Origin of the sequence: Thermocatellispora tengchongensis, assembly GCF_014202315.1 — a bacterium.
Taxonomy (GTDB): domain Bacteria; phylum Actinomycetota; class Actinomycetes; order Streptosporangiales; family Streptosporangiaceae; genus Thermocatellispora; species Thermocatellispora tengchongensis.
Genome location: NZ_JACHGN010000012.1, coordinates 55,458 through 112,147, shown reverse-complemented (window position 1 = coordinate 112,147; position 56,690 = coordinate 55,458). Strand labels below are relative to the sequence as shown.

Here is a 56,690-nt window from a genome sequence, read left to right as displayed (position 1 = left end):
TGCGCTCGGTGGGCGCGGGCGGCGGCTCGGTGGCCTACGTGGACGCGGGCGGCCTACTGCGGGTCGGCCCGCGCAGCGCCGGCGCCGTGCCCGGCCCCGCCTGCTACGGGCGCGGCGGGACCGAGCCCACGGTGACCGACGCCGCGCTGCACCTCGGCATGATCGTCCCCGGGCGCATCTCCGGCGGGATCGAGCTGTCGGCCGAGGCCGCCGCCGCCGCGCTGGCCCCGCTCGCCGCGCCCTGCGGCCTGGCCGGGGCCGACGAGGTGGCCGAGGGGGTGGTGCGCATCGCCGCCGCGCACATGGCCCAGGCGGTGCGCGGGATCACCGTCGAGCACGGCACCGACCCGCGCCGCGCCGCCGTGGTCGCCTTCGGCGGGGCGGGCCCGCTGTTCGGCTGCCTGATCGCCGACGAGCTGGACGTGGACACGGTGGTGGTGCCGCCCAACGCGGGCAACTTCTCCGCCGTCGGGCTGATGCAGGCCGACATCGTACGCGGCGCCGCCCGCACGCTCGTCCGCTCCCTGGACGACGACGCCGCGCTGCGTGAGGTCGCCGAGGTGGCGCGGGCCCTGTTCGCCCGGCTGGGCGACTCCCCGGACGCCGAGCGGGAGCTGGACCTCGACCTGCGCCACCGGGGCCAGGAGCACACCCTCACCGTGCGCGCCGACCCCGAGCGGGAGGACGTGGCGGCGATCAGGGAGCGGTTCACGGCCGCGTACCACCGGGCGTACGGGCACCAGCTCACCGACCCGCTGGAGGTGGTCACCGTGCGCGCCACCACCCGCGTCCGGCTGGACGTGGACCGCAGGCCCGTGCCCGCCCCCGGCGGCGGCGACGCGGAGGCGGAGGCGCGCGAGGTGCGGCTGTGGTCCTTCCGGCGCGCCGGGTTCACCCGGGCACGGGCGCTGCCCCGCCACGCGCTCACCGCGCCCGCCGAGGGCCCGCTCGTGGTCCTGGAACCCACCGCGACCACGTACGTGGACGCGGGCTTCACCGTGGAGCCGTCCACCGGCGGCTGCCTGCTCATCACCAGGAAGGAGCGGTCGCGATGACGGTCGTACGCACGGTCTTCACCGCCCCGGAGCCGGATCGCGGCGGGGGCCGGGAAGCCGACCCGGTGACCACCGAGATCGTCCGCCAGGGGCTCAACGCCGCCGCCGACCACATGAAGCGCTCGCTGATCCGCACCGCGTTCTCGCCGATCATCTACGAGGCGCTGGACTTCGCGGTCGCGTTCTACGACGAGGACATGTGCATGCTCGCCCAGGCGCCCACGCTGCCCGCGTTCATGGGCACGCTCGGCTTCTGCGTGCGCGCGGCCGTGGACGGCGTCGGCGGCCCCGACGCGCTCGCCCCCGGCGACGTGATCCTCTACAACGACCCGTACGGCACCGGCTCCCACCCACAGGACGCCGCGATGGTCGTGCCGGTCTTCCACGCCGAGGAGCTGGTCGGATACGCCGCGATCAAGGCGCACTGGCTCGACATCGGCGGCAAGGACCCGTACTGCACCGACACCCTGGACGTCTACCAGGAGGGCACGATCTTCCCCGGCGTCAAGCTGTACGACGCCGGCCGCCTGGTCACCGACGTCTACCGGATGATCCTGGCCAACAGCCGGATGGCCGACATGGTCATCGGCGACATCAACGCGATGGTGGCCGGGACCAGGGCGGGCGCCGAGGCGCTGGCCGCGATCGTGGCCAGGCACGGCGTGGAGACCTTCAGGCGCTGCGTCGCCCGCATGTACGACCACGGCGAGGCGCTGGTGCGCGCCTGGTTCTCCGCCCTGCCCGACGGGGTCTACACGGCGGCGAGCGTGATCGACTCCGACGGGGTGAGCGGCCGGCCGATCCCGTTCGGCGTCGCGGTGCGGGTGGCGGGCTCGCGGGTCGAGGTGGACCTGACCGACTGCCCCGACCAGGTGCCCGGCCCGATCAACTGCCCGCTGCCCTCCACGGTCGCGGCGGCCCGGCTGGCCATCGCGTTCCTCGCGGGCGCGGGGGAGCAGCCCAACGAGGGGCACTTCCGCCCGCTCGAACTGCTCACCCGCGAGGGCTCGCTGTTCCACCCCACCCGGCCCGCGCCCTGCTTCCTGTACGGCATCCCGGCCGACCACGCGATCGAGCTGATCATCAGGTCGCTGGCCGAGGGGGTGCCGGACAGCGTGCCCGCGGCCAGCGGCGGCGACATCAACTCCCTGGTGTGGTGGGGGAACCGCAAGGACACCGGGGCCCCGTGGGCGGACGGCGCGCCGCACCCGGTGGGCCAGGGCGCCTCGCCGCGCGGCGACGGCGCCAGCGCGCTGATGTTCCTGTCGGAGTCGGCCACCCGCTTCACGCCCGCCGAGGTGTGGGAGGCGCGCAACCCGTGGCGGATCGAGCGGCTGGCGCTGGCGCCGGACTCCGGCGGCCCCGGCCGGTTCCGCGGCGGCCTCGGCCTGGACCTGTCGTTCCGGTGCCTGGAGGACCAGTACCTCACCGCGGCGCTGGCCCGCACCGAGCTGGAGCCCTGGGGCCTGGACGGCGGCCTGCCCGGCCGCCCCAACCGCCTGACCGTCGAGTACCCGGACGGGACCGCGGCGGACTACGCCCTGCGTACGCGGGTGCCGCTGCCGGAGGGGGCGGTGGTGCACCTGCGCACCGGCTCGGGCGGCGGCTACGGGCCGCCCGAGGAGCGCGACCCCGAGGCGGTGCGCGCCGACCTGCGCGAGGGCTACATCACCGAGGAGCACGCGCGCGAGCACTACCCCCACGCGCTCTAGACTCCCAGGCTGTGGACGACATGCAGGCCGTGGCCGCCCTCCAGGACCCGGTGCGGCGCGCGCTGTACGAGTTCGTGGCCGCGCAGGGCCGCGCCGTGGGCCGCAACGAGGCCGCCGAGGCCGCGGGCGTGCAGCGTACGCTCGCGGCCTTCCACCTGGACAAGCTGGTCGAGGCCGGGCTGCTGGAGTCGGGCTTCAAGCGGCTCGGCGAGCGCACCGGGCCGGGGAGCGGGCGCCCGGCCAAGGTCTACACCCGCGCCAGGACCGAGCACGTCGTCAGCGTGCCCGCGCGCGACTACCGCACCCTCGCCCTGGTCCTGGCCGAGGCGGTCGAGGCCCTGGGCGGCGAGGAGCGCGCCGAGCAGGCCGCGCGGGCCGCGGGCCGCAAGGCCGCGGCCGGCGGCCCGCCCGCCCTGGAGGAGGCCCTGCGCGAGCGCGGCTACGAGCCCTACCACGACGACGAGGGCGGCCTGCGCCTGCGCAACTGCCCCTTCCACGTGGTGGCCGAGGAGAGCCCGCTGCTGGCCTGCTCGGTGAACCTGGCCCTGTGCCAGGGCCTGCTGGAGGGCCTGGGCGAGCGGGGCGTGACGGCCCGCCTCGCCCCGCGGCCGGGGGAGTGCTGCGTGGCCTTTTCTAAAAACAATGAGAGTTGACATAGAAGCCGCGGGCGTGGTGTGCTGACCGGCATGCACCTCGCTCAGCTCAACATCGCCCACATGCGCGCGCCCAAGGACTCCCCCGAGCTCGCGGACTTCATCGCCCTGCTCGAACCCATCAACAAGATCGCCGACAACGCCCCCGGCTTCGTCTGGCGGCTCAAGGGCGGCGACGCCCCCACCGACACCGTCGTCCACGAGTACGGCGACCACCTGCTGATCAACTTCTCGGTGTGGGAGTCGCGCGAGGCGCTGTGGAACTTCACCTACCGCAGCGAGCACCTGCCCGTCCTGCGCCGCCGCCGCGAGTGGTTCCACCACATCGCCGAGCCCTACTCGGTGATGTGGTGGATCCCCGAGGGCACCATCCCCGGCCTGGACGAGGGCATGTCGCGCCTGGCCCGCCTCCGCGAGCGGGGCCCGTCGCCCGAGGCGTTCACGTTCAGGGACTTCCACGAGGCCCCCGCGCCCAGCCTGGGCTAGGGAGCGGACTCCAGGAGGGAGGCCGTGAGCCGGCCGGCCGCGGCGGAGGCGAGGAAACAGGCGGCGTCCTCGTCCAGGGAGCGGCCCATGCTGGAGAGCTTGACCGGGGACCCGCGCAGGGCCTCCTCCAGGCCGTCCAGGGGGACCTCGACCAGGTCGTGGCGGCCGGCCAGTTCGGCGGCCTGGGCGGCGACCCTCTCGCCGAAGGCGCCGGGCAGGCGCGGCACCGGGACCGTGGCGCGGGCCAGCGCCACCCGGCCGTACGCGGTGAGGGAGTGGTGGGAGACGCCGATGTGCCGCTCGCGCTTGTCGCCCTCGCTGACCCGCAGCGCCGCCACCGGGCGCCCGCCGAGGACCGCGGCGGCGTTGACCGCCTCGCCGGCCGCGACCCCGGAGAACCCCCACCGGGTGCCGGTGCCGAGGTTGCCCGGCCCCTGGGCGACCACCGCGACGTCGGCCCCCAGGACGCGCCGGGCCGCCAGCAGGCCGGTGTGCGTGGTCACCGCCTCCACGTCGCCGCCGAACGCCTGGCCGACCGTGATCACCCCGCACAGCCAGTCCAGCTCGCGCAGCCGGGCCGCCGCCATGGAGAACCACGCGGGCAGCGCGCCCCCGTCGAGCATCACGTACGCCACCTTCGGCCGCTCCCCGGGGAAGGCGGCGTACAGGCCGCACAGGATCGCCGGCAGGGCGGAGTGCAGGTCGGCCACCACCACCGGCATGCCGTCCAGCGAGTCGGCCTCGCGCAGCAGCTCGTGGTGCGGCGAGTCCTGCTCGTCGGCGCCGAGCACGGTGGCCTGCATCGGCGTGTAGCGGGCCTTGACCAGATGGCCGGGCCCCTCGGGGTCGGGCGGCAGCCGGTCGGGGACCGCGACCACCATCGCGTAGCCGCCGGTGCCCAGGCCCATCGCCAGCGCGGTGGTGTTGAGCAGCACCACGTCGCCCGGCTCCGGGCGGCCGACCAGCGCCGGATAGGCCAGCGCCCGCACCCGCGCGCCCTGTTCTCCCTGTAGGGTCACGAGGAGTTCCACCGCGCCCGGCCACTCGCGCCGGATCTCCGCCACCTCGCCCTTGCGCCATCTGATCACCCGGGCAGGGTAGTGGATCCGGACGGCGCCGGGGGCGGGCTCCGGCGCACGTGGCGGGGGGAGCCGGTTCCGCCGTCCCACGTGCCGGAAATGATGCACACTGATGCTTTCGAAGCGCGATACCGTCACTCGCGGAGGGCTCGGAGGAGGGAAGGAACGATGTCGCGGCGCAAGACCGAGCGGCTGCTCAACCTGGTGATCTGCCTGCTCGCCACGCGGCGGCCCCTGTCCGCCGAGCAGATCAGGCAGGCGGTGCCCGGCTACGACCGCGAGGGCGACGAGGCCTTCCAGCGCATGTTCGAGCGCGACAAGAACGAGCTGCGCGAGATCGGCATCCCCATCGAGGTCCACAAGGACCCGTGGGAGGACGACCCCGGCTACATCATCCGGCGCCAGGCGTACGAGCTGCCGGAGATCACCCTGGAGCCCGACGAGGCCGCGGTGCTCGGCCTGGCCGCGCAGGTGTGGCAGCGGGCCAGCCTGGCCGAGGCGGCCGGCGGCGCACTGCTGAAGCTGCGCGCGGGCGGCGTGCAGACCGACGAGAGCGGGCTCGGCACGCTGGAGTTGCGCGTGGACACCCGCGACCCCGCCTTCCCCGCGCTGTGGGAGGCCGTGCGCGACCGGCGCGCGGTGCGCTTCGACTACCGCGCGGCGGGCAGCGGCGCGGTGCTCACCCGCACCCTGGAGCCCTGGGGCGTCGTCAGCCGCCGCGGCCGATGGTACGTCGTCGGCTTCGACCGCGACCGGGGCGAGCCGCGCGTGTTCCGGCTCAGCCGCATCGCCGGCGAGGTCACCCCGGTCGGCAAGCCCGGCGCCGTGCGCGTGCCCGAGGGCGTGAACCTGCGCGAGATGGTCGGCTACCGCGACGACATGACGCTGCCCGAGCGCTCGGCGCTGCTGCGGGTGCGCCGCGGCACCTGCGAGGGGCTGCGCCAGCTCGCCCAGCGGGTCGAGCCGGGCCAGGGGGAGTGGGACGAGGTGGAGCTGGTCTTCGCCGACCCCGAGCGGCTGGCCGGGTGGCTGGCCAGCCTCGGCGCCGACGTCCAGGTGATCTCCCCGCCCGACGCCCGCGACGCCGTGATCCGCCGTCTCAAGGGAGCGATGGCCTCATGAGCGCCTCCACCGACCGGCTGCCGCGCCTGCTCGCGCTGGTGCCGTACCTGATGTCCCACCAGGGCGCCCAGGTGCCCGAGGTCGCCAAGATCTTCGGGCTCACCGAGAAGCAGCTCATCGACGACCTGCAGCTCGTGTGGATGTGCGGGCTGCCCGGCCACACCCCGGGCGACCTGATCGACGTCTCCTGGGACGGCGGCGAGATCCTGATCGAGAACGCCGAGACCATCGCCAGGCCGCTGCGGCTCGGCGTCGATGAGGCCAGCGCGCTGCTCGTCGCGCTGCGGATGCTGCTGGAGTTCCCGGAGTTCGCCGAGGTCGGCGACCGCGACGCGCTCGCCCGGGTGATCGCCAAGCTGGAGCGCGCGGCGGGCGAGGGCGCCGCGGCCGTCAGCAGCCAGGTGGCGGTCGAGGTCGACTCCGCGCCCGACGCGCTCGCCGTGGTCAAGGACGCCCTGCGCGCCGGCCGGCGGCTGTCGCTGACCTACTACGTCCCCGGCCGCGACGAGGTGACCCCGCGCGAGGTCGACCCGATGCGCGTGGTCGTCGCCGACGGCCGCCCCTACCTGGAGGGCTGGTGCTACCGGGCCGAGGCGGTGCGGCTGTTCCGGCTGGACCGCATGCTGGAGGTCCGCATCCTGGACGTCCCGGCCGACCCGCCGGAGGAGGCCGAGCCGCTGGACGTCACCGAGGGCGTCTTCCGGCCCTCGCCCAGCGACGAGCTGGTGGAGCTGGAGGTCACCCCGGCCGGGCGCTGGGTGGCCGAGTACTACCCGTGCGAGGAGGTCACCGAGCTGGGCGAGGGCCGCCTGCGGGTGACCCTGCGCGCCAGGGACCGCGGCTGGCTGGTACGCCTCGCGCTGCGCCTGGGCGACACCGGGAAGGTCGTCGCCCCCGAGTCGCTGGCCGAGACCGTGCGCGAGCACGCCTCCGCGGCGCTCGCCCTCTACGACGCCCCCTGCGCGGAGGGCTAGGCTTCCGGCATGACCTGGATCATCGTCGCCGCGGTGCTCGCCGCCGGGCTGGCCGTGGTGGCAGTCCTGTCGGCCCGGGTGCTGGTGGCGGCCCGCGGACTGGGCCGTGAATTGGAGCGTACCCGGGCACGTCTGAGCCGCGAACGGGACGAGTCTGGATGAAACATCCCAGGGATTCGGGAGCTGTGGGGGTGAGACCACGCCTCCGGGAGCGTACGATCGGGGATGAGATTGCACGTCGCTCGGCTTAAGGAAGTGTCATGCCCAATCTGGGACCCACTGAGCTGATCATCATCGCGGTGATCCTGGTGCTGCTGTTCGGCGCCCGGAAGCTGCCCGACACCGCGCGGGCGATCGGCCGGTCCATGCGCATCTTCAAGTCGGAGACGGCCAAGCTGCGCGACGACGACGACACGACGGTGCAGCAGGTCGCCCAGCCCGCCGCCACCCCCCAGCCCGCCGCCCCCGCGCCGCAGCAGCTCGCCCCGGCCCAGCCGGCGCTGTCGCCGGAGGAGCAGGCCAAGGTCCTGGAGGAGCAGGCCGCCAGGCTGCGCGCTCAGGCCAGTGCGCAGGCGGGCGCCCAGGCCGGCGCCCAGCAGGACAAGCACTGAGCCGGGCCGTCCCCGCCCAGGGGGCGGTCCCCGCGCACGCCTCCGCTCCCACCCGCCACGCTGAACCAGGATCATGAATGGCTCTGCTCAAATGGCCGAAGCCGGCCGCGAACGGGTCCTCCCCGCCTGATTCAGAGGGCCGCATGCCGCTCATGGATCACCTCCGTGAGCTGCGCAACCGGCTCGTCAAGGCGCTTCTCGGCCTGGTGGCCGGCACGATCGTCGGGTTCATCTTCTTCGACACGATCTACGAGTTCATCAAGGAGCCCTACTGCGGCCTGCCGCAGGAGCACATGCTGAAGCCGGGCGAGTGCTCGCTGGCGGTCCAGGGCGTCTTCGAGTCGTTCTTCGTGAACCTGAAGATCGCGGCGGTGTTCGGCCTCATCGCTTCCTCGCCCATCTGGCTCTACCAGATCTGGGCGTTCGTCACCCCCGGCCTGTACCGCAACGAGCGGCGCTACAGCATCAGCTTCCTGTCGCTGGCGATCCCGCTGTTCCTGGCCGGCGCCGCGCTCGCCTACTTCGTGATGGACACCGGGCTGGCCATCCTGCTGAGCTTCGCCCCGCCCGACTCGGTGCTGATCATCACGATCAGCGAGTTCCTCAGCTACGCCCTGGTGATGCTGGTCATCTTCGGCGTCTCCTTCGAGCTGCCGCTGCTGCTGATCTTCCTCAACATCATCGGTGTGCTCTCCCACGCCACGGTGAAGAAGCACCGCCGCATGGTGATCTTCATCATGTTCGTGTTCGGTGCGGTGGCCACGCCGGGCGGCGACCCGTTCACCATGGTCGCGCTGGCGCTGCCCATGGTGGTGCTGTTCGCGGCGGCCGAACTGTTCATGTACCTGCGCGAGAAGCGCCTGCCGCCGGGTGAGGACTACTCCTCGCTGTCCGACGACGAGGCGTCACCTCTCGATCTGGGCACGGCCGATTCCGACGCGGGCAAATAGCCGGTAGGTTCCGGGTGTGCCCGGTGCCATCGCCCTGCTCGTGAACCCCGCGGCCCGGGGCGGCCGCTCGCTGCGCCTGCTGGCGCCGACCGTACGAAGGCTGCGCGAGGGCGGGGCGGAGGTGTCGGTGATCGCCGGCGCCTCCGCCGAGGAGGCCCTGGAACGCGCCTGCACGGCCGTCGCCGAGCGCCCCGACGCGCTGGTCGCCTTCGGCGGCGACGGGCTGGTCCACCTGGCGGTGCAGGCCGCCGCGGGCACCGACGTGCCGCTCGGCATCATCCCGGCGGGCACCGGCAACGACATCGCCCGCGCGCTCGGCATCCCGGCCGGCGACACCGCCTCGGCGGCGCGGATCGTGCTGGCGGGCCGCACCCGCGACGTGGACGCGGCCCGCATCGGCGCCGACCACTGGTTCGCCGGCGTCGTCGCGTGCGGGTTCGACTCGCGGGTCAACGAGCGCGCCAACGCCCGCACCTGGCCGCCCGGCATGGCCAGGTACCTGTTCGCCCTGGTGGAGGAGTTACGCGCGTTCACGCCGATCCCGTTCACCATCACCCTGGACACCCCCGAGGGCCGGGAGGTGATCGAACGGGAGGCGATGCTGGTGGCGATCGGCAACACCCGCTCCTACGGCGCGGGCATGCGCGTGTGCCCCGGCGCCAGCCCGTACGACGGGCTGCTGGACGTGACGATGCTCGGCGCGCTGCCCACCGGCGAGTTCCTGCGCGCCTTCCCCCGCGTCTACCGCGGCACCCACCTCACCCACCGCGCCGTCACCGTCCGCCGGGCCACCCGCGTGGAGATCTCCGCCGCCGCAGGCCATGCCGTGGTGGCCTACGCCGACGGCGAGCGGGTGGGCCCGGTGCCGTTCTCCTGCACGGTCGTCCCGCGCGCGCTGAAGGTGCTCGCCCCCTGAAGCGGCGGGCGGGGACGGCCTGACCGGAATGCCGATATCGGTAGGCTGAAGGACATGACGACGCCAGCGGAGCGCTATGCGGCCTTCCGTCAGAACCTCGCCGAAGACGGGCCGGCGATCAGGTCGTTCCGCGAGCTGTACGACTTCACGCTCGACGAGTTCCAGATCGACGCCTGCCGCGCCCTGGAGGCCGGCGACGGCGTTCTGGTGGCGGCCCCCACCGGGTCGGGCAAGACCGTCGTCGGGGAGTTCGCCGTGCACCTGGCCCTCCAGGAGGGCCGCAAGTGCTTCTACACCACCCCGATCAAGGCGCTGTCCAACCAGAAGTACAACGACCTGGTCAAGCGCTACGGCACCAAGCACGTCGGCCTGCTGACCGGCGACAACAGCGTCAACGGCGAGGCGCCGATCGTGGTCATGACCACCGAGGTGCTGCGCAACATGCTCTACGCGGGCTCCGGCACCCTGGCCGGGCTCGGCTTCGTGGTCATGGACGAGGTGCACTACCTCGCCGACCGCTTCCGCGGCGCGGTCTGGGAAGAGGTGATCATCCACCTGCCCGAGTCGGTGCGGCTGGTCGCGCTGTCGGCCACGGTGAGCAACGCCGAGGAGTTCGGCGAGTGGCTGGGCGAGGTGCGCGGCGACACCACCGTGATCGTGGACGAGCACCGCCCGGTGCCGCTGTGGCAGCACATGATGGTCGGCAACCGCCTGTACGACCTGTTCGTCACCGACGACGACGGCGACCGGCCCCGGGTGAACCCCAACCTGCTGCGCATCACCCGCGACGAGGGCCGCCTGGGCAACGGCCGCGGCAGGCGCGGCTACGGCCGCCCGCGCGGCAACCGGCCGCCGAACCGGGCCGACGTGATCGAGCGGCTCGACGCCGAGGGCCTGCTGCCCGCGATCACCTTCATCTTCTCCCGCGCCGGCTGCGACGCCGCCGTCACCCAGTGCCTGTACGCCGGCATCCGGCTCACCACCGAGCGCGAGCGGCACGAGATCCGCCAGATCGTCGATGAGCGCACCGCCCACCTGCCCGATGAGGACCTGGCCGTGCTCGGCTACCTGGAGTGGCGCGACTGCCTGGAGCGCGGCCTGGCCGCCCACCACGCGGGCATGCTGCCCACCTTCAAGGAGGTGGTAGAGGAGCTGTTCACCCAGGGCCTGGTCAAGGCGGTCTTCGCCACCGAGACCCTGGCGCTGGGCATCAACATGCCCGCCCGCTCGGTGGTGATCGAGAAGCTGGACAAGTGGAACGGCGAGACCCACGCCGACCTGACCCCGGGCGAGTACACCCAGCTCACCGGCCGGGCGGGCCGGCGCGGCATCGACGTCGAGGGCCACGCGGTGGTGATCTGGCAGGCCGGCATGGACCCGATCTCGGTCGCCGGCCTGGCCAGCACCCGCACCTACCCGCTGCGCTCCAGCTTCCGGCCGTCGTACAACATGGCGGTCAACCTGGTGGGGCAGGTCGGCCGCGAGCGCACCCGCACCCTGCTGGAGGCGTCCTTCGCCCAGTTCCAGGCCGACCGGGCGGTGGTGGGCCTGGCCCGCCAGCTCCGCCGCTCGGAGGAGGCGCTGAAGGGCTACCAGGAGGCGATGACCTGCCACCTCGGCGACTTCACCGAGTACGCCGGGCTGCGCAGGCGGCTGTCCGACCGCGAGTCCGAGCTGGCCAGGCAGCGCGGCGCGGCCCGCCGGGCCCAGGCCGTGCGCTCGCTGGAGGCGCTCAGGCCCGGCGACGTGATCCGGGTGCCCGGCGGGCGCCGGGCCGGCATCGCGATCATTCTGGACCCCGGGCTCAACACCCGCGGCCACGAGGGCCCCTCGCCGCTGGTGCTGACCATCGGCAAGCAGGTCAAGCGGCTCTCGCCGGGCGACTTCCCGGTGCCGGTCGAGCCGGTGGAGCGGCTGCGCATCCCGAAGAACTTCAACTCCCGCTCGCCCAAGGAGCGCGCCAACCTGGTCGCCACGCTGCACGCCAAGCTGGGCGACCGCGACCTGGGCAAGCCGCTGCGCGCCCGCGACCACGCGGTGGAGGACGAGGAGGTCAACGAGCTGCGCCGGCTGCTGCGCCAGCACCCCTGCCACGGCTGCGACGAGCGCGAGGACCACGCCCGCTGGGCCGAGCGCTACTACAAGCTGCTGCGCGAGACCGAGGGGCTGCGCCGCCGGGTCGAGGGCCGCTCGCACGTGATCGCGCGCACCTTCGACCGGGTGTGCGGCGTGCTGGACGAGCTGGGCTACCTCGACGGCGAGACGGTGACCGCGCAGGGGCGGCGGCTGGCCAAGCTGTACACCGAGCTGGACCTGCTCACCGCCGAGTGCCTGCGGGCCGGGCTGTGGGACGAGCTCGACCCGGCCGAGCTGGCCGCCTGCGTCTCGTCGCTGGTCTTCGAGTCGCGCGCCGCCGACGAGGCCCGCCGCCCCAAGATCCCCGCGGGCGGGGTGAGCCAGGCACTGACCGCCATGGTGCGGCTGTGGACCGACCTGGAGGCCATCGAGGAGCGCCACGGCCTGTCCTTCATCCGCGAGCCCGACTTCGGCTTCGCCTGGGCGGCCTACCGGTGGGCCAAGGGCCACACCCTCGACTCGGTCCTCAGCGACGGCGTCAACGGCGCCGAACTGGCCGCGGGCGACTTCGTCCGCTGGACCAAGCAGCTCATGGACCTGCTCGGCCAGGTCGGCGACGCGGCCCCGCCCGGCAGCCCGGTCAGGGCCAACGCCACCAAGGCCGTCGACGCCATCCGCCGCGGCGTGGTGGCCTACACCTCGGTCGGCTGAGCCGCCTCAGCGCGACAGCGCGTCGAGCAGGCGGTTCAGCGGGCCGTCGAGGCCGTAGCGGTCGGCCAGGGCCACCAGGGCGGCGGGGTCGCGCGGCTTGCCGGGCAGGGCCGGGTCGAGGTCGGGCACGGGGGCGTCGCGGACCACGTTGACCACGGTGGGGGCCACGGACAGGTAGTCCAGCGCGGCGGCCAGCTTGGTGCGGCTGCCCGCGGGGAAGCCGTCGGTGCGGCCCTCGGCCAGGGCGTCGAGCAGGGCCCGCAGCGAGCCGAACCGGGTGATCAGGGCGGCGGCGGTCTTGTCGCCCACCCCCGGCACCCCGGGCAGGCCGTCGCTCGGGTCACCGCGCAGGGTGGCGTAGTCGGCGTACGCGCGGCCGGGGATGCCGTACTTCTCGGTGATCACCGCCTCGTCCACCACCTGGATGTTGCGGATGCCCCGCACGGTGTACAGCACCCGCACCGGGCGCGCGTCGTCCACGAGCTGGAACAGGTCGCGGTCGCCGGTGACGATCTCGACCTCGCCGGGCGCCCGCGCGGTGAAGGTGCCGATCACGTCGTCGGCCTCGTAGCCGGGCACGCCCACCCTGGCCAGGCCCAGCGCGTCGAGCACCTGCTCGATCACCGCCACCTGCGGCACCAGGGCGTCGGGCACCTGCTCCTCATCACCCGAGGCCACCCGGTGCGCCTTGTACGACGGCAGCGCGGCCACCCGGAACGCGGGCCGCCAGTCGGCGTCCATGCACGCCACGAGGCCGGAAGGGGAGCGGGTGCGGACCAGCGTGGCGATCATGTCGATCAGCCCGCGCACGGCGTTGACCGGCGTCCCGTCGGGGGCGGTCATCGACTCGGGCACCCCGTAGAAGGCTCGGAAGTAGAGCGAGGGCGTGTCGAGCAGCATCAGTCCGGCCATGCCCGCCATCCAACCAGATGCCGCCGACAGTCTTCACATGTCCTTCACAGGCCGTGACCGGGACGCTCAGGCGAGGCCGCGGGCGCGCAGGGCGAGCCACAGGCTGCTGGCCACGTCCGGGTCGTCGAGGTCGGCGCCCAGCACGCGGGCCGCGGTGCCGATGCGGTGGCGCAGGGTGTTGCGGTGGACGGCCAGCTCCTTGGCCGCGCCCTCCCACTGGCCCCGGTGCCGCAGGTACGCCACGACCGCCCCGACCAGGTCGGCCCGGGTGTAGGCCAGCAGCGGCTCCAGGGCGGGGGCGGCGGCGACCGGGTCGGCGTCGGCGGCCAGGTCGCGTACCCGCCCCTCGGGCGTGCGGGCCAGGGCCGAGCGCAGCGCGGGCATGTGCAGGGCGAGGTCGCGCGCCGCGATCTCGCGCGACAGCACCGCCCGCGCGCCCGGCACGCGGGCGGCGGCGAACTCGGCGGCGGCATCGCGGGCCGCCTCCGCCTCGGGCGCCGGGGCCAGCACCCACACCTCGTCCGGCTCGGCCGTGGCCAGCGACCGGATCGCCCCCGCCCCCGGGCCGGGAGTCCGGGGCCGGGTGGTCCCCGCCGCCTGTTCGATGTGGTCCAGCAGGTCGGGGCCGGCCGTGCCGACCCCGGTCACGGCGAGGGCGCGCAGGCGGGACGGCGGCGCGGGGAGGCCGATGTCGGCGGCCAGGGCGCGGGCGGCGTCGGGGTGGCCCAGCATCAGCAGCCGCGCCACCGACCCGCGCGCCGCGCGGGGGCCCGCCGTGCCCCGCCGCCGCTGCTCGGTCTGCAGCGCGAGCAGCGAGCAGGCGGCGAGCACGAGCTGCCGGTCGTGCGCCTTCATCGGGGGCGGGCAGCCGGTCGCCACGAACCCGGTGAGCCGGTCACGGGTGCTGAGGGGCTGCACCACCACGTCGTCGCCGTCGATCGGCAGGGTGGCCGAGGAGTGCGGCCCGGCCGCGCGCAGCCTGCCGAGCACCCCGGCGATCTGCCGGGCGCTGCCCTCGCGCTCGCGCGGCCACACCGCGACCAGGCCGCCCTCGGGGGTGAGCTGGGCGGCCCAGCCCTCGACGGCGCTCGCCAGCGTGCGCACCACGGCCGCCACCGGGTCGGGCCCGGCGGCGGCCCGCACCAGGTCGCGGTGCGCGCCGAGCGTCGCGTTCAGCTCCTCCTGCCCGGCCGCGGCCAGCAGCCGCCAGTACGTGCGCGCGACCAGCAGGAACGGGGTCGGGTCGGGCACCACGAGCAGGGGCACCCCGGCGGCCTCGCACGCCTCCAGCAGCGTGGCCGGCACCTCCCGGTGGACCGGGCCGAGCCCGATGCCCAGCGCGGCCACGCCCCCGGCGGCCAGGCGGGCGGCGTAGGAGTGGGCCTGCGCCGCCTGGCCGGTCAGCCCCATGCCGGTCGTGAGCAGCAGCTCCCCGCCCTCCAGGTACGGCGTCGGGTCGGTCAGTTCGCTGACGTGCACGCCGGTCACCTCGCGGTCGGGGAGCGGGCGGTGCCCGACCGCCGGATACAGGTCGGGGCCGAGCGTACGGCTCAGCTCGGCGAGTTTCGGCATCGCGCTCCCATCGCGGTTCGTTCGTTTCGTACGATGACTTCGAATATCCGGGCAGAACATCTGAAGTATGGCGGCGCCGGTCACCTTACCGTCGGATCACCCGGTCCCGTCCAGGGCGGCCGGGACGAACGCCGGAGGGAGAGCCGTGACCGTACAGAACGCGACGCCCGAGCAGGAGGCCATGCCGGAGCAGCGGCGCATCCTGCGCACCGAGGTGCCGGGGCCGCGCTCGCGGGAGCGGCACGCGCGCAGGTCGCAGGTGCTCGCCGCGGGCCTGGGCACCACGCTCCCGGTCTTCGTCGAGCGCGCGGGCGGCGGCATCATCGTGGACGCCGACGGCAACCACCTCATCGACCTCGCCTCCGGCATCGCGGTCACCAGCGTGGGCGCCAGCGCCCCGGCCGTGGTCTCCCGGGTGCGCGAGCAGGTGGGCCGCTTCACCCACACCTGCTTCCTGGTCACCGAGTACGACGGCTACGTCGAGGTCGCCGCCCGGCTGAACGAGCTGACCCCCGGCGACCACCCCAAGCGCACCGCCCTGTTCAGCACCGGGGCCGAGGCCGTGGAGAACGCGGTCAAGATCGCCCGTGCCGCGACCGGGCGGCCCGGCGTCGTGGTGTTCGAGCACGCCTACCACGGCCGCAGCCTGATGACGCTGGCGATGACCGCCAAGGAGCACCCGTACAAGACCGGGTTCGGGCCGTTCCCGGGGCAGGTGCACCGCGCGCCGTACGCGTACCCGCTGCGCTGGCCGGGCGGGCCGGAGCGGTGCGCGGAGGAGGCGCTGGCCGCGCTGGAGGACCTGCTGGCCGAGGTCGGCCCGCAGACCGTCGCCGCCGTGGTGATCGAGCCGATCCAGGGCGAGGGCGGGTTCGTGGTCCCCGCGCCCGGCTTCCTCGCCGGGGTGCGCGAGATCGCCGCCCGCCACGGAATCGTGTTCGTGCTGGACGAGGTGCAGGCCGGCATCGGCCGCACCGGCACGATGTTCGCCGCCGAGCACGAGGGGATCGTCCCCGACCTGGTCGTCACCGCCAAGGCCCTGGCCGGCGGCCTGCCGCTCGCGGCCGTCACCGGGCGCGCGGAGATCATGGACGCGGTGCACCCCGGCGGGCTCGGCGGCACGTACGCCGGCAACCCCGTCGCCTGCGCGGCGGCGCTCGGCGTGCTGGAGATGTTCCGCGACGGCGCGCTGCTGGAGCGGGCCCGCGCCATCGAGGCGCAGGTGCGCGCCGGTCTCGCCGCGGCCATGGACAGCCCGTACGCCGCCGAGCTGCGCGGCCGGGGCGCGATGATGGCGATCGAGTTCGCCCGCCCGGCGGAGCCGGGGGCGGTGCCCGAGCCCGCGCCCGAGATCGCCCAGCAGGTCGCCGCCCGCTGCCACGCGCAGGGCGTGCTGGTGCTGGTGTGCGGCACGCACGGGAACGTGATCCGGCTGCTGCCGCCCCTCGTCATCGGCCCCGACCTGCTCGCCGACGCCCTGGAGGTGCTCTCGGCCGCCATCGAGGCGGTCACGGCCGGCGCGGGGGCGCCGTGACCGCGCGTCCCCTGGACGGCGTGCTCGTCGCCGACTTCAGCCGGGTGCTGGCCGGGCCGCTGTGCACCATGACGCTGGCCGACCTCGGCGCCACCGTGATCAAGGTGGAGCGGCCCGGAGCCGGGGACGACACCCGCGCCTGGGGCCCGCCGTGGACCGCGGCCCCGCAGGGCTCCTCGACCTACTTCGAGAGCGTCAACCGCTCCAAGCACAGCGTCGCCCTGGACCTGGACGACCCCGGGGACCTGGCCCTGGCCCGCGAGCTGGCCCGCCGCGCCGACGTGCTGGTGGAGAACTTCAAGCCCGGCGCCCTGGAGCGCCGGGGCCTCGGCTACGCGCAGGTCGCCGAGGCCAACCCCCGCGTCGTGTACTGCTCGGTCAGCGGCTTCGGCGGCGGCGCCGGCGCCGCCAGGCCCGGCTACGACTTCATCGCCCAGGCGGTGGGCGGGCTGATGTCGATCACCGGCGAGGCGGACGGCGAGCCGATGAAGGCGGGCGTGGCGCTGGTGGACGTGCTGACCGGCAAGGACGCCGCCATCGGCGTCCTGGCCGCGCTGGCCGCCCGCGAGCGCACCGGCCGGGGCTGCCGGATCGAGGTCAACCTGCTGTCCAGCCTGCTGGCCGCGCTGGTCAACCAGGCCCAGGGCTACCTGGAGACCGGGGTGCCGCCGCGCCGCATGGGCAACCGGCACCCGTCGATCGCGCCGTACGAGACGCTGCGCTGCCGTGACGGCCTGCTGGCCGTGGCGTGCGGCAACGACGGGCAGTTCGCCCGCTTCGCCGCCGTGCTCGGCGAGCCCGGCCTGGCCGCCGACGAGCGGTTCGCCACCAACGCCGCCCGGGTGGAGCACCGCGAGGAACTGGTCGCGGCGCTGGAGGCGCTGCTGGCCGCGGCCGGCGCCGCCGAGTGGGAGGAGCGCCTGGCCGCCGTCCAGGTGCCCGCCGGGCGCGTCGGAGACCTCGCCGCCGGGTTCGCCCTGGCCGAGCGCCTGGGCCTCGCCCCCGCCGCGCCTCCGGCCCCGGGCCGCGCTCCGCAGGTGCGTCACCCCGTCACCTACTCCGCCGATCTGGTACGCCCCCCGCAGCCGCCGCCCGGGCTCGGCGAGCACGACGCCGCCGTACGGGCCTGGCTGGCCGCGGGCCCCGCACCGTTCACACTGGAAGGACACGACCCCGAATGACCGCCATCGACCCGCTGGACCCCGCGGGCGTCGACGACATGCTCGGCGCCGACGAGAAGGCCGTGCGCGACTCCGTGCGCCGCCTGTGCGCCGAGCTGATCGACCCCTACGTGGCGACCTGGTTCGAGGACGGCGACCTGCCCTCGGTCCGGGAGATCGCCACGGAGTTCGGCAAGCTCGGCCTGCTGGGCATGCACCTGGAGGGGTACGGCTGCGCCGGCATGAGCGCGGTGGACTACGGCCTGGCCTGCATGGAGCTGGAGGCGTCCGACTCCGGCATCCGGTCGCTGGTCTCGGTGCAGGGCTCCTTGGCGATGTTCGCGATCCGGCGGCACGGGAGCGAGGAGCAGCGCCGCGAGTGGCTGCCGCGCATGGCCACCGGCGAGGCCATCGGCTGCTTCGGCCTGACCGAGCCCGACCACGGCTCCGACCCCGGTTCCATGCGCACCCGCGCCCGCCGCGACGGCTCCGACTGGATCCTCGACGGCCGCAAGATGTGGATCACCAACGGCTTGGTCGCCGACGTGGCCGTGGTCTGGGCGAACACCGAGGAGGGCATCCGCGGCTTCGTCGTGCCCACCACCGCCCCCGGCTTCTCCGCCCCGGTCATGAAGCACAAGCTGTCGCTGCGCGCCTCGATCACCAGCGAGCTCGTCCTGGACGGCGTGCGCCTGCCGGCCGACGCCGCCTTCCCCGAGGTGCGCGGCCTGCGGGGCCCGCTCTCCTGCCTCAACGAGGCCCGCTACGGCATCGTGTGGGGCGCCATGGGCGCCGCCCGCTCCGCCTTCGCCGCGGCCCTGGAGTACGCGGGGCAGCGCGAGCAGTTCGGACGGCCGATCGCGGGCTTCCAGCTCACCCAGGCCAAGCTGGCCCGCATGGCCACCGAGCTGACCAACGGCCGCCTGCTCGCCCTCCACCTGGGCCGCCGCAAGGACGCCGGCGCCGTCCGCCCGCACGAGATCAGCATGGGCAAGCTGAACAACGTCGCCAAGGCCCTGGACATCTGCCGCACCGCCCGCACCATCCTGGGCGCGAACGGCGTCTCCCTGGAGTACCCGGTCATCCGGCACATGACGAACCTGGAGTCGGTGCTGACCTACGAGGGCACCGAGGAGGTGCACCTGCTCACCCTGGGCAGGGCCCTCACCGGCCAGAACGCCTTCCACTGACCTCAGAAGAACAGCGGGCTCGCGGTTGTCAGCGCCCTGGCCAGGCCCGCGATCCCGAGGACCAGCCCGGCCGCGGCCCACCCGCCCCCGCGCACCCGCCCGGTGCGGGTCTCGCGCAGCCCGAGCACGCCGGTGACCAGGGCCGCCACGACGGGCGCCGTCCACGGGGCGAGCCCCAGCACGCCGAAGATCACGCTCGACAGGGCGAGCTTCGAGCGGGGCGGCTGGGGCTTCGGCTCGTTCACGAGTCATCTATAGCCGTCCCGGGCGCCGGTGTGAAGATCCGACGGCCTCCGCCAGGGCGAGGCACGCGGCGATCGTGGTATGGGCGGTGCCGTCCGGCCAGGACGCGGGCCAGGAGGAGAACTTCGCGATCACCACCTCGGCCGGCTCGTGGATCAGCAGCATCTGGCCGTGAATGCCCAGCGCCAGGTAGACCCCGTCGCGGCGGCCCGGGGTGCGCGGCGCGGCCACCCACCACTGGTTGCGGTAGTAGGCGCCGGGCACGTCCCCGACAGCCGCTCGGTGGCGATCTGGCCCGGCGGCGGGCTGCACCGCATCGACACCACCATGGGGGCGAGCACCCCCATCCCGTTCACCCGCCAGATGCTGGTCAAGGCCGCCCGCGAGCACGGCCTGAACATCGTCGTGGAGGGCGAGACCCACTTCTACAACAACATCAGCGTGATCCTCGACGGGCACACCAACCTGGAGCACAACCTGCCCGTCGCCACGCTCTACGACGACGTCGTCCAGCTCATGGCGCACGCCGGGGTGTCGAACACGCCCACCCTGGTCGTCGCCTTCGGCGAGCTGTTCGGCGAGAACTACATGTAGCAGCGCACCGAGGTGTGGAAGGACCCGCGGGTGCGGACGTATGTGCAGGCGTGCCTGAGCGGCTACAGCCCGCTCGGCACCCCGTACGACGCGCCGCCGTACGCCCGCGCGATGACGACCATCCACGTCGCCGACGAGCTGTACGACATCGGCGTGCTCGCGGTCTCGCGCTCGGTGCGCAGGCTGGACGACGCCGGGGTGCGGATCAACGCCGGCTCGCACGGCGAGGTGCCCGGCATGGCCATGCACTGGGAGATGCGGCTGCTCGCCGAGGGCGGCATGGCCCCGCACCGGGTGCTGCGCACCGCCCGCGTACTCCCTCGGCGAGATCGCCCCGCGCCGCCGGGCGCGTACCAGGTTCTACTGGGAGCTGCACGACACCAACGGCATCGACTGGTCCGAGGCGTGGGGCGGCGGCTGCTCCACCTGATCCGCCGCCCCGTCTCTCAGAAGCGGTGCGCCCGCGCCGCGGCGGCGGCCTCGGCGGGGTTGCCGGCCCAGTACTCGATCGTCCCGCCCGCCGGGTCCAGGCGCACCGTGAGCATGGTCCGCCAGCGGGCGGCCTCGGGCTGGGTCAGGTCCTCGCGCACGCAGATCGGCGCGTCGGCGCCCGCCGCGCCGCACAGCCACCGGGCCAGCCCCGGCAGGTCGCCGGGAGGCGAGCCCGCGCCGGCCAGCACGCCGTCCAGGTGCCCGTACCGGGCGCGGGTCGTGGAGGCGGGGCTGGGCAGCTCGCCCCGGGCCAGCCCGGGGTCCAGCAGGTGGTTGGTCCGCACCAGCCAGCCATCGGGGCGCACCCCGATCGCCGCCACCCCGTCCGGGGTGATCTCCAGCGAGGCCGCCTCGGCCCGCCCGGAACCCGTGGCGACGACCGTGATCGCGGAGGAGGAGCTGACCGGGGCCGAGCGGGCGACGGCGACCGCCTCCTCGACCGTCGCGGCCTCGTCCAGGACCCGGCGGGCGATGGCGTGCACCGGCACGCCGCCGCCCGCGCTGTCGGCGCGGTGGTGCAGGATGTTGAAGTTCACCGCCAGCCCCGCGCTGTTGATCCCGATCTTGGCGAGCATGCCCGGCTCGGTGAACGTCTTCACCCACCGGCCCGGCGCGGGCGTGTACCGCCACAGCGCGGCGTCGGGCACCAGGCGCGCGTGCCAGTCCCAGGTCTGGAACGCGACCGCCGGCCGCCCCGCCGCCGGCGGCCGGACCACCGTGGAGCACTCTCCCTCGCCCGGCCGGGGCGCGGCGGCCAGGATCTCGGTGCGCGAGTTGAGCAGGCTCAGCTCCGCCACCGCGATCCCGGCGCCCTCGGCGATCGACTCCAGCTCCGCGCCCAGCGGCGGATGCCAGGAGGCCAGCGCGGCGTACGACGCCCGTGCGATGCCCTCGCTCGTCTCCTCCGGGATGCCCAGCTCCTTGTAGTGGCCGCGGTAGGCCGCGACCGCGGCGCCGATCCGGCCGGCCCACAGCCGCCCGAACTCCCGGCCGCGCTCGGGCGCGGCGCTCTCCCCGCTGTCGTGCTCGTGGATCCTCACCGGCGCGCTTCCTCCATGTGGTCCATCAGGCGTACCAGGCCGGGGTGGCGGTGCGGGCCGCGGTCGAAGTCGTCGCGCACCCGGCCGCGTACATCCTCGGGCATGTCCTGGCTCAGCTTGAACATCGCCTGTTGCCCGGTGACCCGCACGCTGAACGCCGCCACCTTCCCGATGATGCGCTCGAACAGCTCCCTGGACGGCTCCGGGTCCCACTGCGCGGGGCGCATCGACTCCAGCGCCGAGACGGTCCGCTCGACCACCTCCAGCGCCGCGGCGGCGTCCTCGATCAGGGTCGCTTCGCCGGTGAGGTGCACGGCCGCGTAGTCCAGGGTCGGCGCGGTGGGCGCGAAGCCGTACAGCGACGGCGAGACGTAGCCGTGCGAGGACGAGAACACCATCAGCACGTCCGCCCGCTCCCGGAACAGCCTCCAGTGCGGGTTGGCCCGGCCCATGTGCCCGTACATGGTCACGCCCGCCAGCGACTCCCCGGGGTCCGTCTCCGGCGGGAGGATCATCGGCAGGTGGGTGGCGACCGGAGGCCCCTCCGGCGCCGGGCTCACCACCACCGCGAACGGATTCTCCCGCACGAAGTCCACGACGGCCCTGCCGTCCGGCGGCGGGTAGGACGGGTAGGTGTGCATCTGCCCTGCTCTCCTTGCTCGACGGGATGGGCGCGGCGGGGATCGGCTCAGTGGGAATCGGCGCAGCGAGGGATCCGCCACGGGTTGGAGTCGCGGAGCGCGGGCGGGAGCGCCGCGTCGGGCACGTTCTGGTAGGCCACCGGCCGGGTGAAGCGGGCCAGGGCCTCCGCGCCCACGCTGGTCGCGCGGGGATCGCTGGTGGAGGGCCACGGCCCGCCGTGGTGCATCGCGTCCTCGGTGACCACGCCGTTGCACGGGCCGTCCACGACCACCCTGCCCACCTGGGCGGCCACCCGGGCCACCGCCTCGGCCAGGTCCGGATCGGCCGCGCCGCCGCCGTAGACCGAGCCGGCCAGCGACGGCCGCAGCCGGGCCAGCGCCGCGTACGCCTCCTGCAGCGTGTCGTACTCCGCGACCAGCGCGACCGGGCCGAAGCACTCCTCGGTGAACGGCGTGCCCTCGCGCAGGTCGCCGATGGCGACCCGCAGCACCGCCGGGCGGGCGGAGTACCCGCCGTCCTCGCCCAGGCCCGTCGCCAGCACCTCGCCGCCCGCCGCCTCCAGGGCCCGCAGGCCATCGGCGTACGCGGCGGCGATGCCCCGGGTGAGCAGCCAGCCGCCCCGCGCCCCGGCGGCCCGCCCGGCGACGGCCTCGACCACGCCGGACCCGCGCGGGGCCAGCAGCAGCCCCGGCTTGGTGCAGTACTGCCCCACGCCCAGCGTGAACGACTCCACGAACGCCGCGGCGATCTCGCCGGCCCTGCCGGGCGCCGCCGTCGCGGCCGGGGTCAGCAGCACCGGGTTGACCGTGCCCATCTCGGCGTACACCGGGATCGGGGCCGGGCGGCGCCTGGCCCGCTCGACCAGCGCCATGCCCCCGGCCTGCGAGCCGGTGAAGGCCACGGCCGCGATCTCGGGGGCGTCCACCAGCGCGAGCCCGGCCTCGAACCCGACGACCAGCGAGAACGTGCCCGAAGGCGCGCCCGCCTCCGCCAGCGCGGCCCTCGCGATCTCCGCCAGCCGCACGCTCAGCCGAGGGTGCGCGGGGTGCGCCTTGACCACCACCGGGCATCCGGCGGCCAGGGCCGAGCAGGTGTCGTGCCCGAGCACCCCGAACTGGAACGGGAAGTTGCTCGCCCCGAACACGGCCACCGGCCCGATCGGCAGATCGGCCCGGCGCAGATCCACCGGCGGCGGCCCCGGCACGGTCTGCACCCGGGCCCGCAACCACGCCCCGCCCTCCCCGGCCGCCGCGTAGTAGCGCATGTTCCGCGCGCCGCGCAGCAACTCGCCGCGCAGCCGCTCCTCACCCAGCGCGGTCTCCTCCTCGGCCAGCGCGACGAGCCCGTCGGCGTGCGCCTCCAGCGCCCCGGCCACGGCCTCCATCCAGCGCCGCCGCTCGGCCGGTGTCACGGTGCTCACCACGGGGAACGCCCCCGCCGCCGAGGCCACGGCCGCCGCCACCGCCGCCGCGGGCGTGTGCGCGGGTCCCGCGGTGGCCTGGCCGGTACGGGGGGAGTGGCTCGGGTCCGTGGCGGTGAATTCGGTAGTCGTCATGGTCCGCCCACGCTATTGGCCCGCGATGCCCGACGTCCGTAGACGAAACGCCGGAATTCCCGCAATCCAGTGCGATCCATACGATGCCCTCACCGGACCTCGCCACCCCCCACACGGCACGGTGCCCCAGGGGCGTGCGGACTCTATGGCCGCGTCGGCTCTGGGGCTGTGCCTGCTCGGCAGGTGCCGGGCCCACTCCGTATGATCCCCTCACCGGACCTCGCCACCTCCACGCGGCACGGTGCCGCAGGGGTGTGCGGAGTCTGTGCCGCGTCGGCTCCGGGGGCTGTGCCCGCTCGGCGGGTGCCGGGCCTACTTCCGTACGATCCCCCCACGGGACCTCGCCACCTCCACGCGGCACGGTGCCGCAGGGGCGTGCGGACTCTGTGGCGGCGCCGGCTCTGGGGCTGTGCCTGCTCGGCGGGTGCCGGGCCCACTTCCGTGCCGGTGGCCCGGGGCGTGTGGGGCCCTGGGCTGTGCCGGTTCCGGCGGTCGTGCTCGCTCGGCGGGTGCCGTTCCCACGACCGTGCCGGTGGCCCAGGGTAGGGCGGCCCCAGAGGGTCGGCGGTTGGTAGGGCGGTGCGTCGGGGTGGCTGGTGGCCCCCGCATCCTGGATCACGGGTAGGCGGGTGGCGGGGGGCTGGTGGTGCCGGGTGTGGTGGTGCTGGGGGCGTTCCTGCGGAGGCCCGGGGGCGTTGGGGCTGTGCCGGGTCTGGCGGTTGTGCCGGATCTGGAGGGTGTGCACGGAGTTGTCGCGTGCATGCCGGTGCGTGTGGGGGCGATGGGCTTTGGAGGGGTGCGGGCCCTGTGGGCGTGCTGTTCCGCCCGTTGTGTCCGCTCGGGGGCGTGGCGGGCCCTGTGGCCGGGGCCGCCCGTGTTCGTGCCGGTCCAGGTTGGTCTGGTGCCGCTGGGGACTGTGTCGGCTCCGGGGGCCTGTGCCTGCTCGGGTACGCCGGGACCGTGGCCGTAGTGGGCTCTGGGTGCGTGCCGGTCCGTGCCTTGGCGGCCCTGGGGTCTGCCCTTGGGGGTCGTGCCGGCTTCGGGGTGTGCCCTGCTCGGGGGAGTGCCGAGCCCCGCGAGCGCGACTGTCATGCGGCTACGGCGGCCCCGGAGCGGGCCGGTCGAATCGGAGGCGGGGCGTCGGGTGGGTCGGTGGTGGGGGTGTCCCCGGCGCGGGGTGGGCGGGTGGTGCGAGGGTGCCCTGGGGACGGTGTCGGCCCCGCTGGCGGCGGGGCCGGCGGCACCCCATTCTGGGCCGGGCGTGGGACGGGGCGGGGCGTCGGTGGTGTGCAGCGTCACCGTGGCCCGCCGGGCCGTGGGTCTACGCCTGTCGCGGGGCGTGGGTCAGGATCGCCGGCATCGGTACCAGGTCGGTGGCCGGCTCGGGCTTCTGGTGCCCGAGGGCGTCGTCCTGGGGTCTGGGTGGGCCGGACCGGTGGGGTGGGGGTGAGGCCGTTCCAGAGCGGTGGTCAGGCGGTCTACGTCGGCCGGGCCGGTGGAGTGGGGGGTGAGGGGCCGCGTGAGCGCACGTGCGGGCGAAGTCGGGCCTGCGTGGGTGCGGTCACGCGGCGGGCCTCGTGAGTGGGGCCGGGCCTATCGTGGCCGGCCGGGGATGGGGGTCAGTACCAGCCTCGCGAGAGGGCGTGGGACCAGGCGCCGCAGGGGGTGCCGTACCTGGCCTTGATGTACTTCAGGCCCCACTTGATCTGGGTCCTGGGGTTGGTGCGCCAGTCCTTGCCCGCGCTGGCCATCTTGCGGCCGGGGAGCGCCTGGGGGATGCCGTACGCGCCCGAGGAGCGGTTGAGCGCGCGGTGGTTCCAGTTGCTCTCGCGGTTCCACAGCTTGCTCAGGCAGGCGAACTGGGCGGCGGACCAGCCGTGCTTGCCGATCATCGAGCGGGCGATCGACTTGTTCCTGGCCTTGGCGCTCTTGGCCCTGGTGCCCTTGGTGCCCTTGGACGTGGTGCTGGACCTGGTGGTGCTGGACGCGGTGCTGCCGGCCGTGGTGGTCCCGGTCGCCGTGCCGAAGGCCGCGGTGGGGGCCGCCGTCGTCGCCTCGGCGGGGGCGACCGCCTGGGTCGCGGCGCCGCCTGCGAGGGCGGCGGCGATCAGGGTCGCACCGGTTCGGCGAATAGTCGGCATGAAGGTTTCCCTCTCGCTTCGGGGTCGAAGACTGCCGACACATTGCCGCATTCATCCGGGAATCGGAAGTTTTGAGTCGTCTGCGTAGATCGTCCTGGTTCGTCGGACGGTGGGCCGTGCACCTTTCTAGCAGCGGTTTCGTTATCTGTCCGTGATGTGCGCCACATTTGGTGATTCCGGCGCTTTCTATGCCTTTTTTTGCATTTACCGGGCGAATGCCGCCGAAATGTGCATCGGACGCTGTGGTGGCCCATGAACCGGCCGTGGGACCGCTGCGTACCTGGGGATATGCGACGCACGCGTGATCGCCGGTGCGGCGGCCGGGGTCCGGGAGCGCGGCGGACCGCACCGGCCGCCGTGCTCGCGATCACGAGGGTCGTGCTCCCGGCCGGCGGGCCCGCGGCCCGGCCGTGGTCCGCCGGCGCCGAGGGGTGGGCGTGGCTGGGTGGGTGTGGCTCGGCGGGGCGGGCGTGTTCCCGAGCGGTTCGGACGTGCCCGGCGGTTCGCCGGTGCCCGGGGCGGTTCGGACGTGCCTGGCGGGCTCGGACGTGCCCCGGCGGGTTTGGACGTGCCCGGCGGTTCGCACGTGCCTGGCGGTTCGCCGGTGCCCGGTGGTTCCGCCGTGCCTGGCGGTTCGAGGGCGCCCGCTGGTGTGACGGCGGCGGGGTGGTTCGACGGCGTCGGCGAGTGGGGGCGCCGGGTGGGGCGGCCGCCTGGGGGCGTCCAGGACTGAGAGCGCTCTTACCTTCCTCCTGTCCCGTTGTCAGCCCCCTGGCCAGAATGGTAAAGCTTGTTTACTGTTGAGCGTGAGAGCGCTCTCCCGATCCGGCCCGTCGATGAGAGGTGAGTGCCCATGACTGTGCGACGACGGGGGTTCGCGGCCTTCGCGGCCGGGGTGGTTCTGGCGCTGGCGGCCTGCCTGCCGGCCGCCGTGCCGGCCGCCGCGGTGCCCGCCACGATCCCGCTCGTGGTCAAGAACGACTCCGGCCGGTCCGAGCCGGTCTACCTGTACGTCCTGGGGAGCAGGGCGGGCACGCTCGGTTACGCCGACGCCGCCGGCGGCTTCCACCCCTGGACCGGTGGGACGATCCCGCCCAGCCCCGCGCCCGACGTGGCGATCCCGGGCCCGGCGAACGGCCAGAGCAAGACGATCCAGATCCCCAGGCTCTCCGGGCGGATCTACTTCTCCTTCGGGCAGAAGATCCGGTTCTTCCTCACCCCCACGGGCCTGGTGCAGCCGGCCCCGTGGAACCCGTCCGACCCCAACCGGGACATCCTGTTCGACTGGAGCGAGTACACCCTCGACGACGGCGGCCTGTGGCTGAACAGCTCGCAGGTGGACATGTTCAGCGTGCCCCACGCCGTGGGCGTGAAGTCCGCGAGCGGCGCGGTGCGCAGCACCGGCCGGCTGGTCGCCGGTGGGCGGGACAGGGTGCTGGACGCGCTGCAGAACCAGCCGGGCGGCTGGGCCGGCCTGGTCCACCGCCGCGCCGACGGCCTGCGGGTGCGCGCGCTCGCGCCCGGCAAGGGCATCGACGCGGGCGTGTTCGGCGCGAACACGCTGGACTCCTACATCACCCGGTCCTGGGACGCCTACCGGAACGCGACGCTGATCGTGACCCCGTTCGCCGACCGGCCCGGCACCCGCTTCCACGGCCGCACCCACGGCGACACCATGGTGTTCACCGACGCCTCGGGCGCCACCGTCGCGTCCTTCGCCAAGCCGTCCTCCGCCGACGCCTTCAACTGCGCGGGCAGGCTGTTCGCCCCGAACGACCAGGTGGTGGGCCCCATCGCACGTACGCTGTGCGCCGGGCTCAACCGCTCCACGCTCGCCACGATCCCCACCCAGCCCAGCACCGACCCCGGCCGCTTCTACCAGGACGCGGTGACCAACCACTACGCCCGCGTGATCCACGCCAACATGGCCGACGGCAAGGCGTACGCCTTCCCCTTCGACGATGTCGGCGGCTTCGAGTCGCTGGTCCACGACGCGAACCCCACCACCGCGTACATCACCCTCGACCCGTTCTGACCTGCTGCGCAGCGGCGGCGCCGGGTGATTGAACCGGCGCCGCCGGGTGTAAGCAAGAGGTGTGAGACCACGGGGGCGGCATTCACGAACGGGCAGGTCATGGTGGATGGACAGTGCGCTTGTCGGCATTCCGGTCGCGCTGATCCTGGCGATCGCGATCGCCGATCTGGCGGCGCCCGATCGCATCCACCTCGGCCCGCTGCTGGTCGCCGCCCCCGCGATCACCGCGTCGTTCGCCGGGCCGCGGCTCACCGCCGCGATCGTGGTGGTGAGCGCGGCGGCGGAGCTGCTGATCGCCTCGGTGCAGGGCGACTTCGGCACCCAGACCTTCGTCGGGGAGATCGCCGCCCTGGTGACCGTGGGCGTGCTCATCGTGATCTTCGCCTACGTGCGCGACCGTGAGCGGCGCACTCTGACGCAGGTGCGCTCGGTGGCCGAGACCGCCCAGCGCGCCCTGCTGCGCCCGGTGCCGGCCCGGATGGCCAGGCTGCGGGTCGCCAGCACCTACCTCGCCGCCGAGGCCGAGGCCCACATCGGCGGCGACCTGTACGGCGCGGTGCGCACCCGCGGCCTCACCCGGCTGATCATCGGCGACGTCCGGGGCAAGGGGCTGGCCGCGGTCTCCGACGCCGCCCTGCTGCTCGGCGCGTTCCGCGAGGCCGCCCACCACGCGCCCACCCTGCCGCACCTCGCTGCGTACTTGCAGGACAGCTACGGCGACCGGCTCGCCGACATCCCCGCGCCCCCGCCCGAGGAGACCGAGAGCTTCATCACCGCGACGCTGGTGGAGTTCCCGGACGACCGCCCGCTGCTGACCGTGGTCACCTGCGGGCACCCGCCGCCGCTGCTGCTGCGCGGCGGCGAGGTGACCGCGTTGCCGGACGACGCGCAGGCCCCGCCGTTCGGCCTGGGCGACCTCGCCCCGGCGGAGTACACCGCGCGGACCTTCCCCTTCGGCGAGGGCGATGCCCTGCTGCTGTACACCGACGGGGTCATCGAGGCGCGCGACCGCGCCGGCCGGTTCTACCCGCTGTCCGAGCGGATCGCCGAGTGGGCCGGGGACGAGCCGGAGCTGCTGCTGCGGCGGCTGTCGCAGGACCTGCTGCGCCACGTCGGCGGGCGGCTCGACGACGACGCGGCGATGGTCGCCGTACGGGCCGTCTGAGCGCCCAGGAGGCGGTCTCGCGCGTCAGGTCGCGGGCAGGGCGGTGGCCAGCAGGACGACGCCCAGCGACCCCGCCAGCGACGAGATCGCCATGATCCGGGCGAACCGGGGCCGGCCCGCGCCGCTGGCCCAGCCGTGCAGCGCGGCGGCGGCCATCACCGCGCAGAACAGCAGCAGCTTGGCGGCCAGGATGCGGCCGTAGCCGGGGTCGGCGAGCGAGGCCCAGGTGACGCCCTTGCGCCAGGCCAGGGCGACGCCCGTGCCGAGCTGGACGGGCAGGAACACCGCCGCGGTGATGATCCCGAAGCGGCGGCCCACGGCCGTCAGCACCTCGCCCCGCCGTCGCTCGTCCAGCAGGCGGCGGGCCAGGGGGAGCACCACCAGCGACACGGTGAGCTGGCCGCCGACCCACAGCGCCGCCGCGAGCACGTGCAGGAAGCGCACCACCGTCCACCAGGTCATGGCGCGCTCACCGGGAACGGGCCGGGCGCGCCCCCATCGGCCCGGCGCAGCGTGCGGTCCACGCGGTCCACGCGGTCCACCTCCGGCAGGTTCGGCGGGGCTGTTCGGCGGGGCAATGGTACAGCGATCATCCGGCCGCGGCCTGCCCGGCCGTGCGGCGGGACGCCGCCGCGCGGATCGCGGTGACCGTCAGGGCCAGGGTGAGCGCGGCGGCCACGGCCAGCAGGGCGAGGCCGGGCCCGTACGAGCCGAGCCGCCCGTAGACGAAGCCCATGACCAGCGGCGGCACGAACCCGCCGAGCCCTCCCGCGGCGCCGACCAGGCCCGTGACCGAGCCGACCTTGTCGGGCGGCGCGACCTGGGCGATCAGGGCGAAGGTGGCGCCGCTGCCCGCGCCCAGCGCGGCGGCCATGGTCAGGAAGGCGATGGTGCCCACCGGCATCAGGCCCGGGGTGAGGGCCTGCACCGCGGCCATGACGGTGATCGCCGTGAACACCCCGGCCAGGACGGGCACCGGTCCGACGCGGTCCGACAGCCACCCGCCGACGGGCCGCATCACCACGGCCAGCAGCACGAACCCGGCCATCCGGTTGGCGGCGTCGGCCTGTTCCAGCCCGTACCCGGTCTGCAGGTAGGCGGGCAGGTAGACGGAGAAGGCGACGTAGCCGCCGAACGCCACCGCGTACAGGACGCACGCCTGCCAGGTGATCGTCAGCTTCAGCGTCGCGGCCATGCGCGCCGCGAGCGGCTGGGTGGCGACCGGGCGGCCGGGCGCGTCGCGCAGGACCAGCCAGGCCACGACGGCGTAGCAGGCCAGGACGGCGGCGGTGATCACGAACGGGGTGGCCGGGCCGCCCGCCCTGACCAGGCTGACGGTGGTCAGGGCACTGATCGCGGTGCCGCCCATGCCCGCGCCGAAGACGCCCACCGCGAGCCCGCGCCGCTGCGGCGGGAACCAGGCGTTGACGAACGGCACGCCGACGGCGAACGCGGTGCCGCCGATGCCCAGGAAGAAGCCGCCGGCCAGCAGCGCGGCGAACGAGCCCTGCCCGGCCACGCCGATGAACAGGACGGGGACGATGGTGGCGGCGGAGACCAGCGGGAACATCACCCGGCCGCCGAAGCGGTCGGTGAGGGCTCCGACGGGGATGCGGCCAAGCGAGCCGACGATCACCGGTACGGCGACGAGCAGCGCCTGCTGGGCGGCCGACAGGCCCAGCAGGTCCTTGTATCGCGGCCCCAGCGGGCTGAGCAGCGCCCAGGCCCAGAAGTTGACCGCGAACCCCAGGGTGGCCAGGCCCAGCATCAGCAGGGGCCTGCGGCCGGCGGCGGCCGGTGCGTCCATCGTGTCCTTCCTCACGTCGTGGTGGCGCGCGGGGCGCGGCGCCGGTAGACGATGTACGGCCGCCACAGGTAGGCGATCGGCGCCGACCAGACGTGGACGAGCCGGGTGAACGGCCAGATCGCGGCGAGCAGCCAGGCCGACATGGCGTGGAGCTGGAAGATCGGCGGCACGCCGGCCATCAGGTCCGGGTCGGGCCGGAAGGTGAGCACGCCGCGGAACCAGACCGCGATGGTGGCGCGGTAGTCGTAGCCGCCGCCGAGCAGGTTCTCGCCGACGGTCGCGGTCAGGCCGAGCAGGATCACCACCGTCAGGACCGCGTACAGGACCTTGTCGGCCCGGGTGGTGGTGCGGCGCACCCGGGGGCTGGTGAGACGGCGGGCCAGCAGCAGGGCCAGGCCCGCCGTCACCATCAGCCCGGCGGCGGTGCCGGCGCCGACCGAGACCAGGTGGTACAGGTGGTCGTCGATGCCGGCCGCCTCGGTCCAGCCCTTCGGCACGAGCAGGCCGAGCGCGTGCCCGGCGATGGCGGCGAACGAGCCGAGGTGGAACAGCGGCGAGCCCAGCCGCAGCAGCCGGCTCTCCAGCACCTGGGTGGTGCGGGTGGTCCAGCCGAACTGGTCCACGCGCCAGCGCCAGACGTGGCCCACCACGAAGATCGTCAGGGCGACGTAGGGGATGACGACCCAGAGGGCGACGTTCACGGCCGTGCCTCCATCTCATGAGCGAGCGGGCCGAAGGGGGGCAGCTCAGGGGTGGGCGGGCCGAAGGGGGCGGGTTCGTCATGGACGCCGGCCTCCTCCGCGGGCGGGCCGGTCAGGGCGAGGCCGGCGACCGCCGCGCGCTCGGCCGCGGACAGGCCGGGCAGCTCGGCGCAGAGCGCGTCGAGGACCGCGGCGTACGGCGAGTCGGCGTCGCGCAGCGCGGTGCGGATGAGTTCCAGCCCCTGGCGGTGCTGACGCAGGGGCGCCTCCCCGGCGCCGGGCCCGGCCAGGGCGGCGAACTCGCAGACCACCGGCAGGAAGTCGGGCAGCTCGCCCTCGGGCGGGGTGAGGCCGGCCGCCCGGTAGCGCTGTTTGAGGGCGAGCAGGGCCATGCCGCGTCGGCGGGTGTCGCCGTGCAGGTAGTAGGTGAGGTAGAGGCTGCAGGCGCGGCGCAGGTCGAACGTCTCGACGTAGGCGCGGGCCAGTGCCATCGGCTCGGTGCGGCCGAACCAGGCGGTGAAGCGCGCCAGCGACGCGCGTGCCGCCGACTCCGGCAGCCGGCGTACGGCCCCGGCCAGCTCGCCCCGGGCGGCGATCAGCTCGGCGTCCGGGTACTGCAGCAGCAGGGAGACCAGGCGCAGGAGCGCGGCGCGGTCCTCGGGCGCGTACCGGTGGCCGGGCGCCCGGCGGCGGGTGAGCAGCCTCATGCCGCGCCACCCCTGCCGGTGAACAGCCTCAGACCGAGCCGCCCGTCGGGGCGGCGGCCGGTCAGGCCCGCCGGGTGGAAGCCGGTCATGCCGGGCCCGCCCTCGCCGTCCAGGCTGCATCCGTCCACCTGGGCGGACAGCGCGGCGGCGTCCTCGCGGTGCGCGGCGGGCACGACGTAGCGCTCGTCGTACCTGGCGATGGCCAGCAGCCGGTACATCTCCTCCATCTCCTCCGCCGTCATCCCGGCCGCGGCCAGCAGGTCCTCGTCCACCGAGCCGTCGATCGCGCGGGCCCGCATGTGCGCCCGCATCGCCGACAGCCTCATCAGCGCTCCGGCCACGACCTCGGTGTCACCGGCCGCGAGCAGGCTCGCCAGGTAGCCGAGGGGGATGCGCAGGTCGGTGATGGCGTGGAAGACGTTGTCGGGGTCGTCGGCGTCGGCGCCCATGCCGGTCACGGCGTCCAGCACCGGCGACAGCGGCGGGATGTACCAGACCATGGGCATCGTCCGGTACTCCGGGTGCAGCGGCAGCGCCACCCGGTAGCGCATCGCGAGCCGGTAGACCGGCGAGCGCCGGGCGGCCTCGATCCAGTCCTCGGCGATCCCGGCGGCCCGCGCCGCCGCGGCCACCTTCGGGTCGTCGGGGTCGAGGAAGACCCGGCGCTGCGCCTCCAGCAGGTCGCGCGGGCCGGCCACCCGGGCCGCGCCGAGGACGGCGTCGGCGTCGTACAGGACGAGGCCGATGTAGCGCAGCCGCCCGACGCAGGTCTCGGCGCACACGGTCGGCTGCCCCGCCTCGATGCGGGGGAAGCAGAACGTGCACTTCTCGGCCTTGCCGGTCCTGTGGTTGACGTACACCTTCTTGTACGGGCACGCCGAGACGCACATGCGCCACCCGCGGCAGCGGTCCTGGTCCACCAGGACGATCCCGTCCTCCTCGCGCTTGTACAGGGCACCCGACGGGCAGGCCGCCACGCAGGCCGGGTTGAGGCAGTGCTCGCAGATGCGCGGCAGGTGGAACATGAAGGTCTTGTCGAACTCCATGCGCACCTTCTCCGCCATCGCGGCGAGGTTGGGGTCGGCGGGGGCGTGCTCGGGGGCGCCGCCGAGGTCGTCCTCCCAGTTGGGGCCCCACGTGATGGCCATGTCCTCGCCGGTGATGGCCGATTTGGGGCGGATGACCGGGACGTGCGGCCCGGCGGGGGCCGTGACCAGGGTGTCGTAGTCGTAGGTGGCCGGCTCGTAGTAGTCGTCCAGATCCGGCAGGTCGGGGTTGGCGAACAGGCCGAGCAGCCGCTTGACCCGGCCGCCGGAGCGCAGCTTGAGCCGCCCGCGCCGGTCCACCTGCCAGCCGCCGCGCCAGCGCTCCTGGTCCTCGTGGCGCCTGGGGTAGCCGACGCCGGGCTTGGTCTCGACGTTGTTGAACCAGACGTACTCCACACCGTCCCGGTTGGTCCAGGTCTGCTTGCAGGTGACGGAGCAGGTGTGGCAGCCGATGCACTTGTCCAGGTTCATCACCATGGCCACCTGGGCCAGGACCCGCATCAGTAGCTCACCTCCTGGCCGCGGCGCCGGATCACCGTGATCTCGTCCCGCTGGTTGCCGGTCGGCCCGTAGTAGTTGAAGGCGTAGGTGAACTGCGCGTACCCGCCGATGAGGTGGCTGGGCTTGAGCAGCAGCCGGGTGAGGGAGTTGTGCACCCCGCCGCGCCGCCCCGACCTCTCGGTGAGCGGGACGTTCAGGTTGCGGTCCTTGGCGTGGTACATGTACACCGTCCCGGCCGGCATGCGGTGCGAGACCACCGCCCTGGCCACGACCACGCCGTTGCGGTTGCTCGCCTCGATCCAGTCGTTGTCCGCGGCCCCGATCGCGCGGGCGTCCTCGACGCTCATCCAGATCGTGGGCCCGCCGCGCGACAGCGCCAGCATGTGGGCGTTGTCCTGGTATTCGGAGTGGATGGACCACTTGGAGTGCGGGGTCAGGTAGCGCACCACGACCCCGGCCCCGTCGCCGCCGTCCTGCTCGCCGTAGTGGCGGCGCAGGTTGAGCGGCGGCCGGTACGCGGGAAGCTGCTCGCCCAGCTCGATGATCCAGTCGTGGTCGAGGAAGAACTGCTGGCGCCCCGTCAGCGTGTGCCACGGCTTGTCCCGCTCGACGTTGATCACGAACGCTGAGTAGCGGCGCCCGCCGGTCTCCGACCCCGACCACTCCGGCGAGGTGATGACGGGCTGCGGCCTGGCCTGGGTGTCGGCGAAGGAGATCCGCCTGCCCTCGTGCTCGGCGGCCAGGTCGGCGAGCACGGTCCCGGTGCGCCGCTCCAGGGTCTCGAAGCCCTGCGTGGCCAGGCGGCCGTTGGTGGTGCCGGACAGCGCGAGGATCGCCTCGCACATGCGGTCGGCCGTGGCCAGCGAGATCCGGCCCTCGGGGGTGACGCCGTTCCGGCCGCGCAGATGCTCCAGCTCGGGCTCGGCCCGGTAGGTGACGCCCTTGGTGGTGAGCCCGAGGTCGGAGAGGAGCGGGCCGATGCCGCGCATCCGCTCGGCGACGGCGGCGTAGTCGCGCTCGATCGTGACGATCTTCGGCATGGTCACGCCGGGGACCGCCTCGCACTCGCCGCGCTTCCAGTCGCGCACCCTGCCGCCGGGCTGGGCCAGCTCGTCGGGGGTGTCGTGGGTGAGCGGGACGGCGAGGACGTCGGTGCGGGTGCCGAGGTGGCGGGCGGCCAGCTCGGAGAACCGCTCGGCCAGCTCCATGAAGATGTCGTAGTCGGCGCGGGTCTGCCAGGGCGGGGCGATGGCCGGGTTGAAGGCGTGCACGAACGGGTGCATGTCGGTGCTGGACAGGTCGTGCTTCTCGTACCAGGTGGCGGCCGGCAGGACCACGTCGGAGAACAGCGCCGTGGACGTCATGCGGAAGTCGATCGCGGTCAGCAGGTCGAGCTTGCCCTCGGCCGGCCGCTCGCGCCAGGTCACCTCGGCCGGGCGCAGGCCCTCGGGGGTCTCCTCGTTGCGGGTCTCGGCGTCGGCGCCGAGCAGGTGGCGCAGGAAGTACTCGTTGCCCTTGCCGGAGGAGCCGAGCAGGTTGGCCCGCCAGACGGTGAGCACGCGCGGGTGGTTGGCCGGGTCGCCGGGGTCCTCGGCGGCGAAGCGCATCCGGCCCGAGGTCAGCTCGGCCACCACGTGCTCGGCCACGGGCACGCCCTTCGCGGCGGCCTCGTCGGCGAGGACGAGCGGGTTGCGGTCGAACGCCGGGTGCGAGGGCAGCCAGCCGAGCCGGGCGGCCTGCGCGTTGCAGTCGGCGAACGACCGGCCCGCGAACAGGCCCTCGCCGAGCGGGCTGGCCAGCTCGCCGGCCCCCACGCGCTCGTAGCGCCACTGGTCGGTGGCGAGGTACCAGAACGCGGTCCCGGCCATGTGCCGGGTGGGCCGCTGCCAGTCGAAGGCGAAGGCCAGGTGCTGGAAGCCGGTGATCGGGCGGACCTTCTCCTGGCCGACGTAGTGGCCCCAGCCGCCGCCGTTGACGCCCTGGCAGCCGGTCAGCAGCACCAGCGTCAGGAACGAGCGGTAGATCTGGTCGGAGTGGAACCAGTGGTTGGTCCCCGCGCCCATCGCGATCATGGAGCGGCCCCGGGTGACCTCGGCGTTGCGGGCGAACTCGCGGGCGATCCTGGCGATCGTGGCCGCCGGGACCGAGGTGATCTCCTCCGCCCAGGCGGGCGTGTACGGCCGCGCGGCGTCGCCGTAGCCCTCCGGCCACTCGCCCGGCAGGCCGCGGGCCACGCCGTACTGGGCCAAAAGCAGGTCGAACACCGTCGTCACCAGCCTGCCGCCCACCTCGGTGACCGGTACGCCGCGGCGCATCACCGAGCCGCCCTCGGTGGCGCCCTCGTCGAAGCGCGGCAGGTCCACGGCGACCGCGCGGCCGGACCTGCCGAGCAGGGTCAGCGCCGGGCGCGCGCCGCCCAGGCCGAGGTTCCACCGGCCCTCGCCCTCCCGGCCCCAGCGGAAGCCGAGCGAGCCGTCCGGCACGACGGGCGCGCCGGTCGCCTCGTCCAGGAAGACCGTCTTGAACGCGGCGTTCTCGCTCCGCTGGCCCAGCTCCGCGGCGGTCAGGAAGCGGCGCGGCACGTACGCGTCGCCGCGCGGCTCCAGCGTCACCAGGAACGGCAGATCGGTGTACTTGCGGACGTAGTCGGTGAAGTAGGGCACCTCGCGGTCGCGGAAGAACTCGGTCAGGATCACGTGGCCCATCGCCATGGCTACGGCCCCGTCCGTGCCCGGGTGCGGCGCGAGCCAGTCGTCGGCGAACTTGACGTTGTCGGCGTAGTCGGGGCTGACCGCGACGACCTTGGTGCCCCGGTAGCGGGCCTCGGTCATGAAGTGCGCGTCGGGGGTGCGGGTCACCGGGATGTTGGAGCCCCACATGATCAGGTAGCGGGAGTTCCACCAGTCGGCGGCCTCGGGCACGTCCGTCTGGTCGCCCCACACCTGCGGCGAGGCGATCGGCAGGTCGGCGTACCAGTCGTAGAACGACAGCAGCGTGCCGCCGATCAGCGACAGGAACCGGGTCCCGGCCGCGAACGACGCCATCGACATGGCCGGGATCGGGGAGAAGCCGACCACGCGGTCGGGGCCGTACCGCTTGATCGTGTGCACGTGCGCGGCGGCCAGCAGTTCCAGGACCTCCTCCCAGCTCGACCGGACGAAGCCGCCCTTTCCGCGCGCCCGCTTGTACGCCCCCGCCCGCTCCGGGTCGCCGGTCAGCTCCGCCCATGCCAGCACCGGGTCGCCCAGCCTGTCCCTGGCCTCGCGCCACATCTCCAGCAGCACGCCGCGCACGTACGGGTAGCGCACCCGCGACGGAGAGTAGGTGTACCAGGAGAACGACGCGCCGCGAGGGCAGCCGCGCGGCTCGTACTCCGGCGACTCGGGCCCCACGGACGGGTAGTCGGTGGCCTGGTGCTCCCAGGTGATCAGCCCGTCCTTGACGAACACCTGCCAGGAGCACGACCCGGTGCAGTTCACCCCGTGCGTCGAGCGCACGACCTTGTCGTGCGCCCACCGGTCCCGGTAGAAGCGGTCCCAGGCGCCGGGGTCGATCCGGTGCAGAGTACGGCCGTCGGCCGACACCTCGGCCCTGGTGAAGAACTTCCGGGCGGCGAGCAGCGGGCCCATGCCGGGCACCGCGTCGATGTCGGTCACGGGGACTCTCCAAGGTCAACAGCGGACATGGGATCAAGACTGGGGGCGCCGCCGGAGGCCCGGCAGGGCCGAAGGTCCCGGGGGAGCGGGCCGGACGGCCGTTGGCCCGCCCCGCGGCGCCGCCGATCCTGGAGGGGAGGTGACGAGCATGAGCCGGGAGACCCCGCGGATCGTCGTCGGCTACGACGGGTCCGACTTCTCGATGCAGGCCCTGGACTGGGCGATGGACGAGGCCGAGTGGCGCAAGCTGCCGCTGACCGTCTGCCACGCCTGGCAGTGGCCGTACGGCCCGGCGGAGGAGGAGGCCCGCGCCCATCTGGGCAAGGCCGCCGAGCACGTGCTGTGGCACGGCGCCGACTGCGCCCGCTCGTGCAGCGCCGTCGCCGACGTACGGGCCGACCTGTACGAGGGCCGCGCGGAGGACCGCCTGGTCGAGCTGTCGGCCGGCGCCGAGCTGGTCGTGGTCGGCTCGCGGGGCCTGGACGCCGTCGCCCGCGAGACCGTCGGCTCGGTGGCCGGCCGGGTGGCCGCCGGCGCGGCCTGCCCGGTCATCGTGGTACGCGGCCCCGGCCCGGTGCCGCTGCCGCCCGCGCCGGGCCCGGTGGTGGCGGGCATGACCGACGACACGCCGGACGAGGTGCTCGCCTTCGCGCTGGGCGAGGCCGAGGTGAGGGCGCTGGACCTGCTCACCGTGCACGCGGGCGAGCTGCGGCCCGCCCCCTCACGGCCGTTCGCCGCCGAGGCGGGCGGTGCGCTGCGCTCGGCCGAGCGCGACTTCACCACGCACCTGCTCCCGTGGCGCGAGCGCTACCCCTCGGTCCACATGCAGTCGCGCTTCGTGGCGGGCCCGCCCGGCGAGGCGCTGCTCGCGGCGTCCCGGGAGGCCAGCCTGCTGGTGCTGGGCCGGGGAGCGGAGCCGGGACGGCTCGGCGCCGTCACCGGCCACGTGCTCCAGCACGCGATGTGCCCCGTCGCGGTGGTGCCCTGCGCCGCCTGAGGCCGGCTCCACCCGGCCCTGCCGCCTGAGGCCGGCCCCACCCGGCCCTTGTGTCAGCGCCGTGTCAGCGCCCCTTCCACACCGGGGTGTCGTCCTCCTGCCAGGTGATCCGGTCGATCACGTCCACGACGCCGTTGATCCTGGCCGCCATCCGCACGGTCAGCTCGGCGTCGCCGCGCTTGCGCATCGTCCCGGAGAGGGTGACCACGCCGTGGTCCACCTCGATCCGGACGCCGGAGGTGTCCACCCACAGCGCGTGGTCCAGGATGTCCTCGCGGACCTCCGCGGCGATCTCGGCGTCGGGCCGCACGAACACCTTCAGCAGGTCGCGGCGGCTCAGCATGCCCCGCAGCGTCCCGTCGTCGGCCACGACCGGCAGCCGCTTGACGCCGTGCTCGTCCATGCGCCGCATCGCCGACACGATCGAGTCCGAGGCGCGGACGGTCACCGGCGGCGTGGTCATGATCTCTGCGGCGGTGTCGCCGCGCGCCTTGTCCTCCGGGTGCGCGCCCTCCCGGGTGAGCCGGTGCCGCAGCCGTGCCCGCAGCGGAGGCTGGTAGCCCTCCCGGTAGTACTGCTCCCGGAACTCCTCCTTCCGCAGCAGGTCGGCCTCCGACACCACGCCGGCGACGCGGCCGGCGGCGTCCACGACCGGGACCGCGCCGATCCCGTGCTTGATCAGCAGCTCCGCGATGTCCTTGAACGGGGTGTCCTCGCGCACCGAGACGACGTCCTTGGTCATGACGTCGCTCACCTTGACCCGCATCGCGCCCTCCTCTCGCGGGGGTTGTGCCGTCTCCATGACAACCCGCGCCCGGCGCGGCCTGGAGAGGGCGGAGGTCCCGGATGACCGGGTCTTTCGCCACTGCGTACGTCCGCCGCCGATCCGATGGCATGGGAGGTGAGGGGAGGAGGATGAGATGTCCGAACACATCGTGGCGGCCACCGACGGCTCGCGCTCGGCGCTGTCGGCGGTGCGCTGGGCGGCCGGCGACGCCGCGCGGCGCGGCGTGCCGCTCAAGATCGTGCACGTGAGCGAGTCGCGGCTGGTGGACCTGCCGCTCCGGCCGCCTCCCGGGTTCCACAGGACGGTCACCGAGCACGGCCGCCAAGTGGTCGAGGAGGCCGCCGGCGTCGCCCGCGAGACCGCCCCGGGCCTGGAGGTGAGCACCTCCGTCGTCACCGGCCGCCCGGTGGACGAGCTGCGCGCGGAGGCCGAGCGCTCCGCGCAGATCGTGCTGGGCAACCGGGGCCTCGGCGGGTTCGCCGGGCTGGTCGCCGGCTCGGTGTCGCTGGGCGTCGCCGGGCACGTCAGCGTGCCGGTCGTCGTCGTGCCGCAGGTGTCGATCGCGCCCTACGGCAGGATCGTCGTCGGGTACGACGGGACGGCGTGGTCGGAGGCCGCGCTCGACTACGCCTTCCGGCAGGCCGCAGGGCGGGGCGCCCGGCTGCAGGCGGTCTACGCCTGGCACATGCCGGCCCTGTCGCCGTACGCCGTGCCGTACTCCTCGCTGGTCGAGGAGGTCTTCTGCGCCCACTGCGCCACCGTGCGGCAGATGCTGGCGCCGTGGCGGGAGAAGTACCCCGAGGTGCAGATGGAGGAGACGGCGGTCTGCGCCCACCCCGTCGCGGCCCTCAGGGACGCCGGCGCCATGGCCGACCTGGTCGTGGTGGGCTCGCGCGGGCTCGGGACCCTCGGCTGCGCCGTGCTGGGCTCGGTGAGCCACGGCGTGCTGCGGCACGCCCGGCGCCCGGTCGCGGTCGTCCGCGGCCCCGGGTGAACCCCGCCGTTGGACCCGCGCCCCATGGGACCTCCGGCCCTGGAGCCGCCCCCCGCCCGGGAGGTGGACTGTTGCGGGGGAAGAGAGCGAGGAGGACGTGATGCCCGGTGAGATCGTCGTGGGAGTGGACGGTTCCGCTCCCTCGCGCGCGGCCCTGGAGTGGGCCGCCGACGACGCGTTGCGCATGCACGCGCCGTTGCTGGTGCTGCACGCCGTGGAGCGCTGGCCGTACCAGATCGCCAAGTTCCCCTCCGAGGGCAGCATCGACGCGCTGACCCGCGCCGCGCAGCGCATCCTGGCCGACGCGCTGGCCGTGGTGCACTCCCGCCAGCCGGACGTGGAGGTGACCGGCGAGATCGTCGAGGCGCCGCCGGCGCCGGCGCTGCGCGAGCGGGCCGGCGGGGCCGTGGAGATCGTGGTCGGCAGCAGAGGGCTCGGCGGGTTCTCCGGCGCCCTGCTCGGCTCGGTGAGCGTGCACGTGGCCGGCCACGTGCACCGGCCCGTCGTGGTGGTCCGCCCGGGCCGGGAGCGGGTGTTCGGCGAGGTCGTCGCGGGCATCGACGACTCCGAGGAGTGCGAGCCCGCCCTGGCGTACGCCTTCGAGCAGGCCGCGCTGCGCGGGGCCGGGCTGCGCGCGATCTACGCCTGGCAGCTCCCCGTGCACGCCTACGCCCCCGAGGCCGGCTACGACCTGGACGAGATCCGCGCCGCCCACCACAAGGTCGCCGCCGACAGGATCGCCGCCTACCGCGACAGGTACCCGCAGGTGGACGTCGTGGAGGACGTCCGGTGCGCGCACCCGGTGGACGCGCTGACCCAGGCGTCGGAGCGGGCCGACCTGGTCGTCGTCGGCTCCCACGGGCGGGGCGGCCTGGGCTCGGTCCTGCTCGGGTCGGTCAGCCGGGGCGTACTGCACCACGCGCACGGCGCGGTGGCCGTGGTGCGGGCCTAGCCGCCGCACCTCGCCGATCCTCCGGGAGGAAGCGATGACACTGCAGGTCAAGGACGTCATGGGCAGGGTCGCCATCGCCGTGACCCCCGACGCCGGGTTCGCCGACATCGTGGCCGCGATGAAGCGGTACGCCGTGGGCGCGGTCACCGTGATCGACGCCGGCCGCCGGCCGATCGGCGTGGTCAGCGCCGACGACCTGCTGCTGAAGGAGACCGACACCGCCCGGCACAGCACGTCCATGTACGAGGACGACCGGGCGCGCGAGGAGCACCGCAAGGCCGCCGCCATGACCGCGGCCGAGCTGATGACCACCCCCGCGCTCACCGTGACCCCGGACACGCCGGTGCGCGAGGCCGCCCGCCTGATGCACCGGCACCGCGTCAAGCAGCTTCCGGTGGTCGATCCGGGCAGCGGCCGCATCGCCGGAACCCTGCACCAGGTGGACGCGCTGCGCGTGTTCACCCGCCCGGCCGCCGAGCTGGAGGCCGAGATCAGAGCCGTGATCGCGGACATCGGGCTGGATCCCGCGTCCTTCTCCATCGGCCTCGACGGCGGCGTGGCGGCCATCGCCGGCCGCGTCGCCCGCTCGTCCCAGGCCATCCAGCTCGTCCGCGCCGTTCAGGCCGTCGAGGGCGTCATCGACGTCGTGGCCGGCCTCACGCCCGACCGCGACGACATCGTCACCGCCCCCGGCCGCAGACCCTGACCCGCACAGCGGGCCATCACCATCGGGAGGAGATCGAGAGTAGGCATGTCAGCGATCCTGATCGGACGAACGAGCCATGATGAGCAGGTCCGGCGGCTGCTGACGGAGAACGCCCCGGCCGCCGAGATCGTCTCCGTGTACGCCACCGTCCCCGCCGAGCCCGCCGCGGCGCTCGGGCTGCCGGGGCGGCTGGAGAAGCTGGTGCGGACCGCGGCGGAGTACCCGGTCGATCCGGGGACCGTGGCAGACGTGCGCGATCTCGCCGAGCAGGCGGCCGGCCACCTCGGCCGCGGCGTCGCCCTGTTCGCCGCGCGCCGTACCGGCCTGGCCGAATGGGTGCTGCTGCCCGAGCCCGCGCCGGACTGGGCCGTGGCCGGCACCCGGCCGGCCCTGCGCCCGCTGCTGGCGATCCTGGAGCGGCACCCCTCCTGCTGCGTCGCCGTCGTGGACAGCGCCCGCGCCCGGATCTGCCTGCTGGAGGACGGCCGCGTACGCGAGGTCGCCGCGGTCGTGGACGAGGCGCTGCGCAAGCGCAACTACGGCGGCTGGTACGGCCTGGCCGAGCGGCGCGCCCGCGCCCGCGCCGAGGGGCTGCGCGCCCGCCACTACCAGCACGTCGCGGCGGAGCTGGAGCACGTGATGGGCGACACCGTGGGCGCGCTGGTCATCGGAGGGCACGGGCACGACATCCCGGGCGTGGCCGAGGCGCTGCCCCGCGCCCTGCGCGGGCGGCTGGCGGGCACCTTCACCGCCGAGCCCGGCACCCTCACGCCCGCCGGAGTGGTGGAACCCGCCCGGCGCGTGCTGGCCCGCTGGGTGACCGAGCGCCTGGAACGGCTGACCGCCGACGTGCTCGGCGAGGCCGCCGCCGGAGACCGCGCGCTGACCGGCCTGGACGCCTGCGTGGCGGCGGCCGGCGCCAAGGCGGCGGCGCTGCTGCTGGTCAGCGACACCGACCGCGCGCCGGGCACCCAGTGCCGCGGCTGCGGCGCGCTGGAGGCCGGCGGGCGCATCGCCTGCTCCCGCTGCGGTGAGAAGACCCGGCCGGTGCCCGACATCCTGGACGAGGCCGTCGCCGCCGTCACCGCGGCCGGGGGCGAGGTGGCCGTCGTGCCGGCGCGGCTCCTGGGCGGCGCGGCGATGGCCGCGAGGCTGCGCGCGCCCGCCCCGCAGATCGTCCGCTGAGCCGGTGACTCCGGTGCGGCCGGGCCGAAAGTCCCGCCGGGCTCGGGACCTACGCCCCTACCGGGGCGGCCGGGCGGGCGGGACCGTACGAGTAGACGCCCACCGAGGCGGGGACCGAAGGCCCCCGGAGACGCCAGATCTCCGGGAGCCGGGACCGGCCGGAGGCGGAGAAGGTCGAGACGGCACTGTGCCGCACGGCTCCGTCGCCTAGACGGTGACCGCCTTCCGGCCGCCCGGCCGCTGACGGCCTCGCCCCGGCGGGTTATTCGCGCGCTTCCGGGGCGGGTTCACCACGCGCTCCGGGGGCGGGAGGCTTGCGCGCCCGCACTCCCAGCACGAACGGGACCGGCTCGCCGCCCTCGGCGAAACGCTCCAGGGTCAGGCCCGCGTCGAGAAAGGCGTGCAGCAGCGCGGGCAGCGGCCAGTGGGAGGCGCCGACCCGGTTGCGGACCCCCTTGTCGGTCCACGACCGCTTGGTCCAGTGGCCGTCGAGGTAGCCGGGGCCGATCACCACGGCCCCGGGGTCGCCGCGGTCGGCGAAGCCGCCGCAGAAGCACGGGTGCACGCCCACGTGCACCAGCACCCCGCCGGGGCGCAGCACCCGGGCCGCCTCGCGCACCACCGCCGGATAGCCGGGCATGTCGGTGTGGACCATCATCGCGATGGCGGCGGGCACCGACGCGTCGCGGAACGGTAGCCGCTCGGCGTCGCCGCGCAGGATCGGCAGCCGTCCCCGCGCGTGGCGCAGCATGCCGGCGGACAGGTCGATCCCGGCCGGGGTCCAGCCCAGCTCGCGCACGGCCGCGGCGTGCACGCCGGTGCCGCAGCCGACCTCCAGGCACACGCCGCCGCCGGGCCCGACGGGGCCCAGCAGGTCGATCAGGGCGCGGGTGACCGCGGCGCCCGGCCCCTCGCCCGCGCGCTGCGCGGCCAGGAACTCCTCCTCGTACCAGTCGGCGATCTCTTCGTACGCCGCGGTGGGCGCCATCGGCCGCTCCTCGTCGTCGTCGCGTCTCGCCCGGATTCTCCCCGCACGCGGCGCGGGCGCGCGGTGCCGTTCGCGCACCGCTGACTCGCGCTGACTCGCGCCGGCTCCCGCCCGGCCGCTCAGCCGGCGAGCGTGGCCTCGGCCAGCAGGCGGGCGTACGCGGCGGGGTCGGCGCCGGCCCGGGACCACAGGGCACGCTGCCTGGCGGCGCCCGTGCCGCGCTCGTACAGGCCGGCGAGGAGCGGGGCGAGGTGGTCGGCGGCGGTGACGTGCGCGAGCAGGCGGTCCAGCAGCAGCCGCTGCGGCACGACCCGGCCGGTGCACGGGTCGATGCCGGTGCCCTCGGCCCCCTCGCGCGCGGCGTGGCTCAGGGCGGCCCGCAGCCGGGCCTCCGGGACGGACGGGCAGGGGGCGCCGCGGCGCGCGTCCTCCAGGGCGGTGGCCACCAGCGCCCGCACCAGCGCCGTGATCAGGATCGTGTCGTCCACGGTGAGACCGGCGTCGGCGATGCGGACCTCCACCGTGGGGTAGCGGGGCGACAGCCTGGCGTGGAAGTAGACGCCGCGCTCGTCCAGGGCGCCGCCGCGCTCGATGATGCGGCGCACCTCCGCGTCGTACGCGCCGGGGTCGCGCCACCGCATCGGCGGCACCGCGGAGGGCCAGCCGCACCAGCGCACGTACCGGCGGCTCGCCCAGGAGGACTCGCGCCCGTCGGCGATGGGGGAGTTGGCGCTGACCGCGAGCAGCGTGGCCAGCCAGGGCCGCAGCCGGGCCAGCACCTGCACGCCCAGCGCCCGCGAGGGCACTCCGACGTGCACGTGGCACCCGCAGGTGGCTCCCCTGGCCATCAGCGCCGGGAACATCCGGGCCAGCTCGCCGTAGCGGGGGTCGGGCGTGACGGGGTGCGCGGCCGGCGGCGGCGAGGGGGCGATCCCGCTGGCCACCAGGCGGCACCCGAGCAGGGCGGCGGCCTCGGCGGCCAGCTCGCGCCGGGCCAGCAACTGCCGGCGCGCCTCCTCCAGCGTGGAGCACACCCCGGTGACCGCCTCGACCTGGTAGAGCATCAGCTCGTGGGTGTAGCCCGGCTCGCCCTCCAGCAGCGCGAGCACATCGTGCCCGGCCGGCGCCAGGGCCCCGGTGGCCGCGTCGAGCAGCAGGAACTCCTCCTCGACCCCGAAGGTGAGCGGCGCGGAATGCGCCTGCGCGGGCGAAGGCGCCTGCGCGGGCCCGGGCACCTGCGCGGACGCGGACGCACGGGCGGGCACGGGCCTGTGCCGGGCGCGGGCGCCCGCGATCTTGCGGCGGGCCCCCGCCGCGGACATGGCGGCGCGTCGCGCGTTCACGGCACCGTGCCTCCCCGCCCCGACGCCCCGGCCGTACGCGGTTCCCCCTCCGCGGGCGGTGCGGCCCGCGCATCAGTGGCCCGCGTGCCCTCCCCGGCCTCTGGGGCCCGCGCGCCCTCCCCGGACTTCCCGGCGTCCCCGGGTGTCCCGGTCTCTTCGGCTTCCGGGGCTGATGTGGACGGGGCCTCGGGCCCGGTTCCGGTGCGCCGGAGGTCCGCGGTCCAGCCCGCCGCCATCGCGGCCAGTCCCCCGATCACCGTCACGGCGGGAGCGGCCGCGAAGGCCACCACGCCCACCGTGAGCGGGAACTCCACCACTTTCCCGCCGTGCGCGTTCCGCACGACGACCCTCCAGGCGCTCCACTCGCGGACGAGGTCCCCGGCCCGCGTGGCCAGGTCGGCGCCGCGGGAGCGTCCCTCTTCCTTCACCACGGCCATGGCTGCGGCCCTTCTCTCGCTCCCGCAACCAGCCTGCCGGTCGCCGTGCCCCGGCGCCCGGGACCAAGGTCCCGCTCCCGCCCGCCGAGTGGCCTTTTCGTGGCGCCGCACTCGTGAAGGGCCCCGTCCCGGGGAAGGCGATACCCGGCAGCATCATTTCCGCGAGCACCCACAGTGGGAGGCCGCCATGCGGCAGTTGAGCGCGCTGGACGCGCAGTTCCTCGACTTCGAGACCGTGACGAACGTGGCCAACGTCGCCGGGCTGGCGATCCTGGACCGGGTGATCGCGCGGGAGGACCTGCTGGTGCGGCTGCGCGCCCGGCTGCACCGCGTCCACCAGCTCCGCCGCAGGCTGGTACGCGTCCCGCTCGGCCTCGACCGCCCCTACTGGGCCGCCGACGCCGAGGTGGACCTGGACTACCACGTGCGGGAGCTGGGCCTGCCCGCCCCCGGTGACGACGAGGAGCTGGGCGCGCTGGTGGCCCGCCTGCACGAGCGGCGGCTGGACCGGGACCGGCCGCTGTGGGAGATGTACCTCATCCACGGCCTGGAGGGCGGCAGGTCGGCCGTCTACACCAAGCTGCACCACGCCGCGGTGGACGGCCTGACCGGCGCCGACGTGCTCGGCGCGCTGATGGACTTCGAGCCCGACCCCGGGCCGGAGCCGGAGCCCGCGCCCGCCGGGGAGGAGGAGCCGCCCGGCGCCGTCCGCATGCTCGCCCAGGGCCTGCTGCACGCGGTGGGCGGCCCGGTGCACACCCTGCGCTTCCTCGCGTACGCCGTGCCGCGCCTGGACGAGATCCCGCTGGTGTCGCAGCTCCCCGGCGCGGCGGCGCTGTCGCGGTTCACCCGGCGCCTGGCCGGGGCCCCGCCCCTGCCGGAGCTGCCGCGCTTCACCGCGCCGCGCACGCCGCTCAGCGGCCCGGTGTCGGCGCACCGCCGGTTCGCCTTCGCCGAGCTGCCGCTCGACGAGATCAAGAAGGTGAAGAACGCGATGGGCGTCACGGTCAACGACGTCGTCATGGCCCTGTCGGCCTCGGCCGTACGGCGCTGGCTGCTCGCCCGGGACGCCCTGCCGGAGGGCCCGCTGGTGGCCGGGGTGCCCTTCTCACTGCGCGTGGAGGGCGTGGAGGGGAACGGCAACCAGGTCACCATGATGATCAGCCCGCTGCCCACGCACGTCGCCGACCCGGTGGAGCGGCTGCGCGAGACCGCCGCCGCGATGGGGCGGATCAAGGACAGGTTCCGGCCCGCACCGGCCCAGTGGCTGCGCGAGTTCACCGAGAGCCTGCCCGCCGCGCTGAACGGCCTGGCCGACCGCTCGGCCTTCGCGCTGGTGGGCCAGACCGCGCCGCCGATCAACCTGATCGTCTCCAACGTGCCGGGCCCGCAGTTCCCCCTCTACATCGCCGGCGCCCGGCTGCTCGCGCACTACCCGGTCTCGGTGATCACCGACGTGAGCGGCGGGATGAACATCACGGCGTTCTCCTACGACGGCCGGCTCGACGTCGGCATCGTGGGCTGCCGGGAGATGGTGCCCGACGTGTGGACCCTGCCCGGATACCTGCGCGAGGCCCTGACCGAACTGGCCGAAGCGAGCAAGCGGGATGAGCCGGGCAAGCAGGGTAAGCGGGGTAAGCAGGGCAAGCCGGGCGGGCAGGGCAAGCCGGGCAGGCTCTCGGCCGGGGCGCGGGATTCGGTCACAGCGCGTTGATGCGGCGCCCGGTCACGCGCATCGGCGTGATCCGTACGTACAGTTCGCGGACCCCGGGGGCCCACGGCGTCACCCCGGAGCCGGTGACCGAGGGCAGCTCCTCCTCGGTGACGTGGTGGATCGGGCCCTGGATGAGCACGCTCCACCCCCCGCGCGTGACCTCGTCGAAGTGGTCCACCTGGAAGCCGACCGTGAACTCCAGGCCCTCCAGGCCGGTGCGCAGGTCCTGGTCCATCGCGCCGCCGTAGCGGGTGCGGAACACGATCGCGCCGTCGCGCACCACGTAGTTGACCGGCAGCACGACGGGGCCGGACGGGCCGCCGAAGGCCACCCGGCCGATGCCGCCGCCGGACACCAGTCGCAGGCACTCGGCCTCCTCAAGCTCCTCCAGCGCCGGCGCGTCCTTCCTGCCCGCGGTCTCGTCGTCGGTCATGTGGTTCTCCCTCACGGGTTCGGTGTCGAGATCGAAGATGTGTCCGGTCCCCCGCGCGACCCGTACCCGGTGCCCGCGCACGGTCACGTCGAGGTGCTCGGGGCCGTCGGGGTCGCGGGTGACGGTCACCCGCGAGCCCTCGGCCTCGACCTCCAGCCACGCGCCGCCCACCTGGATCGGCAGCGCGACCCTGCCCAGCCGCGCGGGCAGGGCCGGGTCCAGCCGGAGTTCGCCCGGCCGCGCCCGCAGGCCGAGGAAGCAGCGCTGCACCAGGTCCAGGGTGCCCGCCATCGCGCCGAGGTGGACGCCCTCGGCGGTCGTCCCCTCCTGCACGTCGCCGATGTCGCTGGCCAGCGCCTCCAGGAAGAACCGCCACGAGCCCGCGGGCTCGAAGCGGGCCAGCACCCAGGCGTGCACCACCGCGCTCAGCGTGGAGCCGTGCGCGGTGCGCGCCAGGTAGTACGACACCGTGCGCCGCATCAGCTCCGGATCGGGCGGGTAGCCCAGCCGCTCCAGCATCTCCGCCAGCCCTTCGGGGCCGAGCAGGTAGAACAGCATCAGCACGTCGGCCTGCTTTGACGCCCTGTAGCGGTTGGGGTCGTCGCCGGCGGCCTCCAGCGCCCGGTCCAGCCTGCGCACCCCCGGGTAGCGCTCCCAGTCCAGCTCCAGCAGCTTCTCGTAACCCGAGAACTGGCTGATCACACCGTCGTGGAAGTCCACCCGCAGCCGCCGCGAGACCTCGTCCCAGCGGGCCAGCTCCTCCGCGGTCACCTCCAGGTCCGCGCGCACCCGTCCCGGGACCGCCGCCAGCAGCTCCGGCACCCGGGCCAGCAGCCAGGCCGCCATCACGTTGGTGTAGGCGTTGTTGTCCAGGCCGGGGGAGGTGGCGCCGGGGTAGGCGTCGTGGTACTCGTCCGGGCCCATCACGCCGCGGATCTCGTACCGGCCGCTCTCCTTGTCGTAGCGGGCGAGGGAGGCGAAGAAGCGGGCGATCTCCACCACCAGCTCCGCGCCGATCTCGGCCAGGAACGCCGCGTCGCCGGTGTCGCGGTGGTACCGCCACACGTTGTGCGCGATGGCCAGCCCGACGTGCCGCTGCAGCCGGGAGCGGTCGGGCAGCCAGCGTCCCGACACCGGGTTCAGGTGCAGGGTCTGGGTCTCCTCGCGCCCGTCGCCGCCGCTCTGCCAGGGGAACATCGCCCCGGCGTACCCGGCCTCGCGGGCCGCGGCGCGGGCCTCGGGCAGGCGCCGCCAGCGGTAGCGCAGCAGCGCGCGGGAGATCTCCGGGAAGCGCAGGTTCAGCCAGGGCAGCACGAACAGCTCGTCCCAGAACACGTGCCCCCGGTACGCCTCCCCGTGCAGGCCCCGCGCCGGCACGCCCACGTCCAGGTCGGCGGTGTGCGGCGAGAGCGTCTGCAGCAGGTGGAACACGTGCAGCCGCACGATCTGCGACACCTCGGGGCCGTCCACGTCCAGGCGGGCCCGCCGCCACAGCCGCTCCCACGCCGCCGCGTGCCGCTCCAGCAGCTCGCCGAACCCCGGCGCGCGCCGCGCCAGCACCCGCGCCGAGGGCCGCGCGTGGTCCCGGGAGGTCGCCAGCGCCACGATCTTGGTGACGGCGCGCGGCACGCCGCGCGTCAGCTCCAGCACCCGGACCTCCGAGACCCGCCCGTCCTCCCGCTCCACCCGGGCCCCGGCCGCCTCGGCGTGGCGGTGCTCCGACTCCAGCCGCGCCGCCAGCGTCACCGCGATGTCGGAGGTGCGGGTACGCGCCCGCACCCAGGTGATCCCGTCCTCGTGCCCGGTCGCGTGCCCGGTCAGGTGGTCGCCGCGCAGCGCCCGGTAGCGGCGTACTCCCGAGTTGGTCACCCGGCCGTCCAGCGTGGCGCGCACCAGCAGCGGGCCGGACCAGTTCTCGGCCGTCACCGTGGTCTCCAGGGCGGCCACGTGGGGGTCGGCCATGGACACCAGGCGCCGCTGGCGCACCGAGGTCACCCGGCCCCGCTCGTCGCGGTAGCGCAGCGTCCGGTGCAGCACCCCGTGCCGCATGTCGAGTTCCTGCCGGTAGTCCAGCAGATCGGCCCGGTCGGGGGAGAACCAGGCGCACCCGGGCGTGCGGAAGGTCAGGGGGAGCCAGTCGGGCATGTTCACGATGTCCTCGTTGGAGACCTCGCGCCCGGCGACGGTGGAGGACAGGCGGTCGTAGCAGCCCGCCACGTACGTCCCGGCGCCGCGCGCCTCCCCGTCGGGCGTCGCGCCCCGCGTGGCCATGTAGCCGTTGCCGAGCGTGCACAGCGCCTCGCGCAGCCCCTCCGACGCCGGGGCGTACCCGTCATAAGCCAGCGTCCAGGCCCCCATGACCGCCTCCTTCGCCCGCCCTCACGACGCTATGTGCCCCACGGCCCGCCCGGCCAGGGACCTTCGTCCACCGGATCGGGGCCAACGGCCCGCCCGGCGCCCCCGGCACCCCCTGGAGCCTGAGCGCGGGCGGTGCGATGGTGGGAAGTGGGGGAGACGCAGGGGGTGATCCTCATGAGGGCCGCGGACTACGCGCACCGGCCGATCCTGGTCGGGTACGACGGCTCACCGTCCGCCGGGGCGGCGATGCTGTGGGCGGCGAGGGAGGCCACGGCGCGGTACGCGCCGCTGCTGGTCGTGCACGCCTGGCGCTGGCCGGCGGAGATCCGGCCGGTCGGCGGGACGGCGATGGAGGCGATGCGGCACCACGCCGAGCTGCTGCTGGCGAAGGGCGTCGCCGACATCAAGGCGGCCGTGCCCGGTGTGACCGTGCGGTCCCGGCTGGAGCCCGGCTCGCCGGCCGCCGCGCTGCTGACCCACGAGGCCGAGGCGCAGATGATCGTGGTCGGCGCGCGGGGACGGGGCGGCTTCGACCGGCTGCGGATCGGCTCCACGGCCGTGCAGACCGCGGCGTACGCCAGGCGGGTCGTGGTCGTGACCGCGGGCCGCCGCCACGACGACGGGCCGGTGGTGCTCGGCGTGGATGCCACGCCGGGGGGCGACGCGGCGCTCGCGCTGGCCTTCGAGGAGGCCGCGCTGCGCGGCCTGCCCCTGCACGCGGTGCAGTCGAGCGCGGGCGACCCGGACCGGCGCCGGGAGCTGGAGGCCCGCTTCCAGCACGATGTGGCGCCCTGGTGCGCCAAGTATCCCTACGTCGAGCTGGTCACGCACACCGGCGACACGCCGCTGGCCGAGGCGCTGCCCGCCGCCGGCGTGAACGCCTCGCTGATCGTGGTCGGGGAGGAGGGGCGCCACGGGCCCGCCGACCTGCCGCTCGGCATGGTCACCCAGGCGGTCCTGCACGCGGCCCCGTGCCCGGTCGCGGTCGTGCACGGCGCGTGATCCGGTTCCGGCCCGCGGGACCGGTGCCGGGTGTGGGCCGCCACCAGGGGGTGCGAGACTGGCTCCATGGGTGGTGGTGAGCATCGCTCGCTGATGCCGCAGATGCGGCTGGACGAGCTGCTGTCGGAGCTGCAGGTGCGCCTCAACGCCGTGCTCGCGACCCGTGACCGCGTGCACGCGCTGCTCGACGCCGTCGTGTCGGTGGGCAGCGACCTGGACCTGGAGACGGTGCTGCGCCGGATCGTGGAGACCGCGACCAGCCTGGTCGACGCGAGCTACGGCGCGCTGGGCGTGATCGGGCAGGAGCACACCCTCGTCCAGTTCATCCCGGTCGGCCTGACCGAGGAGGAGATCGCCAGGATCGAGCACTGGCCGCACGGGCTGGGCCTGCTCGGGCTGCTGATCAAGGACGCGCGCCCGCTGCGGCTGGCCCGGATCTCCGACCACCCCGAGTCGTACGGCTTCCCGCCCGGCCATCCGCCCATGGGCACCTTCCTCGGCGTGCCGATCCGGGTGCGCGACGAGGTGTTCGGCAACCTGTACCTGACCGAGAAGCGGGGCGGCGGGGAGTTCGACGAGGAGGACGAGGGCATCGTGATCGCCCTGGCCACCGCGGCCGGCGTCGCGGTGGAGAACGCCCGCCTGTACGAGGAGACCCGCCGCCGCGAGACCTGGCTCCAGGCGTCCTCCGAGATCACCACCAGCCTGCTGTCCGGGGCCGACTCCGGCGACGTGCTGCGCCTGATGGCGGCGCGGGCCCGCGAGATGACCGGCGCCGACCTGGTCATGGTGCTGCTGCCCGAGGAGGACGGCGAGCCCCGCGCGGTCACCGTGCGCATCGCCGAGGGACCGGGCGGCGAGGAACTGGTCGGCACGGCCTTCCCGGCCGAGTCGGTCATCGGCGCGGTGTTCACCAGCGCCGAGTCCGTGCTGGAGGGCGACCTTCAGGAGAGCGACCTTCCGCTGAGCGAGTACGGCTACGGCCCGTCGGTGATGGTGCCGCTGGGCGCCGCCTCCGCCGTGCGCGGGGTGCTCAGCGTCAGCAAGCGGGCGGGCCGGATGCCGTTCTCGGTGGCCGACCTGCGGATGCTGGAGGCGTTCGCGGGCCAGGCCACGGTGGCGCTGGAGCTGGCCGAGGCCCGGCGCGACGCCGAGCGCCTCGGACTGCTGGAGGACCGCGACCGCATCGCCAAGGACCTGCACGACGTGGTGATCCAGCGCCTGTTCGCGGTCGCGATGACGCTGATGAGCGCGGTGCGGCTGGTGGAGCGCCCCGAGGCCACCGGCCGCCTCCAGCACGCCATCGACGAGCTGGACGAGACGATCCGGCAGATCCGCTCCACGATCTTCGCCCTGCAGCAGCCGCCCGGCGGGGCCGGCGAGCACAGCCTCCGCGCCCAGGTGGTCGAGCTGGTCGAGGGCGCGCGGGGGCACCTGGGCTTCATGCCCGGCCTGCGCCTGGAGGGGGCGCTGGACACCCGCGTCGGGGCCGAGACCGGGGACCAGATGCTCGCCGTCGTGCGCGAGGCCCTGTCCAACGTCGTACGGCACGCGCGGGCGAGCAAGGCCGACGTGTCCGTGGAGGTGGTCGGCGACGACCTGGTGGTGACGATCTGCGACAACGGGGTCGGCATCCCCGCCGAGGGCCGCCGCAGCGGCCTGCGCAACATGGAGGAGCGGGCCCGCGCCCTGGGCGGGACGATGACGGTCGACTCCACCCCCGGCGAGGGCAGCCGGCTGTGCTGGAGCGTGCCCCTGTAGGGCTTACCCGCCCCCCGCCACCAGGAGCGGGATGATCAGCGCCAGGATCGCGGTGAGGGTCCACAGGGCCGGGGCGGAGCCGAGGGTCTGCTCCTGCCGGGCGGCCACCCGCGCCGCCTCCGCCTCGTTCCTCGTGACCCACCACGGGTTCGCGCGGGCCTCCAGCGCGTAGTAGACCATGCCGAGCGCCGCCCCGTACGCCAGGTGGCCCACCAGCGAGGGGAAGGCCGCCGCCATGCCCGCCGCGCTCCACCGGGGCTCGCCGCCGAGCAGCACCGGCAGCAGGGTGAGGCCGCCCAGCACCCACCACACGAACCCGTACGACACGCCCCAGCCGAGCCCGGACGCCAGGTCGAAGCCGCGGCGGCGGAACAGCACGGCGTACGAGACGCCGACGATCTGCGCGATCACCAGGTGGACCAGCAGCCCCACCGCGGCCGACTGCCCGCCGACCAGGCGGGCCACCGTCGGCAGCGCGCCCGCGGCGACCATGACGCCGGTGAACACCAGGCCGCCCGCGAGCCCGGCGAGGATGCCGTGGCCCGTCGCGCGCAGCCCGCGCGCGCCCGGCGCCTCCGTACGCGCCAGCCGCACATCGTCGGTGAACAGGCCCGCGGCCAGCGCGCCGAGCAGGGTGAACAGCGCCGAGGTCAGGGCGCCGAGCAGGATGTAGCCGGGCAGCCGCCCCGCCGCCGCGGCGGCGGCCGTGTGCGACCAGTCGAGCACCCCGTCGCGCAGCAGCGGCGGCAGGGTCAGCTCGGCGGCGATCCAGCACAGGAACCCGTACGCCGCGCCGCGCACGATCGCCGGCCCAGCGCCCTCGCGCTCCGCGGAGAACAGCAGCGGGTACCCCAGCCCCAGTGGCAGGCCCGCGAGCGGCAGCGGCCCCGGCGACGCCCCCGCCATCACCCCGAGCCCGCCGACCACGCTCCCGGCCAGCAGGCCCGCCGCCGCGCCGCGCAGGAGCACCGTCGGCCGCAACCCGCTGCGCACCCGATCCCGGGACCCGCTGAGCAGCACCAGGACCAGCGCCACCGCGGTGCCGTAGCACAGGTGCCCGATCAGGCTCGGCACCAGCGCTCGCGCCCCGGCCAGGTCCCAGGCGACCGGCAGGCCGCGCAGCAGCGGCAGCAGGGTCTGGGGCCCGAGGAACCACCAGAACGCGCCGTAGGCCAGCCCCCAGAACAGCAGCTCGCCGGCCCGCGCCCGCTGCCGCGAGACCAGCGCGGCGAACCCGATCCCCAGCACCACGGCGATCACCAGGTGCACCGCGAACCCGGTGTAGGGGGAGTCGGCGCGCACGATGGAGGCGACGGTCGGCAGCGTGCCCAGCATGGCCATCGCCGCCCCGAACACCAGGCCGCCCGCCACGCCCGCCACGGCCCCCGGCAGCACGGCCGCCCGCAGCCCGCCCGCCCGGGGGACCGCGCTCACGAGCCCTCCTCCGGGCGCGGGAACCGGGCCGCCGCCGGGAACCGGTGCGCGGGCGGCGCGGTCACCGCGATGTCGCGGGGGAACGCCAGGTCGAGCGCCCAGTCGAACAGCACCCGGGCGCGCTTCTCGATCCCCGGCAGTTTGGCCAGGTAGATCCCGCGCCACAGCATCCAGGCGGCCAGGCCGCTGAAGCGCCGTCCCCGGATCTCGCCGGCGGCCGTACGGTGGCCGAGGGCGACGAACACGCCGAGCGTGCGGAACGCGAACGGGCGCGGGGCCCGGCCGCTCACCACCGCGGCGATGTTGTCGGCCACCTGCCTGCCCTCGCGCTGCGCGTGCTGGGCCGTCGGCGGGTACGTCCCGCCGTCCGGCGCCGGGATCCGCGCGCAGTCGCCGACCGCCCACACGCCCTCCAGGCCCGGCACCCGCATCGTCGCGTCCACGACCAGCGCCCCGCCCCGGCCCCGCTCGGCGGGGAGCGTCGCGGCGAGCGGGTTGGCCCGCTGCCCGGCCGTCCACACGAAGGTCCTGGTCGAGATCAGCTCGCCGCTGGTCAGCCTGACGTCCGCCGGCCCCGCGCCCGCCGCCCGCACGCCGAGGCGGACCTCGATGCCGCGCGCCCGCAGCCGCTCCAGCGCGTACGCTCCCAGCTCCGGCGGCAGCTCGGGCAGGATCATCGCGCCGGAGTGCACCAGGACGAACCGGGGGTCGCCCTCGCCGATGCCGGGATAGTAGGGCAGCACGCTGTGCACCAGGTCGAACAGCTCCGCGACGGCCTCGGTGCCCGCGAACCCGCCGCCCGCCACCACGAAGGTGAGCAACTGCCGCCGCTTGCGGTCATCGGGCTCCAGATCGGCCCGCTCCAGCAGGGCGAGCACGTGGTCGCGCAGCACCCGGGCGTCGCCGAGGTCCTTCAGGGTGAAGGCGTGCTCGTCCACTCCGGGCAGCCCGGCCGCGTGCGCCACGCTGCCGACGGCCAGCACCAGGTGGTCGTACGGCAGCGCCTCGGGCCGCCCCGACCCCGCGTCCAGCGTCACCGTACGGCGTACGGGGTCGATCTGCTCCACCGTGCCGTGCCGGAACCGCGTGTGCGAGGCCGCCGCCCGCACCGGCGCGCTGATGTGCCGCGCCTGCAACGCCCCCGAGGCGACCTCGGCCAGCATCGGCGTGAACAGCAGGTAGTTGGACGCGCTCACCAGCGTCACGTCCAGCCGGTGCCCGCGTAGCGCCAGCCGCTCGAACCGCCGCGCCGCCGCCACCCCCGCGAACCCCCCGCCCACGACGACCACCCGCGCCGCCGGCCCCGGCTCCGGAGCGGGCGGCGCGAGCCGCCGCACCAGCAGGGCCGCCCCCTGGTACAGCGCTCCGGTCAGCCCCCCGGACAGCAGACAGCCCACCAGTTCCCGGTACGCCCGCCCCGCCGCCTCCGCCGACCACTCCGGCGCCTCCCCGCGCAGCAACGGCTCCCCGGTGAGGAACCACACCATCCACCCCAGCAGCCCGGCCGTCATGCCCCCCGGCACCGCCACGGCCGCCCCCGGCGCCCGATGCCCGTGCAACGGCCCCATGGCCGCCCCCACCACCACCCCCAGCACCCCGAACGCCACCCACGCCGGCGCCCCCGCCCGCCCCGCGACCATCCCCTGATGCTCCATCAGGGCCCCGACCAGCACCCCCGCCACCAGCCCGCCCCCGGCCCCCGCCCCCACGGAAGCCCACCGCGCCACCGGCCCCGCCACGCCATCCCCCGGCGCCATACGACACCACCATCCCGCCGACCCGCCCAGCCGAGCCCGACCCTACCGGGCATCACCACCCCAAGGACCGGCAAAGCCTTGCGATCCGCTTACAACCCGCCCCCCGCCCGATGCCGGGAGGGTCCGGACAACGGCTCTGAAGGCACGGGTTGGCCCACACGGCCAGGGAGTCGTCGCCGGTGGTGCGGAAGATGGAGTCGAACACGCGCGAGTTGCGCGTGCCGTCGCTGAAGTCGATGCCGTCGGCACACGTGTTGCGGATGCGCATGCCGCTGAACCGCAGCCCGTCGGCGGGGCCCACAGCTCGGGGATGTCGTCGTAGTCGCGGCCGACCCGGACGCCCACGTTGGCGTGCTCGTACGCATTCGGTGGCAACCGAGTGCGCACATCAGATCAGCGCCGCAGAGCTGGGCGGTTTCTCCCAGATGTCGGCGAATCCGCCTGGTCGTCCCCGTGGCCTGCGCGCCGGCTTCCGTGCCCGCCGTGTCCGTCCGTGTCTGGATGTGCGCCCGTTTCCGCCGGTGCCGGCCTGCCGTGCCGTGTCCGCCCGTGCCGCGTGCCGCCGTGTCAGCCCGGGTCCTCCCGAGGCGCAATTCACCGTCGTCCGGGTTCGGCACATCGATGCCCTCCGACGGCCGTGCCAGGGAAGGGGATGGCGGAACCTGCGGCAACGCGACGCCTCCCACCGCCCCCTCACGAACGGGGACACGCCCGGGGCGTGCGCCGACGTAGACACGAGCACATGGCCGAACCGGACCGGAGGCCCGCCGCTCACCCGGGCCGGCCGGCGGGCCCCCGCTCATG

Annotated in this window: 48 protein-coding genes (1 of these 48 only partly in view); 25 read left to right on the top strand and 23 right to left on the bottom strand. The window is 74.8% G+C overall.

The annotated features are described in order from the left end of the window. The 4 genes in view from HNP84_RS27040 to HNP84_RS27025 are tightly spaced (at most 33 nt apart) and all read left to right on the top strand, a layout consistent with a single transcriptional unit that may run on beyond the window. Positions 1–1,055, top strand: the 3' portion of a protein-coding gene (locus HNP84_RS27040) for a hydantoinase/oxoprolinase family protein (RefSeq protein ID WP_185052732.1). It extends 961 nt beyond the left edge of the window; only the last 1,055 of its 2,016 coding nucleotides appear in the window; its start codon lies off the left edge, out of view; the stop codon is at positions 1,053–1,055. Further along, positions 1,052–2,767, top strand: a complete 1,716-nt coding sequence (locus tag HNP84_RS27035; protein WP_185052731.1) for a hydantoinase B/oxoprolinase family protein — start codon at positions 1,052–1,054, stop codon at positions 2,765–2,767. Before HNP84_RS27040 ends, HNP84_RS27035 begins: the two co-directional genes overlap by 4 nt. Before the next feature lie 20 nt (positions 2,768–2,787). After that, entirely contained in the window at positions 2,788–3,420 is a 633-nt protein-coding gene (locus HNP84_RS27030) for a helix-turn-helix transcriptional regulator (RefSeq protein WP_185052920.1), read from the top strand. A gap of 33 nt (positions 3,421–3,453) precedes the next feature. Continuing rightward, positions 3,454–3,906, top strand: coding sequence for a DUF3291 domain-containing protein (locus tag HNP84_RS27025; RefSeq protein WP_185052730.1), 453 nt, complete (start codon positions 3,454–3,456; stop codon positions 3,904–3,906). Here HNP84_RS27025 and HNP84_RS27020 read toward each other — a convergent pair. Continuing rightward, on the bottom strand, positions 3,903–4,994 hold the full coding sequence (locus HNP84_RS27020) for a DUF3866 family protein (protein ID WP_185052729.1): 1,092 nt from the start codon (positions 4,992–4,994) through the stop codon (positions 3,903–3,905). The genes HNP84_RS27025 and HNP84_RS27020 overlap by 4 nt on opposite strands. Positions 4,995–5,153: 159 nt before the next feature. Here HNP84_RS27020 and HNP84_RS27015 point away from each other — a divergent pair, with 159 nt between their 5' ends. The 7 genes from HNP84_RS27015 (at position 5,154) to HNP84_RS26985 (ending at position 12,345) form a co-directional block, all read left to right on the top strand. Then, positions 5,154–6,107 carry a helix-turn-helix transcriptional regulator gene (locus HNP84_RS27015; protein WP_185052728.1) on the top strand — a complete coding sequence of 318 codons (954 nt, stop codon included), beginning with the start codon at positions 5,154–5,156 and terminating at the stop codon, positions 6,105–6,107. Further along, complete coding sequence (locus tag HNP84_RS27010; RefSeq protein WP_185052727.1) at positions 6,104–7,081, top strand: helix-turn-helix transcriptional regulator; 978 nt, start codon at positions 6,104–6,106, stop codon at positions 7,079–7,081. The genes HNP84_RS27015 and HNP84_RS27010 overlap by 4 nt, the downstream gene beginning before the upstream one ends. Before the next feature lie 9 nt (positions 7,082–7,090). Beyond that, positions 7,091–7,243: a hypothetical protein gene (locus HNP84_RS27005; RefSeq protein ID WP_185052726.1), complete on the top strand. Its 153-nt coding sequence runs from the start codon at positions 7,091–7,093 to the stop codon at positions 7,241–7,243. A gap of 98 nt (positions 7,244–7,341) precedes the next feature. Beyond that, on the top strand, positions 7,342–7,692 hold the full coding sequence (gene tatA, locus HNP84_RS27000) for a Sec-independent protein translocase subunit TatA (protein ID WP_185052725.1): 351 nt from the start codon (positions 7,342–7,344) through the stop codon (positions 7,690–7,692). A gap of 152 nt (positions 7,693–7,844) precedes the next feature. Continuing rightward, on the top strand, positions 7,845–8,642 hold the full coding sequence (tatC, locus tag HNP84_RS26995) for a twin-arginine translocase subunit TatC (protein ID WP_246518739.1): 798 nt from the start codon (positions 7,845–7,847) through the stop codon (positions 8,640–8,642). A gap of 16 nt (positions 8,643–8,658) precedes the next feature. Then, the gene (locus tag HNP84_RS26990) at positions 8,659–9,558 is read left to right on the top strand and encodes a diacylglycerol/lipid kinase family protein (RefSeq protein WP_185052723.1); all 900 of its coding nucleotides are present in this window, start codon (positions 8,659–8,661) and stop codon (positions 9,556–9,558) included. Between the two features lie 54 nt (positions 9,559–9,612). Then, the gene (locus HNP84_RS26985; protein WP_185052722.1) at positions 9,613–12,345 is read left to right on the top strand and encodes a DEAD/DEAH box helicase; all 2,733 of its coding nucleotides are present in this window, start codon (positions 9,613–9,615) and stop codon (positions 12,343–12,345) included. A 6-nt stretch (positions 12,346–12,351) separates the two neighbouring features. Here the strand turns inward: HNP84_RS26985 and HNP84_RS26980 are convergent, their stop codons facing one another. Further along, positions 12,352–13,257 carry a 5'-3' exonuclease gene (locus HNP84_RS26980; RefSeq protein WP_185052721.1) on the bottom strand — a complete coding sequence of 302 codons (906 nt, stop codon included), beginning with the start codon at positions 13,255–13,257 and terminating at the stop codon, positions 12,352–12,354. A 66-nt stretch (positions 13,258–13,323) separates the two neighbouring features. Beyond that, the gene (locus tag HNP84_RS26975) at positions 13,324–14,829 is read right to left on the bottom strand and encodes a PucR family transcriptional regulator (RefSeq protein WP_185052720.1); all 1,506 of its coding nucleotides are present in this window, start codon (positions 14,827–14,829) and stop codon (positions 13,324–13,326) included. Positions 14,830–15,010: 181 nt separating this feature from the next. Between HNP84_RS26975 and gabT the strand changes: the two genes are divergently transcribed. Genes gabT through HNP84_RS26960 form a run of 3 tightly spaced genes read left to right on the top strand, consistent with a single transcriptional unit; the run spans position 15,011 to position 18,713 of the window. Next, entirely contained in the window at positions 15,011–16,363 is a 1,353-nt protein-coding gene (gabT, locus tag HNP84_RS26970) for a 4-aminobutyrate--2-oxoglutarate transaminase (RefSeq protein ID WP_185052919.1), read from the top strand. Beyond that, on the top strand, positions 16,360–17,544 hold the full coding sequence (locus HNP84_RS26965; RefSeq protein ID WP_185052719.1) for a CaiB/BaiF CoA transferase family protein: 1,185 nt from the start codon (positions 16,360–16,362) through the stop codon (positions 17,542–17,544). Before gabT ends, HNP84_RS26965 begins: the two co-directional genes overlap by 4 nt. Next, complete coding sequence (locus HNP84_RS26960) at positions 17,541–18,713, top strand: acyl-CoA dehydrogenase family protein (protein ID WP_185052718.1); 1,173 nt, start codon at positions 17,541–17,543, stop codon at positions 18,711–18,713. The genes HNP84_RS26965 and HNP84_RS26960 overlap by 4 nt, the downstream gene beginning before the upstream one ends. A gap of 2 nt (positions 18,714–18,715) precedes the next feature. On the opposite strand, the gene HNP84_RS26955 is transcribed toward HNP84_RS26960, so the two are convergent. Together HNP84_RS26955 and HNP84_RS26950 are read right to left on the bottom strand one after the other, a co-directional pair. Further along, entirely contained in the window at positions 18,716–18,958 is a 243-nt protein-coding gene (locus tag HNP84_RS26955) for a DUF4190 domain-containing protein (protein WP_185052717.1), read from the bottom strand. Positions 18,959–18,965: 7 nt separating this feature from the next. Further along, a complete protein-coding gene (locus HNP84_RS26950; protein ID WP_185052716.1) occupies positions 18,966–19,220 on the bottom strand; it encodes a hypothetical protein in 255 nt (84 codons plus the stop codon). An 18-nt stretch (positions 19,221–19,238) separates the two neighbouring features. Here HNP84_RS26950 and HNP84_RS26945 point away from each other — a divergent pair, with 18 nt between their 5' ends. Beyond that, positions 19,239–19,550 (top strand): hypothetical protein, encoded by a 312-nt coding sequence (locus HNP84_RS26945; RefSeq protein ID WP_185052715.1) that lies wholly within the window; start codon positions 19,239–19,241, stop codon positions 19,548–19,550. A gap of 62 nt (positions 19,551–19,612) precedes the next feature. On the opposite strand, the gene HNP84_RS26940 is transcribed toward HNP84_RS26945, so the two are convergent. From HNP84_RS26940 to HNP84_RS53485, 5 genes are all read right to left on the bottom strand, one after another. Then, entirely contained in the window at positions 19,613–19,855 is a 243-nt protein-coding gene (locus tag HNP84_RS26940) for a hypothetical protein (RefSeq protein ID WP_185052714.1), read from the bottom strand. Between the two features lie 141 nt (positions 19,856–19,996). Further along, positions 19,997–21,082: a C45 family autoproteolytic acyltransferase/hydrolase gene (locus tag HNP84_RS26935; RefSeq protein WP_185052713.1), complete on the bottom strand. Its 1,086-nt coding sequence runs from the start codon at positions 21,080–21,082 to the stop codon at positions 19,997–19,999. Then, entirely contained in the window at positions 21,079–21,723 is a 645-nt protein-coding gene (locus HNP84_RS26930; protein WP_185052712.1) for an FMN-binding negative transcriptional regulator, read from the bottom strand. The genes HNP84_RS26935 and HNP84_RS26930 overlap by 4 nt, the downstream gene beginning before the upstream one ends. A 47-nt stretch (positions 21,724–21,770) precedes the next feature. After that, positions 21,771–23,279 (bottom strand): aldehyde dehydrogenase family protein, encoded by a 1,509-nt coding sequence (locus HNP84_RS26925; protein ID WP_185052711.1) that lies wholly within the window; start codon positions 23,277–23,279, stop codon positions 21,771–21,773. 1,619 nt (positions 23,280–24,898) lie between these two features. Next, the gene (locus tag HNP84_RS53485) at positions 24,899–25,420 is read right to left on the bottom strand and encodes an aggregation-promoting factor C-terminal-like domain-containing protein (protein ID WP_246518738.1); all 522 of its coding nucleotides are present in this window, start codon (positions 25,418–25,420) and stop codon (positions 24,899–24,901) included. Positions 25,421–26,273: 853 nt separating this feature from the next. Here HNP84_RS53485 and HNP84_RS26915 point away from each other — a divergent pair. Together HNP84_RS26915 and HNP84_RS26910 are read left to right on the top strand one after the other, a co-directional pair. Continuing rightward, positions 26,274–27,455, top strand: coding sequence for a glycoside hydrolase family 64 protein (locus tag HNP84_RS26915; protein WP_185052709.1), 1,182 nt, complete (start codon positions 26,274–26,276; stop codon positions 27,453–27,455). Between the two features lie 106 nt (positions 27,456–27,561). Next, positions 27,562–28,620, top strand: a complete 1,059-nt coding sequence (locus tag HNP84_RS26910) for a PP2C family protein-serine/threonine phosphatase (protein ID WP_185052708.1) — start codon at positions 27,562–27,564, stop codon at positions 28,618–28,620. Positions 28,621–28,644: 24 nt separating this feature from the next. Here HNP84_RS26910 and HNP84_RS26905 read toward each other — a convergent pair whose 3' ends face one another. From HNP84_RS26905 to HNP84_RS26880, 6 genes are all read right to left on the bottom strand, one after another. Then, complete coding sequence (locus tag HNP84_RS26905; protein WP_185052707.1) at positions 28,645–29,082, bottom strand: hypothetical protein; 438 nt, start codon at positions 29,080–29,082, stop codon at positions 28,645–28,647. A gap of 127 nt (positions 29,083–29,209) precedes the next feature. After that, on the bottom strand, positions 29,210–30,427 hold the full coding sequence (locus HNP84_RS26900; RefSeq protein ID WP_246518737.1) for an MFS transporter: 1,218 nt from the start codon (positions 30,425–30,427) through the stop codon (positions 29,210–29,212). Positions 30,428–30,438: 11 nt separating this feature from the next. Further along, on the bottom strand, positions 30,439–31,128 hold the full coding sequence (narI, locus tag HNP84_RS26895; RefSeq protein WP_185052706.1) for a respiratory nitrate reductase subunit gamma: 690 nt from the start codon (positions 31,126–31,128) through the stop codon (positions 30,439–30,441). Continuing rightward, positions 31,125–31,835, bottom strand: a complete 711-nt coding sequence (narJ, locus tag HNP84_RS26890; protein ID WP_185052705.1) for a nitrate reductase molybdenum cofactor assembly chaperone — start codon at positions 31,833–31,835, stop codon at positions 31,125–31,127. The genes narI and narJ overlap by 4 nt, the downstream gene beginning before the upstream one ends. Continuing rightward, positions 31,832–33,382, bottom strand: a complete 1,551-nt coding sequence (gene narH, locus HNP84_RS26885; RefSeq protein WP_185052704.1) for a nitrate reductase subunit beta — start codon at positions 33,380–33,382, stop codon at positions 31,832–31,834. The genes narJ and narH overlap by 4 nt, the downstream gene beginning before the upstream one ends. Then, the gene (locus tag HNP84_RS26880) at positions 33,382–37,011 is read right to left on the bottom strand and encodes a nitrate reductase subunit alpha (protein WP_185052917.1); all 3,630 of its coding nucleotides are present in this window, start codon (positions 37,009–37,011) and stop codon (positions 33,382–33,384) included. Before HNP84_RS26880 ends, narH begins: the two co-directional genes overlap by 1 nt. Before the next feature lie 175 nt (positions 37,012–37,186). Here HNP84_RS26880 and HNP84_RS26875 point away from each other — a divergent pair, with 175 nt between their 5' ends. Beyond that, a complete protein-coding gene (locus HNP84_RS26875) occupies positions 37,187–38,035 on the top strand; it encodes a universal stress protein (RefSeq protein ID WP_185052703.1) in 849 nt (282 codons plus the stop codon). 64 nt (positions 38,036–38,099) lie between these two features. Here the strand turns inward: HNP84_RS26875 and HNP84_RS26870 are convergent, their stop codons facing one another. Next, entirely contained in the window at positions 38,100–38,801 is a 702-nt protein-coding gene (locus HNP84_RS26870) for a CBS domain-containing protein (protein ID WP_185052702.1), read from the bottom strand. Between the two features lie 154 nt (positions 38,802–38,955). Between HNP84_RS26870 and HNP84_RS26865 the strand changes: the two genes are divergently transcribed. From HNP84_RS26865 to HNP84_RS26850, 4 genes are all read left to right on the top strand, one after another. Beyond that, positions 38,956–39,816, top strand: a complete 861-nt coding sequence (locus HNP84_RS26865; RefSeq protein WP_185052701.1) for a universal stress protein — start codon at positions 38,956–38,958, stop codon at positions 39,814–39,816. A gap of 100 nt (positions 39,817–39,916) precedes the next feature. Next, entirely contained in the window at positions 39,917–40,768 is an 852-nt protein-coding gene (locus HNP84_RS26860; RefSeq protein ID WP_185052700.1) for a universal stress protein, read from the top strand. A 34-nt stretch (positions 40,769–40,802) separates the two neighbouring features. After that, on the top strand, positions 40,803–41,474 hold the full coding sequence (locus tag HNP84_RS26855) for a CBS domain-containing protein (RefSeq protein WP_185052699.1): 672 nt from the start codon (positions 40,803–40,805) through the stop codon (positions 41,472–41,474). A gap of 45 nt (positions 41,475–41,519) precedes the next feature. Beyond that, positions 41,520–42,659 (top strand): baeRF10 domain-containing protein, encoded by a 1,140-nt coding sequence (locus HNP84_RS26850; protein ID WP_185052698.1) that lies wholly within the window; start codon positions 41,520–41,522, stop codon positions 42,657–42,659. 262 nt (positions 42,660–42,921) lie between these two features. Here HNP84_RS26850 and HNP84_RS26845 read toward each other — a convergent pair whose 3' ends face one another. From HNP84_RS26845 to HNP84_RS26835, 3 genes are all read right to left on the bottom strand, one after another. Next, positions 42,922–43,647 (bottom strand): class I SAM-dependent methyltransferase, encoded by a 726-nt coding sequence (locus HNP84_RS26845; protein ID WP_185052697.1) that lies wholly within the window; start codon positions 43,645–43,647, stop codon positions 42,922–42,924. 119 nt (positions 43,648–43,766) lie between these two features. Next, positions 43,767–44,990, bottom strand: coding sequence for a carboxylate-amine ligase (locus HNP84_RS26840; RefSeq protein ID WP_221336792.1), 1,224 nt, complete (start codon positions 44,988–44,990; stop codon positions 43,767–43,769). After that, the gene (locus HNP84_RS26835) at positions 44,987–45,427 is read right to left on the bottom strand and encodes a DUF4342 domain-containing protein (RefSeq protein WP_185052696.1); all 441 of its coding nucleotides are present in this window, start codon (positions 45,425–45,427) and stop codon (positions 44,987–44,989) included. The genes HNP84_RS26840 and HNP84_RS26835 overlap by 4 nt, the downstream gene beginning before the upstream one ends. Before the next feature lie 187 nt (positions 45,428–45,614). On the opposite strand from HNP84_RS26835, the gene HNP84_RS26830 reads away from it, so the two are divergent. Continuing rightward, a complete protein-coding gene (locus tag HNP84_RS26830; RefSeq protein ID WP_185052695.1) occupies positions 45,615–47,141 on the top strand; it encodes a WS/DGAT/MGAT family O-acyltransferase in 1,527 nt (508 codons plus the stop codon). Here HNP84_RS26830 and HNP84_RS26825 read toward each other — a convergent pair. Next, a complete protein-coding gene (locus tag HNP84_RS26825; RefSeq protein WP_185052694.1) occupies positions 47,128–49,932 on the bottom strand; it encodes a pyridoxamine 5'-phosphate oxidase family protein in 2,805 nt (934 codons plus the stop codon). The genes HNP84_RS26830 and HNP84_RS26825 overlap by 14 nt on opposite strands. Positions 49,933–50,106: 174 nt before the next feature. Between HNP84_RS26825 and HNP84_RS26820 the strand changes: the two genes are divergently transcribed. Next, entirely contained in the window at positions 50,107–50,934 is an 828-nt protein-coding gene (locus tag HNP84_RS26820) for a universal stress protein (RefSeq protein ID WP_185052693.1), read from the top strand. 66 nt (positions 50,935–51,000) lie between these two features. Next, positions 51,001–52,695 carry a sensor histidine kinase gene (locus HNP84_RS26815; RefSeq protein ID WP_185052692.1) on the top strand — a complete coding sequence of 565 codons (1,695 nt, stop codon included), beginning with the start codon at positions 51,001–51,003 and terminating at the stop codon, positions 52,693–52,695. A gap of 3 nt (positions 52,696–52,698) precedes the next feature. Here HNP84_RS26815 and HNP84_RS26810 read toward each other — a convergent pair whose 3' ends face one another. Next, positions 52,699–54,129 (bottom strand): hypothetical protein, encoded by a 1,431-nt coding sequence (locus HNP84_RS26810; protein ID WP_185052691.1) that lies wholly within the window; start codon positions 54,127–54,129, stop codon positions 52,699–52,701. Further along, on the bottom strand, positions 54,126–55,886 hold the full coding sequence (locus HNP84_RS26805; protein WP_185052690.1) for an NAD(P)/FAD-dependent oxidoreductase: 1,761 nt from the start codon (positions 55,884–55,886) through the stop codon (positions 54,126–54,128). Before HNP84_RS26805 ends, HNP84_RS26810 begins: the two co-directional genes overlap by 4 nt. Positions 55,887–56,690: the final 804 nt, after the last annotated feature.

Coding starts and splice junctions, on each gene's coding strand:
- HNP84_RS27005 (WP_185052726.1), top strand. CDS start 7,091: ATGACCTGGATCATCGTCGCCGCGGTGCTCGCCGCCGGGCTGGCCGTG.
- HNP84_RS26830 (WP_185052695.1), top strand. CDS start 45,615: ATGCGGCAGTTGAGCGCGCTGGACGCGCAGTTCCTCGACTTCGAGACC.
- tatA (WP_185052725.1), top strand. CDS start 7,342: ATGCCCAATCTGGGACCCACTGAGCTGATCATCATCGCGGTGATCCTG.
- HNP84_RS26925 (WP_185052711.1), bottom strand. CDS start 23,279: ATGACGACTACCGAATTCACCGCCACGGACCCGAGCCACTCCCCCCGT.
- HNP84_RS26860 (WP_185052700.1), top strand. CDS start 39,917: ATGCCCGGTGAGATCGTCGTGGGAGTGGACGGTTCCGCTCCCTCGCGC.
- HNP84_RS27025 (WP_185052730.1), top strand. CDS start 3,454: ATGCACCTCGCTCAGCTCAACATCGCCCACATGCGCGCGCCCAAGGAC.
- HNP84_RS26855 (WP_185052699.1), top strand. CDS start 40,803: ATGACACTGCAGGTCAAGGACGTCATGGGCAGGGTCGCCATCGCCGTG.
- HNP84_RS26980 (WP_185052721.1), bottom strand. CDS start 13,257: ATGGCCGGACTGATGCTGCTCGACACGCCCTCGCTCTACTTCCGAGCC.
- HNP84_RS26825 (WP_185052694.1), bottom strand. CDS start 49,932: ATGGGGGCCTGGACGCTGGCTTATGACGGGTACGCCCCGGCGTCGGAG.
- gabT (WP_185052919.1), top strand. CDS start 15,011: ATGCCGGAGCAGCGGCGCATCCTGCGCACCGAGGTGCCGGGGCCGCGC.
- HNP84_RS53485 (WP_246518738.1), bottom strand. CDS start 25,420: ATGCCGACTATTCGCCGAACCGGTGCGACCCTGATCGCCGCCGCCCTC.
- HNP84_RS27030 (WP_185052920.1), top strand. CDS start 2,788: ATGCAGGCCGTGGCCGCCCTCCAGGACCCGGTGCGGCGCGCGCTGTAC.
- tatC (WP_246518739.1), top strand. CDS start 7,845: ATGGATCACCTCCGTGAGCTGCGCAACCGGCTCGTCAAGGCGCTTCTC.
- HNP84_RS26960 (WP_185052718.1), top strand. CDS start 17,541: ATGACCGCCATCGACCCGCTGGACCCCGCGGGCGTCGACGACATGCTC.
- HNP84_RS26865 (WP_185052701.1), top strand. CDS start 38,956: ATGTCCGAACACATCGTGGCGGCCACCGACGGCTCGCGCTCGGCGCTG.
- HNP84_RS26815 (WP_185052692.1), top strand. CDS start 51,001: ATGGGTGGTGGTGAGCATCGCTCGCTGATGCCGCAGATGCGGCTGGAC.
- HNP84_RS27010 (WP_185052727.1), top strand. CDS start 6,104: ATGAGCGCCTCCACCGACCGGCTGCCGCGCCTGCTCGCGCTGGTGCCG.
- HNP84_RS26850 (WP_185052698.1), top strand. CDS start 41,520: ATGTCAGCGATCCTGATCGGACGAACGAGCCATGATGAGCAGGTCCGG.
- HNP84_RS26805 (WP_185052690.1), bottom strand. CDS start 55,886: ATGGCGCCGGGGGATGGCGTGGCGGGGCCGGTGGCGCGGTGGGCTTCC.
- HNP84_RS26975 (WP_185052720.1), bottom strand. CDS start 14,829: ATGCCGAAACTCGCCGAGCTGAGCCGTACGCTCGGCCCCGACCTGTAT.
- HNP84_RS26870 (WP_185052702.1), bottom strand. CDS start 38,801: ATGCGGGTCAAGGTGAGCGACGTCATGACCAAGGACGTCGTCTCGGTG.
- narH (WP_185052704.1), bottom strand. CDS start 33,382: ATGCGGGTCCTGGCCCAGGTGGCCATGGTGATGAACCTGGACAAGTGC.
- HNP84_RS26900 (WP_246518737.1), bottom strand. CDS start 30,427: ATGGACGCACCGGCCGCCGCCGGCCGCAGGCCCCTGCTGATGCTGGGC.
- narJ (WP_185052705.1), bottom strand. CDS start 31,835: ATGAGGCTGCTCACCCGCCGCCGGGCGCCCGGCCACCGGTACGCGCCC.
- HNP84_RS26930 (WP_185052712.1), bottom strand. CDS start 21,723: ATGCACACCTACCCGTCCTACCCGCCGCCGGACGGCAGGGCCGTCGTG.
- HNP84_RS26910 (WP_185052708.1), top strand. CDS start 27,562: ATGGACAGTGCGCTTGTCGGCATTCCGGTCGCGCTGATCCTGGCGATC.
- HNP84_RS26820 (WP_185052693.1), top strand. CDS start 50,107: ATGAGGGCCGCGGACTACGCGCACCGGCCGATCCTGGTCGGGTACGAC.
- HNP84_RS27015 (WP_185052728.1), top strand. CDS start 5,154: ATGTCGCGGCGCAAGACCGAGCGGCTGCTCAACCTGGTGATCTGCCTG.
- HNP84_RS26915 (WP_185052709.1), top strand. CDS start 26,274: ATGACTGTGCGACGACGGGGGTTCGCGGCCTTCGCGGCCGGGGTGGTT.
- HNP84_RS26985 (WP_185052722.1), top strand. CDS start 9,613: ATGACGACGCCAGCGGAGCGCTATGCGGCCTTCCGTCAGAACCTCGCC.
- HNP84_RS26880 (WP_185052917.1), bottom strand. CDS start 37,011: ATGGGCCCGCTGCTCGCCGCCCGGAAGTTCTTCACCAGGGCCGAGGTG.
- HNP84_RS26905 (WP_185052707.1), bottom strand. CDS start 29,082: ATGACCTGGTGGACGGTGGTGCGCTTCCTGCACGTGCTCGCGGCGGCG.
- HNP84_RS27035 (WP_185052731.1), top strand. CDS start 1,052: ATGACGGTCGTACGCACGGTCTTCACCGCCCCGGAGCCGGATCGCGGC.
- HNP84_RS26845 (WP_185052697.1), bottom strand. CDS start 43,647: ATGGCGCCCACCGCGGCGTACGAAGAGATCGCCGACTGGTACGAGGAG.
- HNP84_RS26835 (WP_185052696.1), bottom strand. CDS start 45,427: ATGGCCGTGGTGAAGGAAGAGGGACGCTCCCGCGGCGCCGACCTGGCC.
- HNP84_RS26875 (WP_185052703.1), top strand. CDS start 37,187: ATGAGCCGGGAGACCCCGCGGATCGTCGTCGGCTACGACGGGTCCGAC.